The organism is Kribbella sp. NPDC050820 (assembly GCF_040653975.1).
GTDB lineage: Bacteria > Actinomycetota > Actinomycetes > Propionibacteriales > Kribbellaceae > Kribbella.
In genome coordinates this window covers 1-56,614 of the sequence record NZ_JBFAHB010000048.1, presented here as the reverse complement: position 1 = coordinate 56,614, position 56,614 = coordinate 1, and the positions used below count along the sequence as shown (strand labels likewise).

Below are 56,614 nucleotides of genomic sequence, written 5' to 3'. Positions count from 1 at the left end.
GCGGCTGATCCTGGTGGAGTCTCCGAGCAACCCGCTGTTGCAGATCACCGACCTGCGCGCGGTCGCGGACCTCGCCCGCGCACACGGCGTGCTGACTCTTGCCGACAACACCTTCGCAACTCCCGTCAACCAGCGACCGGTTGCCTTCGGCATCGATCTGGTCTGGCACAGCGCCACGAAGTACCTGAACGGCCACTCCGACGTCTCGGCCGGAGTACTTGCCGGAGCTGCGGAGGTCCTGGATCGGATCTGGGACGTCGGCGTGCTGACCGGCGCTGTCCTCGGACCGATCGACGCGTGGCTGCTGCTCCGCGGCCTGCGGACTTTGCCGCTGCGGATGGAACGGCACAACGCCAACGGTCAGGCACTCGCAGAGGCACTGAGCATGCATCCGGCAGTAACCCGCGTGCACTATCCCGGCCTGGCCGGCCATCCGCAGCACACGTTGGCGAACAGTCAGCTGAGCGGGTTCGGGGGCGTCCTGGCGATCGAGCTCGCCGGCGGGTTCGAGGCAGCAGATGCATTCCTTGGCCGGCTGCGGTACGCCCGCCGGTCGGCCAGCCTCGGCGGCGTGGAGTCACTGGCCGTCCATCCGGCCTCGATGTGGCGCGGGATGCTCAGCCAGGAGCAGATCGCGGCCTCGGGAGTCCCGCTCGGCCTGGTTCGGCTGGCCGCAGGTACTGAGGACACCGCGGACCTGGTCGCCGACGTACGCAACGCATTGGAGGCGGTCGACCGATGAGGAGCCTCATTACCGGCGGCATCGTGGTCACCATGGATCCGGCCATCGGTGATCTCGACCGGGGCGACGTACTGATCGAAGACGGCGTCATCGTCGCCGTGGCCGAGCGGATCGAACGACCGGACGCCCAGGTCATCGACGCGACCGATCGGGTCGTGATGCCCGGGTTCGTCGACACTCACCGGCACACCTGGCAGACCGCGTTCCGCGGCGTCGGCGCGGACTGGACGTTCGCCGACTACGCGACCGTGATCCACGGGATGCTCAAGCCGCAGTACCGGCCCGAGGACGTCTACCTCAGCAACCTGTTCGGCCGGGTCGACGCCTTGCACTCCGGCGTGACCACGATGCTCGACTGGTTCCACGCCGCGCAGACGCCCGAGCACGCCGACGCAGCAGTCGCCGCGCTGCGGGACGCGCCGGGGCGGTCGATCTTCTGCTACGGCGCGGGCTACCGCACCGACGACTCCATCGACACCGAGGTACGCCGGATGCGCGCGCAAGTCCCCCACGACGGCCTGCTGACCATGGCACTCGGGCTCCGCGGTCCTGACGAGACCACGATGGACAACGTCGCCGCCGACCTGAAGCTCGCCGACGAACTGGGCCTGCGGACCAGCGTCCACGTCGACGGACTCGACGGCCACCGCCCGATCGCCGCCCTGCGCGAGCACGGTCTGCTCCGGGACACCACGACGTACGTCCATGCGAACGGTCTCAGCGACGAGGAGATCCGGCTGATCGCCGACAGCGGCGGCTCGGTCTCGATCAGCCCGGACGTGGAGCTGAAGATGGGCTTCGGTCAGCCGGAGACCGGTCGGGTGCTCGCTGCCGGAATCGCCCCGACCCTGTCCCCTGATGACGTGCCCGCGGTCGCAGGTGACATGTTCGCCACCATGCGCACCGCGTACGCCGCTCAGCGCGGCATCGACGGCGGGCTCACTTCCCGAGACCTGCTCACGTTCACCACGGTCAACGGCGCGGCAGCGTGCGGGGTGCCAACCGGCAGCCTCACACCAGGCAAGGCCGCCGACGTCATCCTGTTGCGCACCGACGATCCAGCCGTCTTCCCATTCAACAATCCGGTCGGCGCCATCGTCACCGCAGCCCACCCCGGCCTGGTCGACACCGTCCTGGTCGCCGGCCGAACGGTCAAGCGCGAGGGACAGCTCGTCGGCCTGGATCTCGCCACCTTGCAGACCCGGCTCCTGGACTCCCGCAACCGCATCGCGACCGCAGCCGGCTTCCCACTCAACGGCACCTGGCACCGGTGACGACTGTTGTCACCCTCTCAGGGAGCAGAGGGGATGCCTCGGTGGCGCAACCTCGCAATCAAGGAGCTCGGAATGACCCCCTTCACGTCAGGTCGGCTTCCGTGTTGGCCTGAACCCGTTGCCCTGGGTCCTGACCCCCGAGGGCTTCAACCTGACCGAAGCGGTCTCGCGGATCCCTCGCCGGTCGCTGAGAAAGGAACAGATGAACGGGTACACCGAACTGTTCGACGGACGGACACTCGACGGCTGGTACGCCGTACCACGCACCTATGACGCGATGTGGCCAGGCGGCGGGTACGGCGGTGATGCGCTGCTGCCGAAGGTGGTTGCCGGTGTCGGCGTGGCCGCCGAGGCCATCACATCCGAAGGTGTCACCCCGGCCCTGCACCCCCACGTCGGCAGCACCATCGAGACCGAACCCGAGATCCGTGCGGTCCTGGACGCCGTACCCGCATCGATTCTGTCCATCGGGCCCGACACCGGTCACCTCGCCTGGGCCGGTACCTCAAGGACGTCCACCTGGCCCAGGCGCAGGCCGCCCGGGACGCCGACGCGAACTAGCTGATCATCGTCGAGGTCGACGTCCCCGAGGCCGAGACCAACCTCGCCTCGACCCAGCTCTCTGCTGAACGGATCAGCACGCACCTCGGCCTGGAGGTCTTCTGATCGTTCGTCAGGTGCCGGCCTGGTAGTCGGTGTCCATTGCCGTCAGCACCTTTTCGGGGGTGGACTGCCCGCTGAAGATCTCTTGGAGGCCGCTGAGCATGGTCTGCTGGACCTTCGCGTTGGGCCAGAGCTGGTCCATGAACGGCACGGTCCGGTCGTCGGTGATGAACTGCGAGAGTTCGGTCAGCGACGGGTCCGGAGTGAACCCGGTGTCCGGCAACGTCGGCAGGCCGCCCTGCTTCTTGACGAACAGGTTCATGCCCTCAGGCGACATCACGTAGTCGACGAACTTCAGCGCGAGTTCCTTGTTCTTCGCCTTCGCGTTGACGCCGTAGCCGGCGCCGGCCGCGGCCGGAACCATAGCCGTGGCTGGGTCGTCCGTCGCAGGCAGCGGCTTCCAGGTGAACGTGCCGGACGGGTTCTTGCCCTTGAGCAGGGCGATCACCCAGTTGCCCTGGACGAGGCCGAGCGTCTTGCCGCTGGCCGCCAGTGTCTGGCTGGCCTCGTAGTTGGTGCCGAGCGGGTTCTTCTGGAAGCAGCCGGTCGCGTTCATTTCCTGGTACTTCGCCATCGCTGTCGTCCACGGGGAGGCCGCGAAGGTGGCCTGGCCTGCCTGCATCTTCTTGTCGAAGTCGCGGTCGGGGCCGTAGACGGTGGTGGCGACCAGCGCGTACAGAACCAGCTGGGTGACCCAGTTGTCCTGAATTCCGAGTGCGAAGGCAGGTGTGCCCTTGGCGGCGGCTGCCTTGCAGAACGAGAGCAGTTCGGTCCACGTGGTCGGTGCGGTCAGCCCGGACTTCGCCAGCGCTTGCTGGTTGTAGACCGCGCCGATCCCGTTCAGGCCGAACACGCCGTTGTAGGTCTTCCCGTCGTACTGCGCGACCGTCTTGACCGCGTCGGGCAACTTGGACGCCCACGGCCGGTCGGACAGATCGAGCAGGTAGCCCGGTTTTGCGAGGACGTAGATGGCACCGGGGTTGCCGTTCCCCGGCCAGACCGACATCACGTCGGGTGCGGTGCCGGACGACAGCTGGGTGCGGATCTGCTGCTGGTACTGGTCCGCTCCGGCGGTGGTGAAGTTGACCTTGACGCCCGGGTTGGCCGCCTCGAACGCCTTCACGACGTCCTCGATCGACCCCTGGTCGACCGAGGCCAGCGACAAGGTCTGGGACTCGCCGCCGGAGTCGCCGCCGGACGCGGCCTTGGTACCGCCGCTGCAGGCGACCAGTGCGAGGGTCGCGGCGATCGCGACCGCCACGGCGGGCAACGTACGTGTCTTCATGGTGTCTCCTGGTGAGAAGTGAGTGTCATCCCTTGAGCCCGCCCGCGAAGCCGCTGATGATGCTGCGCTGCAGCGCGAAGTAGACGGCCAGGATCGGGACGATGCTGATCGCCAAGGCGGCGAAGATGAGGTTCCAGTCGGTGACGTACTGGCCGACGAAGCCGGCGATCGCGACCGGCATGGTCTGCTGGGTGCTGCCGCTGAGGTACAGCAGCGGGGTGAAGAAGTCGTTCCAGACCGACACCGCGTTGAGCACCAGCGCGGTGACCGTGATCGGCTTGAGCATCGGGAAGACGACGTACCGGAAACCCTGCAGCGGCGTGCAGCCGTCGATCAGCGCGGCGTCCTCGAAGTCGCGCGGCAACGCCCGCAGGAAGCCGATGTAGAGGAACGTCGTGAACGGCACCTGCAACCCGGCGTAGAACAGGATCAGCGCCCACGCTGTGCCGAGCAGCCCGAGGTCCCGCATCGTCTGGTACAGCGGCAACGCGGCAAGCTGGAACGGCAGCACGAGGCCGAGCATGATGAGCAGGAACGTCACGCGCGACCAGCGTGCCGTTGCCCTCGCCAACGGATATGCGGCCAGCGACGAGACCGCCAGCACGATCACGACGCTCACGACCGTCACCAGCACACTGTTCATCAGCGCACCACCGAGTGCGCCCTGCTGCCAGGCCTGGCTGAAGTTGTCGAAGGTCGGCGAGGACGTCGGACGGATCGGTGACGACGTGTCCGACGGCGCCCGGACCGCCAGGTTGACCAGGACGTAGATCGGGAACCCGACCACGAGGGCCACCCCGACCATGACCAGTTCCAGGCCAAAGGTCCGGAATCGGTAGCGCCGCTTCACGATGCCGCCCTCTCGTTGCGGGCCAGTACGACGTACTGACCGCTGGCGGCGATCGCCACGATGATGGTGAGGACGACCGCGAGCGCGATGCTGTAGCCGAACTCCCCGAGCGTGAAGGCGTCCTTGTAGATCAACGTCGAGATGGTGTCCGTGGCGTGCCCGGGGCCGCCGCCGGTGAGCGCGTAGACCTGGTCGAACAGCTTGATCCCGCCGATGATCGACAACATCAGGTTGATGGTGAACGCCGGCGCGAGCAGCGGCCGGGTGACCGACCAGAACCGTCGTACCGGACCGGCCCCGTCCATGTCCGCGGCCTCGTAGATCTCCTGCGGCACCGACTGCAACCCGGCCAGGAAGATCACCATCGAGTAGCCGCCGAACTGCCAGACGATCACCGCGACGATCGACCACAACGCGAGCTGCGGATCACCCAGCCAGTCCTGCCGCCACGAATCCAGGCCGACCGCGCCGAGCAGGCTGTTGACCGCACCGTCCGGGCCGAGCAGGTTTCGCCACAGGTAGGCCGTCACGATCGGGGTCACCACCGCCGGAGCGAACAGGAAGACCCGCAGCACGTTGCGCGACTTGATGGCCGAGTTGACGCCGAGTGCCAGGAGCAGGCCGAAGCCGTTCTGGATGATCGTGATCGACACGGCGATCACGAGCGTGTGCCAGACCGCCTGGCGTGCGTCCGGATCACGCCAGAGTTCCGCGAAGTTGTCCAGGCCGACGAACGCGAAGTCCGGATCGAGACCGTTCCAGTCGGTGAAGGCGTAGTACACGCCGCGCGCGCTCGGGATCAGAACGCCGAAGGCGAAGAGCACCATCGCGGGCAGCGCGAACCACCACGGCGGCGCGGTCCGCCGGCGGACCGGAGGGTTGCGCTCGCGGCGGCCGCGCGGCGCGGACGCCGACTTCGCCTGGTACTTACTCGGGGCAATGGTCACGTGCTGGATCCCGCCTTCATGAAACGTTTCAAAAAGCCGCCGGAGACCGCCTGCGGCCTGCGCGTCAGGGAGTGGGTAACGTTTTACAAATCTTGCTGCGACTGTAAGAGCCGCCGTTCCGGGGCGTCAAGATGTCGGCGCTGCGACCTGGCGATTTGCCGCATTCGGTCACCTACACTCATCAGGCAACGTTGCCCAACATCGAGGGAGAACCGATGGAGCCGGTCACACCGCCGCGACGAGTCACCATCGTCGATGTCGCACAGCACGCGAAGGTGTCGACGACTGCGGTCTCCAAGGTGCTGCGCAACGCCTACGGCACCAGTCCGACCATGCGCGCGAAGGTGCGCAAGGCGATCGAGGAGCTGGGCTACCGGCCGTACGCCGCGGCCCGGGGTATGCGCGGCCAGACCTACACGATCGGCGTCATGCTGCCCGACATCCGCAACCCGTTCTTCCCCGAGATCCTCGACGGCATCACCGATTCGTTCCAGGACACCGACTACCAGGTCCTGCTCGGCCCGGGCTGCAACGGGGTCGCCGCCGAGGCCCGCGTCACCGAGGCGATGGTCGACCGCGGCATGGACGGCCTGGTCCTGATCGCGCCGGTCTCACCCCGCTCGCACCTCGAGCGCATCGCCGGCCTGGTGCCGACCGTCGTCATCGGCCGGCACGGACCCTCCGCCGCCTACGACACGGTCACCGACGACGACCTCGCCGGCGCCGCTCTCGTCATCGATCACCTGACCGGACTCGGTCACCGCCGGATCGCCCATATCGAACACCACGAGACCGACCCCATCCGCCTCATCGAGATGCCGAACGCCGTCCGAGCCGACGGCTACCGGCAGGCAATGCACGCCCACAACCTCGCCGACCAGATCAACATCGTCTCCACCACCTACACCCAAGAAGGCGGCTACCTCGGCGCGCAGCAACTCCTCGCCCGGCCGCAACGCCCCACCGCGATCTTCGCCGGCTCCGACTTCACCGCGATGGGCGTCCTGGACGCGCTCGCCGAAGCCGGCCTCTCCGTCCCCGGCGACATCTCCCTCGCAGGCTACGACAACACCACCTTTGCCGCCCTCGGCCAGGTCTCCCTCACCAGCGTCGACCAGGCCGGCCACCACATCGGCGCCAACGCGGCCCGCCTTCTCCAGGACCGCATCACCGACCGCCACCGACCCACCACCCAGATCAAGCTTTCCCCCACCCTCATCCCCCGCCGCACCACCGCTCCCCCACCCTGATCCAGGCGAGCCGGCGCAGTTGTATCTACTTGAGCTCGGCCGAGGTCTTTCCGAGGAGTCTGCGCGCCACGATGAGTTGTTGGATCTGCTGGGTGCCTTCGAAGAGTCCAAGATCTCGGTGGTGCTGAGCTGCGTGACCGGGTCAACACCGCCGATTTCGCATCTGACCTGCACGTCTACTACTCATCGACAGCCACCGATGACCGATGATTGTCAGCGTTCGACGGAGCAGTCACGGAGCAGGACCGAGCCGGTTCCAGCCCGCCGCGACCCACCGGACTGGTCGTACAGGGCCTTCGAACCACTCGCGGACCGCGCGATCTATACGATGTCGTATAGTTAGCTGACAATGCGATGTGGAGACGGCGAAAGGTGAGGTGGAGCGCGGTATGGGTGCGACGACGCGGACGCCGCGCGAGCGCTGGATCGAGGAGGGGCTGCGGGTCCTCGGCAACGGTGGGCCGGACGCGGTCCGGATCGAGACGCTGGCGAAGAACCTCGGCGTCACCAAGGGTGGCTTCTACGGCTTCTTCGCCGACCGCAACGCCCTGCTCGAAGAGATGCTGGACACCTGGGAGCGGGAGAGCATCGACGAGGTGATCGACCGTGTGCACCAGGAAGGCGGCGACCCGAAGACCAAGATCCAGCGGGCCGGCGTCCTGACCTTCTCCGACGAGCGGCTGCGGCCCATCGATCTCGCGGTCCGCGACTGGGCGCGCCGAGACCCCGCGGTTGCCGCGCGGTTGACCCGGGTGGACAACCGCCGGATGGACCTGCTGCGCGAGATGATCGGCACCTTCTGTACCGACCCGGACGAGGTCGAGGCCCGCAGCCTGATGGCGTTCTGCGTCGCCATCGGCGAACACTTCCTCGCCGCCGAGCACGGCCCCCGCACCCGGGCCGAGGTCATCGCCCGCGCGGCCGACCTGCTGCTCGACCGCAAGCGCCCGCAGATGAAACTGGGCCGGCAGGCGCCATGAGCGGCACCGGAACGATTCGCCGCCGGGGATCGGTATAGCCGTCGGCGTGTGTCTTGGTGTGTGTGCATCGGTCTGTTGGTGGTCGACACCCTCGGCCTGACGCTCACCTTCGGCGTGGCGATCGGCGCGGGACTGGGCGCCGCCGTCGAGTCGGCGACGAAGTGTCGCTGAGGGGACGACCACGATTCCGCGCCGCACTCCAGCGGGTGATCAACCCCGTGTCATCCGACGGTTAGCGTGTGAGGCCTTCGCCCGTGCAGCGAAGTTGATTGCCGCGGCGGATGGGTTCTGTTTCGGGAGCACGATCGCAAAGGTCCACCAGGCGGGCCAGTGGGATGACCACTTCCGGCCTCGGTTGGGCCGTCGAGCCGGCAGGATGCTGACTCCGCAGCCCGCGGCGACCGGGCCGACGATGGTCTGCAGTTGATCTGCCTCCGGCGTGACGGTGGGCGCAAAGTCGCCGCGCCTGCACGCTGCGGTGATCTCGTCGTACAAGCCGGGACCGAGAGTACGCAGGAACAGCACGATGGCGTGACCCACGCGTTGCACAGTCACACCGACGAAGCATTCGCTAGCGGTCCGATCTCCACCGACCGAGAACCACCGAGTTTCCACGCCCCCGACCGGCGCGATGGCCGACAGCCACAACTTGCCAACGGCACCCAACTCTGGAACGCCCACCGGATCCGAGCCCGCACACTCAGCCTGCGCGGCGAACACGACTTCTGGTCCCGCCCCTCCGACCTCACCTCCCAACCGCCCAGGGAAAGGCAAGACCCGCTTCGTCCCGGAACTCACCAACTGGCTACGGTGACGTCATCGCCAACGTAGCGCCGAAGCTGCCCAGAGATTGGGGTTCCGTGTCCGAGTTGAGCTCGCTCGCTGAGATCCGCGGCCGCATTGACGAGCTGGACGAGCAGTTGACCGATCTGCTGGCCAGGCGTCAGGACTTGGTGCGCGCCGCCGCGGCCTTCAAGAAGGACGAGCACGCCGTTCGCGCACCCGACCGCGCCGATGCGGTGATTCAAGCCGCCCGGAGGCGTGCCACCGCCGCGGGTTTGTCGCCCGATGTCGCCGAAGCCATCTGGCGCGCGATGATCCAGGCCTTCACCGAATACGAACTCGCACGTCACCGCGAAGAGGAAGGCGCACCGCGCGGCAACGCCACGGACTGAGCCGTGCTCGCCCCGGCTGCCCGCGCCACGACGACGCGGGTCGCGGGAAGCTCCACCGGTCGGGCAGAGCCGGTTGGACGGCGGTGCAACAGCGCTCGGCCGAGCGGTGCTGCATCTGATCAATCTGCGGGACAACCCCGCGGGGCTCCTGGCGCGACGACGATGTGACGTATCTGGACCTGCGGCCGGATCAGCGGCCTGGCCGTGATACTCCACGTCCCCGCCGGCGGGATGAACATCCTCAACTGTCTGACTGTCACCCCAACAGGCCCCCGGTCGGCCGGACCCTGTGGAACGGGTATCGCGTCAGGTGGTTCGGAAGCCTTCAAGGGCCATGAGGAGTCGCTCGGCATCGACAGGCGAGACGGTGGCGCGAAACCGATGCTGCCGCGTTCGTCGGCACGAAGACCTCCTCGCCCCGCCGCTTTCAGTCATCGGCGCGTAGTCGGCGTACAACTCCGGCTGCGCATCGCCACCGCCGCTGACAGGAGCTCTGCCGGCCCGCTGTAGGTGGTCGCATCCTCGACGAGGGCGTGCCCCACTAGCCGAGAGCTACGTCGGGTTCGGCACTCGATCGAACTCCCTCCCCGCCCGAGCAGGTCGTCGTGGCGCTCGCGCAGGAGCGCAGGTCGCCCCGAGGACGAGGTTGCCATGGATCGCCTTCATCGAGGCGGAAGCCCGAGCAGTCCGCGTACCGCTCGCTCCGTGATCTCCTGATCCTGCGAGTCACCGCGGACCGCGGTCGTGACCCCTTCGAGGACGCCGAGGTAGGCCGCGGCGAGGGCGCGAGGGGAGGGGCCTGGCGGGATGCTGCCGGCCCGGCGTCCGCGGGTGATGAGTTTCACCAGTTCCTCCTTCAACGGCTCGATCATTCCGCTGAGTGCCGCTCCGACGGGATGATCGCGGTCAGCGAACTCGATGCGCAGGCTCATCAGGACCGCGGCGATGTCCCGGCGGCAGTATCTGGCGTGAGCCCGCGCGGTCCACAGCAACCGCTCGGCCGGGTCGGCGATCTCCTCGGCCGGCTCCCCCACCTCGGCGCGCCAGGTACTCCCGACCCATTCGACCACCGCCAGCGCGAGCTCCTCCTTGTTGGCGAACAGGTGGTAGACCGCGCCGCGGGTGTAGCCCGCCTCGCGGGCGATGTCGTCCAGGCGAACGTTGGCGTAACCGTCGGTGGAGAATCCTCGCGCCGCCGACTCCAGCAGGCGGCTCCGCGTCAACTCGACGCGCTCCGCCTGTGTGCGGCGGCGACTTCCGGACGGGCTGGTCGGATTCGGCATGCTCCCCTTCTGTTCAATCTCACTCCGGAGCGGCGATACCAGATTAACATACATACGCGTACGAATGTATGATGCTTCCGCGGAACCACCAGGGCGAACCGTCCGGCCACTGACAAGGGAGCTGATACCCGGATGCAGTTGACAGCAATGCGAGTTGGCGCAGCCGCCTGGATCTTCACCGGCTTCGTGCACGACGTCCTCGAATTCGCCCTCCCGGGCGATCCCGAACTCAACGAGACCATGCGCGGCTCAGTCATCGAGATAGGCCCCATCTCCATGAACGCGGAGTCCGTGAATCGGGGTGTCAGCCTGGCGATGGGTCTCGCGATGATCGTCGTCGGGCTCCTCCTGCTCATGATCACGCAAGCACTCAAAACCCAAGCGCATCAACTGCGGCCCTTCGGTGTCGTCGCACTGATCGCCACCGCCTGCACGCTCACCCTCGCCTTGGCGTTGATCCCCGGACCGCCAGTCGCGACGTTCTCCGTCGCAGTCGTTGCCTTCATCGTGGCACTGACTGCGAAGACCAGCCCACGGCCGCACCCCCACGCGGCAGAGTGACGACCAGGAGCCAACCATGCCGAGTCCGACGAACACTCACGGCCCGGATCCGCTGACCGAGCGCCAGGTCCGGGTCGGGGAGCGGACGATCAACGTCGCCGAGGGCCCCGGCAACGGGCCGGCCGTCGTGCTGCTGCACGGTCAGGGGTCCAGGTGGCAGGACCACCGGCGGGTGCTGCCCGCGCTGGGGGCAGAGCATCACGTCTTCGCGATCGACATCCCCGGCCACGGAGCCTCAGCCACGCTACCGCCGTCGTCGTACACGCTCGCGGACATCGGGGTTGTGCTCGCGGAGACCATCCATCAGGTCGTTGGACGAGCGGCGATCGTTTCCGGCCACTCTTCAGGCGGACTGCTCGCACTCTGGATCGCCGCCAACCGACCCGACCTGGTCCGCGGCCTGCTCCTGGAGGACCCTCCCCTGTTCTCCTCGGTCCTCCCTAGGGGCGAGAAGACCACCGGGGGAACACTCCACCGGATCGCCGCCGCCTACGTCCGGGAGCGCCCACACACGAGCTTCCAGCGCTACTACGTGGAGCACAGCAACTACTTCGCCTTCTTCGGACCGTTCGACCGTCCGCTCACCAAGTACTCCCTGCGCTGGATCGACCGCCACCCGGGCCAGCCGTTGCGGATCTGGTTCCTGCCGCCGTTGATCAACGTCTACTTCGAGGGACTTGTTCACTACGATCCGGCCTTCGGCGCCGCCTGGGACACGGAACAGTGGTACGGCGAGTTCGACACCGCCGTGGCACTCGCCGCAGTCGACGCGCCTACCGTTCTGATGCACACCACCTGGTGGCAGGACCACCACGCGACGTCCTACAACGACGCCGGCGTACTCATGGCCGCCATGGACACCGACGATGCCGCGCGGGCGGCAGACCTGCTGCCCAACGCCGAGATCGTCACCGTGAGCTCAGGGCACCTCGTACATTTCGAACGCCCCAAGGACTACCTCGCCGCCTTCAACCGCCTGACAGGCCGCATCACCCGGCACTGAAGCCCCCGCCGTCAAAGGCGTCACTCGCGTACGTAACTGGACTGCAAACGCCCGACCAGCAGGACATCGGCCGAGTCGTCAGGCCATTCCTGTCTCCCACCGGCCACAGGCGACCGCGACGGAGCCTTCGCTGATGCAGACTCGCACAGTCACCGCGGTACCCTCGTGGAGATCGAACTGGACCTTCTTGTAGCTGCCATCGCCGTTCGATGTCGTGAATTTCCAGTCGAAGTGGCCCGAGGCGCCGAACGGCTCGATGTCGACCTGGAGCTGAGCGGAGTGGCCGTCGGCGCAGTCGTCGTACACCCAGAAACTGTCGCCGTACGCTACGAATCTGCCATGGGCGGAGAGATTGTCGAGCGCCGGGCAGTCAGAGCTGCTGATCTCCGCTGTCGGCGTGTCGACTCCGGCGGCCGCCACTGTCGGCACTGAGGCGACGATCGCGACGGCGGCGACCGTGGCCACGCCGGCCCGTCGAACAAGGCCTCTGAGGCGAGCGAGCGTCGGGCGCTTCTCGTGCGTGTGCGTCGAATGACCTCCATGAAGTCAACGGCCGGAACGGTGCAGCGGGATCACCCCTGCAGGCGCTCGACGACGGGGCCGAGGGCGTGCATGAACGGTTCCTGGACCGTGAAGTAGTTGAAGCCGTACTGCTCTCTTCGCTCCTGGAGTTGATCAGCGATCTGATCTTCGGTCCCGATGAGCAAATGGGGCGTTTCGAGGGCCTCGTCGACAGTCAAGGTCCGAAGCTGAGTACTGACCAGCTTCTCCGCGGCGGCGCGCCGGTCAGCGGTCACGAGGACCAGCTGCACGATCGTGTTCAGATCCATGCCGGGGAACCGGTCCCCCGCCGCCTGCCGCACGAACCGCGCCCGTTCCTGGGTCTCCCGGGCCGTGCCGAGCCGGACCGCACCCAACGGCGATCCCTTGATCTGATGGGTTCCGGAGATGCTGACTATGTCCGCCTGCCGCGCCGCCAGCTCCAGCACGGTGTCGCCGGTGCCGCCCACGAGTAGCGGCGGCCCGAGCCCACCGAAGCCTCGAGACTGCAGCGGGGCGAGAATCGGCAGATCCAACATCTCACGCAGCGAACGCTGCTGCTCGTACCCCTGGCCTCCGAAAAGCCTGCTGAGCTCATCGATCGTCGCCTGCAGCCGGTCGGTCCGAGTGGTGAACCGATCCCATCCGATCCCCGCTTCCTCGTTCTCCCAGCGCACGTATCCGGCACCGAGACCGACCTCCAGGCGTCCATCGGTGAGCCGGTCGACGGTGGCGATCTCGCGGGCGAGCACGTGGGGATTCCACAGCGCGGTGTTGAGGACGAACGTGCCAACACGCAGCCGAGTCGTGGCATCAGCCGCGGCGGTGAGCACCGGAAAGGGCGCCGGCATCCCCAAATGGTCGGCGGCCAGCACTATGTCGAAGCCGTACCGCTCGGCGGCGCGACACTGCTCGACGAGCTCCTTTCGAGACCGGATCCCCAGCACACTGAATCCAAACCGGAAATCTCGCAACGGACTCCTCCTCAATGAATCAGGGCCCTCGCGGCCCTATTCCATACGATGGCGTATACATGGAGCCCGACTTTTCTATACGGAGTCGTATAGATCACCGGGCTGTGACGGCTGCCCCACCACTGGTCGCGCCGCCCACTTCACCGACTCACGATCGGCAGGCTTCTTGCTCCTCGTTGTTGACGGTCTCGGCTACGCGTCGAGCGGCGCACCGATCTGGGCCTTCGACTCGAGGGGAGTGGCCGGCGGGACCGAGAACATCCAGGCCTGCAAGGTACGGATCGTCGACGGCGACTGGTACGAGATCGATGCCGGCTACCGCGATCGGCGTCGCGAAATCGTGCAAGGCTCGATGCCAAGTCGGACCTCGAATTGCCGAAGTGGCGCCGAGGCCAGTCCGAACCGAGTACAAGAACCGCGCCAGCGGTTCCGCACGACTCAGCCACCTCGCCGCCACTGCCGTCAGGTGACTTCCTGCCGAGCGGTACTGCGAGTCTCGTGAGCGGAGGGCGGCAGGGAGGAGATGTCGCCGACGATCGCGCCCGTTCGGCGGGGCCAGAGGAGGTACTGGTAGGCCAGGTTGACCAGGGTTCCGATGCGGTTGCGGCCACCGAGGAGGAACCAGATGTGGAGCAGCACCCAGGTTGCCCACGCGATGGTTCCGGTGATCCGGGGCCCGATGGACAACTGGACAACGGCGGCCCGGTTGCCGATGGTTGCCATGGTGCCCTTGTCCCGGTAGCGGAACGGCTGGGCGGCCTTGCCTCGCTCGAGCCTGGCGATCTGGCGTGCCGCGTGCTTGCCCATCTGCATCGCGGGTTGCGCAAGCTGCGCCATCGGATCGGCCGGATTGATCGCCGCGTCACCGACCGCGAAGACAGTGCCGAGGCCTGGAACGCGAAGGTCGTCGTCGACGACGATTCGTCCGCCACGGCCGGTCGGCAGCCCCCACCCGTCCTCCGCGCCGCCGGTCATACCAGCGGCCCAGACGACCAGGTCCGCCGGCCAGGTCGAGCCGTCCTTCAGATCGACACGGTCCTCGTGAACCGAGGAGATCGCCGTAGTGAGCCGGACATCGACGCCGCGCTTGATCAGCTGGCGGTAGGTGTAGTCCTGCAGACGTTCGTCGAATGGTGCCAGGAGAGCGCCGGCCATCTCGACCAACGTGACCCTGACACGAGACTCGTCAAGCTCCGGGAACGCCTTGGACACCATGGATTGCTTGAGCTCGGCGATCGCACCAGCCATCTCGACCCCGGTAGCACCGCCCCCGACGACGACGATGTGGAACTCGTCGGCTCCGGGACCTGACTGACCGGCGAGCCTTTCGAGTCCGCCGAAGATCCTGTCCCGTACGGCGAGCGCATCCGTGCGGGTGTACATCGACATCGAGTGATCGGCCGCCCCAGGGACACCGAAGTGATCGGCGACCGTTCCGATGCCGACGATCAGGTAGTCGTACGGGATCGGCGCACCGGCGTCGACCAGCACCTGCCGGCTCGTGCGGTCGATGCCGAGCACGGTCGCCCGCCGGAACCGGACCTTATGCCGAGCGCTGAGGTGCCGCAGTGGGTACGTGATGTCCCCCGCGTTCAGGCCACCGGTCGCTACCTGGTACAGCAACGGCTGGAAGGTGCTGTAGGGGTGCTGATCCACCCAGGTCACGTCGACATGTGCACGCGAGAGCTGGCGGATCGCCTGGACGCCGGCGAAGCCGGCTCCCAGCACCACGACCTTTGGCCGCTCTTGACTGGTCATTGTTCCTCCATTCAGTACCGATGATCTGGTCAGACGTGGCGCCAGGGAGCAGAGGCGCTCCCAGCGGCGATCAGGGTGAAGATCTGGCAGGACCACTGCCGGGTCCTGGCCGAGTTGGTCGAAACCACATCTCGAGCGAGCGCTAACGGGCGATCGCTGCTACAGCAACTGTCGTGGCGAGCAGGCACAGCCCGAGACACAGCGGTGAGTAGAGGATGGAGTTCCATCGCCGGAACTCGGCGGCCCGGCCAGAGTTCATGAAATAGCCGCCGACACCGCGGCCGAGCATCACCAGGACAAGGCCGAACATGCCCGTGTGTTGGAGCCAGTCCGGTCCGATCCCGGGAAGGGTGTCGTTGACCATGAGGGTGAGCGTCGCACCGCCGAGCAGTGCGACCCCGACAAGCGCCGACAACAGCGGTGGCGGCATGTCGCCGCTGTCACTGCCGTAGATCGCCTTGCTGAAGGACACCTGGTCGCGCCAAGGCCAGGGCGTGACCGCCCAGACGAAGTGAAGAAGGCCGATCACGACCAGAACGAGCACGAGGATGCCCGGGACCACGCTGCGGATCATCAGCAGACCTCTCTACGGCGAGGGAGCCGGACGCCGGCGTCACGGCTCCCTCGGCGATCATCTACGGGGTTGTCGAGTGCCACTCGTAGTACGACCAGTCGAACGAGCTGTCGCTCTTGTCGCTGTAGACGGCGCCGGCTGTCGGGCTCGTCCGCAGCAGGCTGATCAGATCTCGGTTGATGATGTAGCCGGGGGTTCTCCAGAGCTGGCCGCGTACGTCGTTGTCGGTGCTGCAGCGACTCGTCCACACTGCGTTGACCTGGCTCTTGTAGTCGGTCATGAGGCACTCGCCGGTCGCGCGGTTCTTGAGGCGGTAGTAGCCCTGTTCGTCGCCGCCCGCCCACGTCCACTGCTGATACCAACTGCCGTTACAGGACGAGACGAACACCGTCCCGGTCTTGCCACCCGTCAGACAGGTGCGCGAATGCTCGTTCTTGTACGCGTAGTAGGGAGCTGCCTGAGCCGGTGCCGCAGTGAGTCCCGAGGCGATCGCGACGACTGTTACGGACAGCGCCGACCCGGCGATGCGTCGCAGAGGTTGTGTCATGGCGCCAAACACCTTTCCTGAGTGGACATTTCGTGAGAATCAAGCCGCGCCCAGCACGGCACCGACGAGGTAGAGAAGAGTTGCGAGCGCGAGACCGGTACTTGGCACGCTGAACCAGTAGCGGACGCTGGCGAGGAGCATCGCCAGCAGATAGGCTGCACCGACCACGATCAGGTACGGCGATTCGGACACCATCTCGTCGTGCACGAGGGCGAGATAGCTGTAGTCAGCCCGAAGACCAGCGCGCCGAGGGCATGGCTGGCGTTGAACCCGACCCACAGCCGTAACAGGTTCGTCGCGTCGGACAACGGGACCACGGACACCGAGAGACGCTTGCCCAGATCGTCGTCAGGACTCAGCTTCGGGCTCGCGTACAGCAAGGTCAGATGCGCTCCCCCGAGCAGGGCCACGATGATCGCCGCGACCGCGACGAGTGCCCCACTCACCGGACCGGACTCACAGCGCCTGCGACGCTGCCCCATTCGCGTTCCATCGCGCGCATCAGTGCCGGATAGACGATCCAGTAGCGGAACGGCGCGATGGCGGACATGTACAGGCGACCGAAGAATCCGTTCGGCCGTACCAGCACGGCCATCTGGGCGTGGTACCGACCGTCCCCGTCCGGCACCCACCCGATGTGCATCACCCCATGCATGGTCCGGTTGGCCATCTCTGCCGCCCACTCGTCCTGCAGCTGGTAGAGCGGTGAGAACGACAGCCCGGTGAACTCCGGCCCCGACGGCCCGTCGCGCAGGTCGTCCGGCAGCCGATCGCGCAGGGAGGGAACCCTTGTCGTCAGGCCGTGCTCCGGGTCGTCCCAGCCGAACAGCTCGCCGAGCTTCCAGCGGATCGTCCACAGCGCACGAGCAGGCCAGGCCCAGTTTGCCGACGGGTCGTTCGTGCCCGTGACGTCCGCGACGAAGAGCCGGAGGTCGTCAGGACCACCGGGTGTCGGCAGCCGCCAGACGTCCTCCAGAGTGAAGTCCGGCGTGATCTCGTGGATCCGCCAGGGCCGCGCAGTGTGCTCCGACTTCGGAATCCTCATCTATATCCGCCCAATCCATACGATTGCGTATAGATGGAGCGTAATCCCATCTATACGGCTGCGTACAGATAGCAGTCCTGTGACACCCGTCGCAGGTCCGCGCGGCGTACTCGCGGCCGGCCGAGTCGTGATCTGTGCGATGTGACTTGGCTAGTCACCGGCGTCGACCGACGACTGGAGCGACTTGCCGGGCGGTTGACGGAGCAGTCACGGAGCAGGGCGGATCAGAGCCCGGAAGTCGATAACCTCGACAGCGGTCCCGATCTGCTGTGATAGTCCACTCAGATCCCTTGCAAACAAGGCTATTTCAGCTCAGCAGATGTCTTGCCGAGGAGTCTGCGGGCGACGATGAGCTGCTGGATTTGTTGGGTGCCTTCGAAGATGTCCAAAATTTTGCTGTCTCGGGACCATTTTTCGAGGAGGTGGTGTTCGGAGTAGCCGAGGGGGGCGGTCAGTTCTACGCAGCGGAGGGTGATGTCGTTGGCGGTGCGGCCAGCTTTGGCTTTGGCCATGGAGGCCTGGAGGGAGTTGGGCCGGCCGTTGTCGGCCATCCAGGCGGCCTGGAGGGTGAGGAGGTAGGCGGCTTCCCAATCGGCTTCCAGGGTCAGGTACGTCGCTGCCGCCGCCGGCTGCAGGTGGACGGGGCGGTCGTAGTCGATCTCGACGCCGGCCTCGGACAGCATCGAGCGGGTGAGCTCCAGCGACGCCCGGGCCACGCCGACCGCCATCGCGGCGACGAGTGGGCGGGTGTTGTCGAAGGTCTGCATGACGCCGGCGAAGCCTTTGCCGGTGTCGATGCCGGGCGAGCCGAGCAGGTTGGCCGCGGGCACCCGGCAGTCCTCGAAGCGGATCGTGGCGGTGTCGGAGGCGCGGATGCCGAGCTTGTGCTCGAGGCGTTCGACCGTCATCCCGGGGGTGTCCTTCGGTACGACGAACGACTTGATCGCAGCGCGGCCGAGCGACTTGTCCAGCGTCGCCCACACCACGACCGCGTCGCAGCGGCCGCCGGCGGTGACGAAGATCTTCTCGCCGTTCAGCACGTAGGAGTCGCCGTCGAGCCGCGCCGTGGTCTGGATGTTGGCCGAGTCGGATCCGCAGTCGGGTTCGGTGATCGCCATCCCGGCCCACACGCCCTCGAAGCGCCGGAGCTGCTCGTCCGACGCCACCGACGCGATCGCCGAGTTGCCGAGTCCCTGCCGCGGCATCGACAGCAGCAGCCCGACGTCACCCCAGCACATCTCCATGACCGACAGCACCGACGACATGTTCGACCCGTTCACGACACCGTCGGCCGCCTCGACGGACCGCCGTACGCCGGAGGCCCCGGCGCCCGAACCGGTGCCCGAGGCACCCAATCCGTCGACCACCGCGGCGAGCATGTCCAGCTCGACCGGGTAGGCGTGCTCGGCCAGGTCGTACTTGCGCGAGTTCGGCCGCAGCATCTCGGCCGCGACCTGGTGCGCCTGGTTGACGAAGGCCCTGAACTTGCGAGGGGTTTCGAGGTTGATCATCAGACCAGCACCGCACCTTCCATGACGCCGATGGCCCGGAGGTCGCGGTACCACCGCTCGACCGGGTGCTCCTTCACGAACCCGTGTCCGCCGAGCAGCTGCACGCCGTCCGTCCCGATCTGCATCCCCTTGTCCGTGCACAACCGCCGTGCCAGCGCGACTTCGCGCGCGAAGGGAAGCCCTTGTTCCGCGCGCGATCCGGCCCGGTACGTCACCAGCCGCATGCCCTCCAGCTCGATCCCGATGTTCGCGACCATGAACGCCACCGACTGCCGATGGCTGATCGGCTCACCGAAGGCGACCCGCGAGTTCACGTACGGCGTCACGTAGTCGAGCACCGCCTTCGCCGTACCAAGGGACAACGCACACCACCCGAGTCGCGACAGCCGCACGCACTCGGCGTAGTCCTCCACAGTCCCCAACTGCACAGCCGGCACGTCCTGCAGGATCACCCGACTGAGCGACGCAGCCCGCAACCCCATCGACGGCTCGGCCTCGATCGTCACCCCAGGATGATCGGACTCCACCAGGAACAACGCCGGCCGACCGGACTCCGACGCAGCCGCGATCACGAACAACTCGGCCTCGGCGCCCCGCGGCACCAACGACTTCACCCCGCTCAGCCGCCCACCAGCGAAGGTCGTCTGCAACGAGAACGGATCGAACAGCGGCCGCGGTTCGAGAATCGCCAGCGCGGCCGGCGGCACCGACGACCCGGTGAACGCCGGCAGGTACGTCGCCTGCTGCGTCTCGTCACCCCACAGCGAGATCGCCGTACTCACCGCCGCCGGCGCCAGGCACGCGACGGCCTGACCCATGTCACCGTGGGCCATCGCCTCGGCCACCAGTACGCCGGTCATCGCCGACCGCTCGGTGACGATGCCGCCGAGCTCCTCGGGTACTTCGATCAGGCTCAAGCCGAGGTCCGCGGACGACGAGAGCACCTGGGCGTCGGTCGCGCACGCCGTGTCCGCGGAAGCGGCCGCCGGACGCAGCACCTCGGCCGCGTACTCGCGCACGACCTCGACCACCATCTGCTGGTCCTCGGTCGGCGTCAGGTCGAACCGCCCGGTGCCGCGGGCCGCGGGCAGCCGGGACGGCTTGGCCAGCTTCGACGCCGCGGTGAACCGGCGGGACAACGCGCCAGCCGTCCGGAATCCGGTCTTGGTCGCCTCGAACACCACCCGCTCGGCCGGCTTCCGCAGTCCCAGCCGGTCGACCGCCCGCGAGTTGGCCAGCCGGTTCAGCAGCGCCACCCCGACTCCGATGGCGTCCCGCCGGCTCCTCACCACAAGACTCATACCAGCAACTGTAAACCGAAGTTACAACTCAGGTCACGTGACCCAGGCCACTACGATCCCCTCATGGGTACGACGGACGACAGCCAAGCGCTCGCCGATCGACTGCTCCGCCACGCCGGTGCGGCCCTGGAGATCTACACGGTCTACCTCGGCGAACGCCTCGGCCTGTACCGGTCGCTCGCCGAGCAAGGCCCCGCGACCTCGACCGAGCTGGCCCAACGCACGGGCACCGCGGAGCGCTACATCCGCGAGTGGCTCGAGCACCAGGCCGCCAGCGGACTGCTCGAGGTCGACGACCCGACTGCAGAAGCCGCCGTACGGCGGTTCAGCCTGCCGCCCGCGTTCGTCCCGGTCCTGGCAGATCCGGACGACGTTCGCTACCAGGCGCACCAGGGTGTCGAGATCGCCCGCGCCGGCCGCCGGCTGCCCGAGCTGGTCGAGGCCTTCCGGACGGGCGACGCGCCACCTCCACTCCCCTGGGAGCCGGAAGGTCGAGCGGAGTGGAACCGGCCGCTGTTCCTCAACCTGCTGGCCAAGTCCTGGCTGCCGGCGATCCCCGAGCTCGACCGCAGGCTGCGCTCCGACCCACCGGCCCGGCTGGCCGACGTGGCCTGTGGCACGGGCTGGGCGGCGATCGCCATCGCACAGGCCTATCCCCGCGTCACTGTCGACGGCTACGACCTCGACGAGGACGCCGTCGCCGCCGCGCGCGAAAACGCGGAGGAAGCCGGCGTCGCCGATCGGGTCACGTTCTCGGTAGTCGACGCCGCCAAACTGAAGCAGACGCCCGGCTATGACCTGGTCACGGTCATCGAGGCCCTGCACGACATGTCGCGCCCGGTCGAGGCGCTCCAAGGCGTCCGCGACATGCTGGCCGCCGACGGGACCGTCCTGATCGTCGACGAGCTCGTCGAGGACGAGTTCACCGCCCCGGCCTCGGACATCGAGCGCTACCACTACAGCTGGAGCGTCCTCTCGTGTCTGCCCGACGCGATGGGCGACCCCGAGACCGCGGCAACGGGAGCAGTCATGCGCCCGTCAACGCTGCGCCGCTACGCCACCGACGCCGGCTTCACCGACGTACAGACCCTTCCGATCCAGGACGACTACCTGCGCTTCTATCTGCTGATCCCCTGATCGAGGCGGCGAACTCACCGATCCGCGTCATCGCCTGCTGCGCCTCGGGCAGGAACGACCAGAAGAGCTGGAACACGTGGGTGTCGGCCGGATACAGCTCGGCTACCACGTCGACTCCAGATTTCTCCGCCTGCTCGATCAGCCGGCGCATGTCGTCCCCGACCGGATCGCCGGTGGCCGACTGGACCAGCAACGGCGGCAGGCCGTGCAGGTCGGCGTTCAGAGGGCTCAGCAGCGGATCGTCCAGCGGATGCCCACCGACGTACCAGGAGGTGACGCGCGCCATCGTCTGGAACTGATCCTGCGTGGCAAGCGGTGAGCTGCCGTCCAGGATCGCGGCCACGTTCAGCCCCGGGCACAGCAGTACGGCGCCACCCGGCAGCGGCAGGCCCTGCTCGCGCAGCAGAAGGAGGAGCGACATCACCAGCCCGCCACCCGACGAGTCCCCGGCGACCAGAAGCTCCTCCGGGGCGACTCCTTGCTCCAGCATCCACAGATACGCGTTCCGGGCGTCGTCCACAGCGGCGGGGAAGGGGTGCTCCGGCGCCAGCCGGTAGTCAGGCACGAGTACGCCGGAACTCGTGCTGACCGCCAACGCCCCGGCCAGCGCCCGGTAGCCGTACGCCGATCCGAGCACGAACCCACCACCGTGGAGCAGCAGCACCGACGGCGGACCACCCACCTGCAAGGACGGAACCCCTCCGGCGGTCACCGGCACGACCGGGACGTCGGCCGGCGGCTCCACCTGCGCGAGCATCCCCTCGTACGCCGCCCGCATCCGGCCGACCTCTCCCTCGAAACCCTCCTCCGCCAGCGGCGCCCACATCCGGTTCACCCGGTTGGTCAGCTCGCCACCGACCGAGCGGGTGGTCGCGATCGCGCTGTCCAGGTCGCCGAGCAGGGTCCGGGCCCGGTCGAGGAACGCCTCGCCGGCGAGTGTCAGCTCCACCCGATGCGTCGAGCGCCGGAGCAGATCGCAGCCGAGGAGCCGCTCCAAAGCCCGGATCTGCCGGCTCAACGCGGGCTGCGACAGGTACAGCCGAGTGGCCGCCCGGCCGAAGTTGAGCTCCTCGGCGACCGCGACGAACGACCGCAGGTGCCGGAGCTCGATCGCATCCGGGGTCTGCGGCATCGCCAGTACGTCGGCTGTGTCCTCACCACGCCCGTTGTCGGTCATGACGTTCATTCTGGCCCGGATCGGCGTCGGATGGTGATGCCGATGACGCACCACCGTCATGCACGATCGGCCTTTCCCTCCGGTCCGTCGCCGGTGCCAGCGTGTGAGCCATGACGACCGTACGAAGTGCCGCGGTTCAGCTCCGCGGAAGCAGCGGGCCGATCTGGGCCCGGGTCTACTGGCCCCCGGCGAGCGGCACGAGCCCGCCACTGCTGGTGTTCCTCCCCGGCGCCGGCGATCCCGACCCCGAGTGCCGGCAGCTGTGCCGGCGCGGCGGACTGGTGATCCTCGCCGGCCCGACCAGCCCGCAGTACGACGAAGCCGTCGCCGACGCCAAGGCGATCGTCGGCTGGGCCGCGGACCATGCCGTCGAGCTGCAGGCCGATCCCGCCCGCCTGCTGATCACCGGCACCGGCGACGGCGCCCGGGTCGCGGCGGCGGTGACCCGGCTCGCGGCGGACGAGGGCTGGCCCGACCTGGTGCTGATGCCCGACCTGATCACGACTCTTGAAGGGACGAACCGATGAAGGCGACCAAACGAGAGTGGACGGGCCTGGCGGTCCTCGCGCTCCCGACGCTGTTGCTGTCGCTCGACGTCAGCGTGCTCTACCTGGCCCTGCCCAGTCTGAGCTCCGATCTCGGCGCCGACAGCACCGAGCAGCTGTGGATCCTGGACATCTACTCGTTCCTGCTGGCCGGCTTCCTGGTCACGATGGGAACGCTCGGCGACCGGATCGGTCGGCGGAAGCTGCTGCTGATCGGCGGCGCCGCGTTCACGGTCGCGTCAGTCCTCGCGGCGTACTCGAGCAGCCCCGAGATGCTGATCGCCAGCCGGGCGATGCTCGGGATCGCCGGAGCGACCTTGATGCCGTCGACGATGGCGTTGATCCGCAACATGTTCCACGATCCGGCCCAGCTCGCGCAGGCGATCGGTCTGTGGTTCAGCTGCTTCATGGTCGGCATGCTGATCGGCCCGGTGGTCGGCGGGTTGCTGCTCGAGCGGTTCTGGTGGGGTTCGGCGTTCCTGCTCGGCGTACCGGTGATGCTGCTACTCCTGATCGCGGGTCCGCTGCTGCTTCCGGAGTACCGGGACACCTCGGCGGGCAAGCTCGACCTGCTCAGCGTGGGGTTGTCGCTGGCAACGATCCTGCCGGTCGTCTGGGGACTCAAGGAACTGGCCCGCCACGGCTGGGCGACCGCTCCGCTCGTTGCGATCCTGGCCGGGCTGCTGATCGGCATCGGCTTCATCCGGCGCCAGCAACAGCTGGCGCATCCGTTGCTCGACCTGCGGCTGTTCCGGACGCCGAAGTTCAGCGCCGCCCTCGGCATCTCCGTCGCCGCCGGTGTGGTGATGGCGGGGATCTCGCTCCAGGCTGCGCTCTTCCTGCAGGTCGTCGAGGAGCTGACTCCGTTCCAGGCCGGGCTCTGGCTGCTGCCACAGAGCGTGGCGATGATCTTCGGCCTGTCGCTGGCGCCGCGGATCGCCCAACGGCTGCCGACGTCGACCACGGCCGCGATCGGCCTGGCGATCTCAGCAGCCGGGCTTCTGGTGGTCACCGGCGGTGGGCTGGGCTTCCTGGTCACCGGCCTGACCCTGACCTCGTTCGGCATCGGGATGCCGATGGCTCTCACGATGAACCTCATGCTGGCCGCGGCTCCGCCGGAGCGGGCCGGGTCGGTCGCCTCACTGGCCGAGACCAGCGGCGAAGGCGGTATCGCACTGGGAGTCGCGCTGCTCGGGAGCCTGGGGACGGCCGTCTACCGCAAGCAACTCGACGTGCCGGCGACGTTGCCCGACGACGTCGCCCGGCAGGCAACGGAGAGTGTGGGCGCCGCCCATCAACTCGGTTCCGACCTGGCGGTGGCCGCGAAGGCAGCGTTCGTCAGTGGGCTGAACGTCGTCGCTGTCGTCGGCGCCGTCGCCTTCCTCGCCTGCGCACTCCTGGCCGCGCTCGCCCTGAAGGAAGCTCCGGCCGAAAACAAGGTCACCGAGTCGGTGTGATCCCGCGCGTCAGCCGCCGGTCGTCCCAGACGGGATGCCGGCGGCCTTCGCGTTCAGGTAGCGCTGCTCAGGCAGGCTGGTGGTACGGCGCGCCGCGGCCAGGTAATGCTCCCGCGCCTTCGCCGGCGCCCCCGCCCGTTCGTACAGATGCGCCCGGACAGCGTCCAGCCGGTGGGTCTCGGTCACGTTCTTGTCGTCGTCGAGAGTTGCCAGCAGGTCGAGACCGGCCTGCGGACCTTCGACCTGAGCGAGGGCGATCGCGCGGTTCAGCGTGACCATCGGGTTCGGCGCGAGCTTCTCCAGCAGCACGTACAGCCCGAGGATCTCCCGCCAGTCCGTCTCCTCGGTGCTCGGCGCCTCCGCATGGACCGCCGCGATCGCCGCCTGCACCTGGTACGGCCCGACCTCACCCCGAGCCAGCGTCTCCAGGATCAGCGCGACACCTTCCTCGATCTGCTTGCGGTCCCACCGGCTCCGGTCCTGCTCGTCGATCGGGACCAGGCCGCCGTCGGCCGTCGTCCGCGCCGTACGACGGGAATCCGTCAGCAGCATCAACGCGAGCAGGCCCGCCACCTCGCCGTCGCCGGGCAGCGAGTCGTGCAGCATCCGGGTCAGCCGGATCGCCTCGGCGGTCAGCTCGACCCGCTGCAACGCCTCCCCCGAGCTGGCCGTGTAGCCCTCGTTGAAGATCAGGTACAACACCTGCAGGACGACACGCAGCCGGTCGGCCCGCTCCTCCTCCGGCGGCATCGCGAACCGGCTGCCGGCCGCCTTGATGCTCTTCTTCGCCCGGCTGATCCGCGGCGCCATCGTTGCCTCCGGCACCATGAACGCGCGGGCGATCTCGGCCGTGGTCAGACCGCCGACCGCACGCAGCGTCAGCGCGACCTGCGACGCCGGTGTGACAGCGGGATGGCAGCACAGGAAGAGCAGGGTGAGGGTGTCGTCGGCGTCCGGTGGGGCGTCCACATCGGCGCCTGGGGCAACGAGTTCCTCCGGCCCGGCCATCGCCGCTACGGTGTCCTCCCGGCGCCGCCGCGCGTTCTCGCTGCGGAACTGGTCGGTCAGCCGCCGGGTCGCGACCGTGATCAGCCAGCCCCGCGGATTCGCCGGCACCCCGTCCACCGGCCACTGCGTCGCCGCCGCCAGCAAAGCCTCCTGTACGGCGTCCTCGCACAGGTCGAACTGCCCATGCCGCCGAGCCAGGAACCCCAGCACCTGCGGCGCCAACTCCCGCAGTACCCCTTCCACACCACCCATCACGCCTCCACCCTAGGTGAGTCCCCACTCAGTCGTGGAAAACGGCGCAGATCCGGCCCGATCACCAACCGAAATCGACAACTCAACGGTCGGCCGGAGGGCGGGAGGGCGGCGAGGATGCCGGATTCGAGGGTTTGGAGGACGGTGGCGGGGGCGGTGAAGCGGGTCAGGTCGCCTTCGGTGATGCCTTCCCAGCCGATGTAGACCATCCACCAGATCATCCGGCTGATCCAGGCCGGCGGCAGCGACGGCGCAAAGACTCCGTCCGCCTGCCCCCGGGCGATGAGCTGGTCGATCGGCTTGCCGACCTGGTCAAGCCGGGTGAAGAAGTCCTGCACCCACTGCGCCGCTTCCGGATAGGTGGTGTTGAAGCTCGGCTCGTTGTACAGGAAGAACAGCCGCGGGCCGAGGTCGAACCACCCGGTCATCAGGCGCTGCAGCGCCTCCCTGGCCGGCCCCTGGTCGAGCTGGGCCTCCTGGATGGTCCGCTCGGTCTGCTCCAGGACGTCCTCGGCGAGTGCCCGGATCAGCGCCTCGCGGTCCGGGAAGTACCGGTGCAGGGTGCTGCGCGCGACCTGCGCCTCGGTCGCGATGTCGCCCAGCGAGGCGGTCCGCCGCTTGGCGAACACCACCACCGCAGCCTCCAGGATCGCCCGGTCCTGGACGGCCTGGCCGCGTCGACACCGATCACGTCGGCCGTGATGCTGCTCGTCGTACTGCTGGTGGTCAGCTCCGGGCTCGGCCTGGTGCAGTGGATCCTGCTCGGCAAGATGGGCGAGCGGGTCGTGCTCGACGCGCGGAGCTCGATGGTGCGGCGCCTGTTCCGGGTGCGCGTGGGTGAGCTCGCGGGCCGCTCCCCCGGCGAGCTCGCCACTCGGGTCACGTCCGACACCGTGCTGCTCCGCGAGGCCGCCGCATCGAGTCTGGTGCAGCTGGTCAACGGCGTGATCTCGCTGGTCGGCGCGCTGGTGCTGATGGCGATGCTCGACGGCGTGCTGCTGCTCACGACACTGGGCGCGCTGGCCGCGGTCGGGATCATCGTTGCGTTGCTGATGCCGCCGATGGCGAAGGCCCAGGAGCAGGCGCAAGGTGCGGTCGGCCGGCTGGGCGGCTCACTGGAAGGTGCGCTGCGGGCGATCCGGACGGTCAAGGCCAGCCGGGCCGAAGCGCGGGAGAGCGACCGGGTCATCTCCGAGGCGACCGAATCGGCGCGGCAGAGCGTCCGCGCGGTCCGCTATGAAGCCGTCGCCTGGACCGCGGCCGGCTTCGGGATCGGGTCCGCGACCCTGCTCATCCTCGGCATCGGCGCCTGGCGAGTCAGCGAGAACCTGCTGACTGTTTCGGCCCTGGTCGCGTTCCTGCTGTACGCCTTCCAGCTGATGGAGCCGGTGGGCACCCTCACGCAGACTGTCAGTGGTCTGCAGTCCGGAGTCGCGGCCGCGATGCGGATCCGCGAGGTCGACGCCTTCGAGCTCGAGCCCGCCGACACCAATCCCGGCCGTACGACGAACGTGCCGTCAGCGCTCACGTTCGAGAACGTCACCGCCCGCTACGCGCCCGGCGCGGCACCGGCGTTGCAGGACGTCAGCCTCACCATCCCCCGCCGCGGCCACACCGCGATCGTCGGTCCGTCCGGAGCCGGCAAGACCACGATGTTCTCGCTCCTGCTCAGGTTCCTGAACCCGGACTCCGGCCGCCTGGTGCTGGACGGCGTACCGCTGCCGGAGTGGTCGCTGGAGGACCTGCGCCGCCGGATCGTGTACGTCGAGCAGGACACGCCCCTGGTTCCCGGCACCCTTCGGGAGAACCTGCTCTACACCCACGAGGACGCCGGCGAGCCCGCGCTCTGGGAGGCGCTCCGGGCAGTCCGCCTGGAGGACCGGGTTCGCGAGCTACCGGACGGCCTCGACACGGTGTTGTCCACCGCGGCCATCTCCGGCTGCGAGCGGCAGCGCATCGCCCTGGCCCGGGCGCTGGTCAGCGACCCCGAGATCCTGCTGCTCGACGAGGCGACCGCTCAGCTCGATGGCCTGACCGAGGCCGCCGTCCACGAGGTGATCGCCCGGATCGCCGGGACCGGCGCCGTCCTCACGATCGCCCACCGGCTGTCCACGGTCATCGACGCCGACCAGATCGTCGTTCTCGAGTCCGGCCGGGTCCGCGCCCGCGGCACCCACCAGGAGTTGCTCGCGACCGACGACCTCTACCGCGACCTGGTCGCCGCCCTCCGGATCGCAACTCAGGTGTAGGACCAGCCCGACCAGTTCTGCACCTGTACGGCGATCACCGGCCCGCGCGGCGGCTCGGCGTCGTACTGCGGGTACTTCGCCTGCAGCAACTGCACCGCCGCCGGCAAGGAAGGCAGCACCCGCGCGACGCCGTCGAGCCGGACCCACCACAGGTGCGTCCAGTCCTCGTCGTACTCGTCGACGAGGACCGCGACCCGGTCGTTCTCCGCGATGTTCCGCAGCCGCCTCAAGTCTGTCGTCGTCTTCGGCTTGTGGTCGATCGCGATGTACACCTCGTCCCCGTGCACCGCATAAGTCACTGGTACGACGTGCGGCCGCAAGTCAGCGCCTACGGTCGCCAGCCGCCCCACCCGCGCCGCCGCAACCCGGGCCCTGCAGTTGGCTTCGTCGAGTCGCACGTCACTGTTGGAGTCGTCGGAGTGCGGCCGTCGGGAGGGTGCGGGTCAGCGGGCCGAGGACAGAGGCGTCGCGGAGCGCGGTCCGGGCCGCCAGGTGACCGCAGGCGCCGTGGACGCCGCCGCCGGGGTGGACCGCCGAGCTGCCGAGGTAGAGCCCGGAGACGAACGTCCGCGGACTTCCCAGCCCGATGGTCGGCCGGAAGATCAGCTGCTGCTGGAGTTGCATGGTGCCGCCGCCCACCGCACCGAGCCCGAGCGCGGCGTTGCCGGCTTCGAGGGCGCTCGGGATCTGCACGTCCCGGTCGATGATCAGCTCGCCGAACCCGGGAGCGAAGCGCTCGATCGCCCGCTCCATCCGGTTCGCCAGTTTCGCCGCGGACTCGTCGTCCGCCACCCTGCGGGGCAGGTGCGCGTAGGCCCAGACCGCCTCGGTGCCCTCCGGTGACCGCGACGGGTCCGCCTTGGTGGTCTGCCCGATCAGCAGGAACGGCGTCGACGGGAGCCGGCCGGTGTCGAGGTCGGCGGACAGGTGGACGAGGTCGTCGGCGGTGCCGCCGAGGTGCACCACGCCGGCGGACCGCGCCTCCGGCGAGCGCCACGGGATCGGCCCGCTCAGCCGGAAGTTCAGCTTCACCGTCGGGTAGTCCCACTCGAACCGCTCGTCCAGGTCCCGCCGCAACCCCGCCGGAATCGTTGCGCTTGGCAACAACGAGTCGTAGAGCGTGGGCGCGGACGTGTCCGCGATCACCGCCCGGTTGACGACGACGGTCTCCCCGGACGCCGTCCGTACGCCGGTCACCCGCCCGGACGACACCTCGATCGCGGACACCGGCGTCCCGCGAACGAGCAACGCACCGGCTCGTTCGGCCCGCCGGACCAGCGCGCCCGACAGCGAGCTCGATCCACCGGCCGCGACCGGGTAGCCGACATCCTGCGCGAGCATGACGAGCAACCAGCCCATAGTGCCGCTGACGGCGCCGGACAGCGGGGCGTCGGCGTGCAGCGAGTTGCCGGCGATCAGGGCCGGGCCGCGCGATCCCTCGAACAGCTCCTGGCCCATCCGGTGCATCGGCATCGCCATGAACCGCGCGAAGCGCAGCAACTCCCCCACCGACCCGAGCTTGCGGGCCAGCTTGATCCCCGGCACGATCGGCGGCCAGGTGGTGAGCAGCGACTTCAGCAGCGGCTCGCGGATCGTGACGTACTGCTGGTAGAGCCGCAGCCACGCGTCGCCGTCACCCGGGTGGTCGACACCGATCGACTTGGCCGTGTCCTCCGGGTCCGGGTGGATCGCGACCGCGGCGCCGTCCTCGTCGAGCAGGTGCACGAGGGGCAGCGGCGCGTGCGCCCAGCGCAGACCGTGCTTCTCCAGCTCCAGCGCGCGCAGCACCGGTGAGGCCACGCCCAGGGGGTAGTTCGAGCTGAAACGATCACTGATCCAGCCGTCACTCTCGGTCGACCGGACCGCGCCGCCGAAGGTCTCCTCGGCCTCCAGCACCAGCACGTCCCAGCCCGCGTCGGCGAGGGCGATCGCGCTCACCAGCCCGTTCGGCCCCGACCCGATCACCACGGCATCAACACTGCGCGGCAGCATGCCTACGACCTTAGCTCGATCTCTCGCATCAGGGTGCTCACTTCGCGGGCGCGCCCCACCATGGCGGGGTCGACCATCCGGCCGTCGGGCAGGACGATCACGCCGCCCGCCGACACGCCGGCCTTCTCGACGGCGGCGAGCAGGGCCTCGGCCTCGGCCACCTGTACGGCGGTGGGCGTGAAGCACTCGACGATCGTCGCGAGCTGCCGCGGATGGATCGCCGTACGCCCGACGAAACCGAGCGCACGACCCTCCAGCGACGTCTCCCGGAGGCCGTCGAGATCGTGCACGTGCGGGTAGACCGACATCATCGGCGCCCCCAGCCCGGCGGCCCGGGAGGCGGCAACCAGCCGGCCGCGCGCCCACGCCAGACCGGCGGGGCCGTCCACGCCGAGCGAGCTCTGCAGATCCGCCTCACCCAGCGCGATCGCGGTCACCCGCGAGTCGGCCGACGCGATCTCGAACGCCTTCTCCAGGCCCAGCGGCGACTCGATCAGCGCCGTAATCCTTGCCGACGGCACCTGCTCCAGCACGGCGTGCACATCGGCCGCGCTCTCCACCTTCGGCAGCCGGATCCGGATCCGCGGTACGGCGGCCACCGCGGCCAGGTCGTCCTCGATCCACGGCGTGCCCGGCGCGTTGACCCGCACCTCGACCGATCCCGAGGCGTTGGCAGCGATCCAGGCCACCGCCCAGCCGCGTGCGGCCGCCTTGTCGTCGACCGGTACGGCGTCCTCCAGGTCGAACACGACCACATCCGCTCCCGCGGCGACCGCCTTCGCGAAGCGGTCCGGCCGGTTCGCCGGGACGTACAGCGCTGTGAGCACTCAGACCACGCCGGCTTCGCGCAGGGCGGCCAGTTGGGCAGGCGTCACCCCGATCTCGGCGAGCACCTCGTCGGTGTTCGCGCCGTGCGGCCGGCCGGCCCACCGGATCGACCCCGGCGACTCCGACAGCCGGAACAACACGTTCTGCATCTGCACCGGACCCCCCAGTTCCTCGTCGTCCACGGCAACGATCGTCTGCAGCGCGGCGTACTGCGGATCGGCCATGATCCCGCGGATGTCGTGCACCGGCCCGATCGCGGCCTCCGCCTTCTCGAACTCCGCCATCACCACGTCCAGCGGCCGCTCGGCGATCCACGACCCGACCGCGTCGTCCAGCTCGTCCGCGTGCTGCGCCCGCTCGCGCCCGGTGGCGAACCACGGCTGCGCGACCAGATCCGGCCGGCCGACCAGCGTCACCACCCGCTCGGCGATGCTCTGCGAGCTGGTCGACACCGCGACCCACCGGCCGTCCGCGGTCCGGTAGACGTTGCGCGGCGCGTTGTTCGACGACCGGTTCCCCAGCCGCGGCTGCACGTACCCGGTCTGCTGGTACGCCGTGATCCCGCCGCCGAGCATCATCAGGATCGGCTCGATGATCGCCATGTCGATCACCTGCCCCTGACCGGACCGGTCCCGCTCGCGCAGCGCGACCATCACCGCGTACGCCGTCGCCAGCGCCGTGATCCCGTCCGCGAGCCCGAACGGCGGCAGCGTCGGCGGCCCGTCCGGCTCACCCGTCACCGCCGCGAACCCGCTCATCGCCTCGGCCAGCGATCCGAACCCGGGCCGGCCCGACCACGGCCCGACCTGCCCGAACGCCGTCACCCGCGCGATCACCAGCCGCGGGTTCGCCGCCAGCAGCACGTCCGGGCCCAGCCCCCAGCGCTCCAACGTCCCGGGCCGGAAGTTCTCGATCAGTACGTCGTTCTCCCGCACCAGATCGAGGAACACGTCGCGACCGCGGGACAGGTCGAGCGTCGCCAGCCGCTTGTTCCGGCCGAGCGTCTTGAACCACAACCCGACGCCGTCCTTCGACGCGCCGTGCGTCCGCGCCGCATCCGGCCGCGCCGGATGCTCGATCTTCGTGACGTCGGCCCCGAAGTCCCCCAGGTACGTCGCCGCCAGCGGCCCCGCAAACAGCGTCGCCGCCTCCAGCACCTTCACACCCTCAAGCGGAACAGTCCTCATCCTGCAATCCTGAAGCCGATGGTTTCGGAGCGGTCCAGGCCGGCGCCGGTGAGGACGAGTTTGAAGCTGACCTCGGGGGGCTGTGGGCCGCCGTCGGCGTACCAGTCGGAGCCCTCGGCAACGTAGTGCGACCCGCCCTTGAGGATGCAGAACCGGCTGCGGCCGTCCCGGTGCTCGCTCTCGGTCAGGTTCCACACCAGCGGCTCGACCCGGGTGAACCCGTCCAGTCCGGCGGCGACCTGCCACTCGTCTTCGGTCGGCAACCGTCCGCCGCGCCAGTCCGCGTACGCGCGCGCATCCGGCAGGTCGACGTACGTGACCGGCTGCGCCTCGGTCCCCGGCACCGGTGCCCCGTCCACCCAGTGCTTCAGGAAACGGTTCGGGATCCGCGGCCGGTAGCCGGTCGCGGCCAGGAACTCGGCGAAGTCGACGTTGGTCACCTCGGACACCGCGACCGAGATCCCGCTCAGCGACACCGAGCGGCTCACGGTCTGGATGTCATGCAGACGTGGCGGCAGCGGCTTCCACTCCTCCACGTACGGGGCTTGGTCGTACAGCCCGGTCTCCCGGCGCCGATGCCGGACGACCAACTCCCGCTCCCCCGCCGGTACGACGACCGCCGGGCCGATGTCGGCGTTGCCCGAGACCTCCGGGACCGGCTGCCGCTCGGCCGGCGCCATCGGGAACGCGGAGTCCTTGACATGCGGCCGCGGCAGCGTGCCCAGCCGTCGGGCCGTGGCCCGGCAACTCGATCCCGCGGTCGCGCCGACCCGGACGATGCCGGTGACACCACGCCCCGGCACGACCAAGTGGACACCGTCGTCGTCGGCGGTGATCGGCACGCCGGACGTCACGTCGTACCAGTCGCCGACCTGGTCCTCCGAGCGCAGCACGATGCCCTCGAAGTCCTCCTCGTCGCGGTTGATCAGCGTCCAGAAGGTGATGTCGGCCAGGTCCCAGCGGGAACCGTAGATGCCGTGGTCCCGCGCCTTGTCCGGGACCTCCGGCGTCAGCTGGATCCAGTCGCCGTTCAGCAGCACCGGCGCGAACGCGCGCTGCGCCGCGACCATCCGGCGCAGGGTCGCCCGGTCGCGCGCGCTCCAGCCGACCCAGGCCGAGAACACCGACTCCCAGACCAGCATGCCGACGCCGTTCACCCAGGCTGACTGCAACTCGTCGCTGTGGTCGCGGTTCCAGCGGCGGGTGTGGTGCATCATGTGCCGGCGCTCGAACAGGTGTGCCCGCAGCACGCCGGGTGCCCGGGTGTCGGCGAACCACTGCGCCCAGGACAGCGCGTGGTCCCCGATCCTTGCCATCGGCAACCGGGACTCGCCCTCCAGGGCGATCGACGGGTTCGCCTTGCGCAGCGCGCGGGTGAGCTTCGGGTCGCCCTCCTTCAGCGTGTCCAGGAAGACGCCGTCGACCGCGTACTCGGTCACTAGTGCGGCGAACTCGTCGGCGTCGGGGCGCGCGGCCCGGCGGGTGCCGACGTCCCACGGGTTGTAGTCGAAGAACACCTTCAGCCCGAGCCGGTGCAGGTCGTCGACCAGCTCGCGCAGCTTCGGCACGTCGCGGTAGAAGTCGAACTGGTTGCGCGAGTCGATCCCGATCACCGGGTAGGCGTGCCACAGCACGATCGCGTCGTACCCGCCGAAGTCGTCGACGCCGTGCTGGACGAACTTCTCCGGGGTGAACTTCCCGGTCCGGACGTCGTACAGCTGGTCGTCCCAGAGCCAGACGAGCGCCACCGAGTACGCCGTCTGGGTCCACTCCCGGCCCGGCACCTCGTAGTGGGTGCCGTCGTACGGCGTCCGGTCGTAGGCGCCGATCAACCACTCGGCGAGCTTGCCGCGCCACCGCGGCAGGTCGGCCGGGTCCTCCGGCGCGCCGAGGATCTTGGCGTCGTCGAGGTAGGCCAGGTCGGCCCGGAGCCCCAGATCGACCCTGCCGGGCAGATCGATGGGCCGCGGCTCGAGCGGATTCACAGGTACACCTCCGCATAACGCGCGTCGATTGCATCCCCGTGCGGCACCGAGGAAATAGCCCCCGCGGCCTGAACACTCAGTGAAGCAGCAACGTTAGCGCGTCGGACAGCATTCGTCAGGTCGCTTGCCGTGATCGCATCGGTGGTTGACACGGCAGCCAATGCTGCCGCCAGCACACCGCAGAACGTGTCCCCCGCGGCCGTGGTGTCGACCACGTCCACGGGCACCCCGGGGACGGCGATCTCGTCGGCGCCACGGGTCAGGATCACCGCGCCGGCGCCGCCCAGCGTGACCACCGCGGCCGGCACCCGCTTGAGCAGCGCGGACCGGTCGGAGCCGGCGATCAGCTCGGCCTCGGTCTCGTTCACCACCAGCAGGTCGACCTCGGCGAGTAACTCGTCGGACAGCTCGGCCGCCGGGGCGGCGTTGAGAACGAAGTACGAGCTCGCCGCGGCCGCCGCCTGCACGGTCGGGAACGGGATCTCCAGTTGGGAAAGGACGATTTTCGCTCCGCTCACCGCCCGGCTCGCTGCCTCGGACAGCGTCAACTCGCCGTTCGCGCCCGGCGCGACCACGATCGAGTTCTCCCCGGAGTCGTCGACCGTGATGATCGCCGTCCCGGTCGGAGTGGCTTCCAACGCCGAGACCAGAGCGAGGTCGACACCGGAGGCGGACAGCGCTTCGCGGAGGAGCTCACCCGCGTCATCGACACCGAGTGAGGCAACGATTGCAGTATGTGCACCCGCCCGCGCGGCCGCGACGGCCTGGTTCGCCCCCTTGCCGCCCGGGCCACGGGTCATCTCCCCGGCGAGGACGGTTTCGCCGGGACGTGGAATCCGCCGGACCGGCAGCACCAGATCCACGTTCGCGCTACCTACGACGACAACGTCAGGCTCCACCCCGCGACACCTCCACAGTCCTCGCAGCCAGCTCGTCGATCGCGATCTGGTTCATTCCCGGCAGGCTTGTGGCCACCCGGTTGTCCAGTGGTGCAGACCACTCTGCCGTAACCCCGCGGACAGCGCCAAACACCGCACCGACCGTGGCGCCGACCGAGTCGGTGTCCCACCCACCCATCACCGCACGGCCCACAGCGTCGCCGAAGTCGGCGGCGGTCAGCGCGTACGCCGTCAGCGCCGTGTTGTTCACCGCGTGCACCCAGTGCAGGTCGCCGTACTCGCCGTGCAGAGCGTCGAGCGCTTCGTCCAGGCCGGTGTCCGCGAGCTCCAGCCCGAAGCGGACAGCTTGTGCGATTGCGCCGTCCTTGGCCACGACGTCGAGCCCGGCGACGGCCACCTCGCGCGGGTCGTCCAGGACCATCGCGGCTGCCGACATCGCGGCGACCCACAACGCGCCGTCGACCCCTGCGCCGGTGTGGCTCAACCGGGCGTCCACGAGCGCGAGCCGGGCGGCCGCCGTCCGGTCGCCCGGGTGCGCCCAGCCGTAGGCGTCGGTCCGGATCTGGGCGCCGATCCACTCCCGGAACGGGTTGCCGACCACCGCCGCCCGTGCGGGCTCGACCCCTTCGAGAAGGTTGCGGTAGGCAACGCGCTCGGCGGTGAACACCCGGCCCGCGGGCAGGTCGTTCAACCACGCCAGCGCGACGTCCTCCGTGGTCAGCGCGGAGCCGTGCCGCTCCAGCAGCTGGAGGGCGAGGATGGCGAAGTTGAGGTCGTCGTCCTCGGGCATCCCGTCGATGTTCTCGCGCAGGCTGGTCGGCATCGAGCGCTTGTTCCACGGCCAGCGCCGCTGCACCTCGTCCGGCACACCGATCGCGGTGATGTACTGCGTGAGCGGCCACTGGCCCGACGTCTCGAGGATCTCCCGGATCCCCTCCCGCGGGATCTTCTCGACCACCTTGCCGAGCAGGTTCCCGGCGGCGCGGCCGAGCCACGCGTTCAGGACCCGCGACTCGTCCGGCGTGCCGAGCACGGGCAGGTCGGGGACGTCCGGCTCCGGCCAGCCGGTCCACCGGCGGTCGAGCTCGTCCATCAGCTCACGAGCCAGCGACCGGAGCTCCGGCGAGGCGGGCGCGTCCGAGGCACCCGAGGCCGGGGCGTCCGTGCTCCCGCCGGCCGCGAGCCAGCGCTCCTCGACGTCGGTGACGTCGACCCCCTCGGATCTCGATTGGACCAGTTGATGCGGCAGCAGGTCTTCGGGCTGCACCCAGGTCAGTCTCATCGGGCTACTTCCTTCCCCTGTTGCAGCAGGCGAAACGCACCGCTGGTTCGCCGTCTCACGACTGCCTGATACTCCGTCACATGCCCACCCGCCGTAGCTTTCTGACCGCGACCGGCGCCGCCGCCGCTCTCGCCCTCACCGGCGACCTTCCCGGTCTTGGACCAGTAGGAATACCGCATCGCACCGACAATCGGCCGCTGTTCACTCTGGGCGTCGCGTCGGGCGACCCAATGCCGGACACCGTGGTGATCTGGACGCGTCTCGCGCCGGGTCCGCTGGAGCCGTTCGGCGGGATGGACGACCGCTCGGTGAACGTCGACTGGGAGGTCGCCGAAGACGAGACGTTCCGCAGAGTAGTACGACGCGGCACCGCTCACGCCCGGCCGGAGTACGCCCACACGGTGCACGTCGACGTACGTGGTCTGCGTCCGTGGCGGCACTACTTCTACCGCTTCCGCGCCAAGGGCCAGCTCAGTCCGATCGGCCGTACGCGGACCGCGCCCGCGCCGCAGGACCAGCCCGCGGTGACGATGGCGGTCGCGTCCTGCCAGGCCTTCTACGACGGCTACTACACGGCGTACCAGGACGTCGTACGGCGGGACCACGACGTGGTGCTGTTCCTCGGCGACTACATCTACGAGGTCGGCGTCGGTCCGACGGCCGGTGTCCGCAACCAGGCCGTGCCGGTCGACTTCGCGGGCGAGATCTTCACGCTGGACGAGTACCGGGCGCGCTATGCGTTGCACCGGACCGACCCCGACCTGCAGGCTGCGCACGCCGCGGCGCCGTGGGTGGTGACGCTCGACGACCACGAGGTCGAGGGCAACTGGGCCGACTATGTCTCCGAGGACGGCCTGCCGCACGACGACTTCCTGGTACGGCGTGCCAACGGCTTCCGCGCGTACTGGGAACACATGCCGCTGCGCCTCGACCAGTCCGCCGACGGACCGTCCATTCGCCTGCACCGCCACCTCCGCTTCGGCCGCACTGCGGACCTCAGCGTCCTGGACACGCGGCAGTTCCGCGACGACCAGAGCGGAACCGGCGGCTGGCTGCCACCGGACGACGTGACCACGGACCCGTCCCGGACGATCACCGGAGACGCGCAGGAACGCTGGCTGCTCGACACCCTCGGCCGGTCCAGCAGCCGATGGAACGTCGTCGCCCAGCAGGTCGCGATGGCTCAGCTTGACCGCAAGACCGGGCCGGACCTCGAGCTGCCGATGGACACCTGGAGTGGGTACGCCGCCTCCCGCGACCGGGTGCTGTCCGGCGTCCGCGACCGGCGGGTGCGCAACTTCGTCGTCCTGACCGGAGACCTGCACCGCAGCGTCGCGTCCGACCTCCGGGTGAACTTCGCCGACCCGGCGACTCCCGCGGTCGGCAGTGAGTTCGTCACCACGTCGATCTCGTCCGGCAAGGACGGTGTCGACGCCGACGCCACCAGCCGAGCCCTGCTCGCCGAGAACCCGCACGTCAAGTTCCAGAACGTCCAGCGCGGCTACCTCAGCTGCCGACTGGACCGCACCCAGTGGACGTCGGAGTTCCGCATCGTCGACCGGGTCACCACGCCCGGCGGCACGGCATCCACCCGAGCCACCCTGGTCGTCGAGGACGGCCGTCCCGGAACCCACCTGGCCTGAACGGACCCCGCCATGAACCGCGCCGCCCTGCTCCTTCTCCTGGTCCCGGCAGTCGCAGTTGCCGTCAGCAACAACAACGCCGTCGAGATCAGCGCCACCCCGCAGCCGGTCGAGGTGGTCCCATTGCCGTGCTTCCCGTCCGGCAAGCTCACCCTCGGCATGACCAACACCGGCCGCAAGCCGACCATCGCCGACATGCGGATCAGCAGCGACCCGGAGCTCACGCTGTCCCGCCACCAGTTCTCCAGCTACCTTCCGGTCGACCAATTGGTCAAGGCGCCGCTCGAGATCACCATCCCGCGCGGCACCGCCCCCGCGACGTACGACGTGAACCTCAGCGTCGGCCGGGAGCGCCTGCGCGTCCCCGTCACCGTCCGGCCCGTGCCTCCGCGCGACAACCTGCTCCTCGGCGAGCAGGCCATCGCATCGTCCACGCACGGCAACATGCGGTTGTGCGGCGGCGTCGACGGCAACGCCGACTCCGAGCAGTGGGGCGCCAGCGGCTGGCACGACGCCACCAAAGGCGTTTTCCCCGACACGTACGGCGTCGACTTTGAGCAACCCACGACGGTCGGCCGCATCGTCCTCCAGACCCTCGACTCGGCCCGCTACCCCGCGGCCGTGATGGGCCTCCGCGACTTCGACATCCAGGTCCGCACCGCGGGCGCCTGGACGACGGTCGGCGAGGTGCGCGGCAACGTGCAGGGTCGCGTCACGGTGACCTTCCCGCCGCAAGCGGTCGACGCCGTCCAACTCGTCAGCCACGACTCCAACGACCACGGGTACTCGCGGATCGTGGAGCTGGAGGCGTTTGCCAACTGACATTCAGACCAGCGCGTCCAACACGGCCGTCCGCCGGGCCCACCGCTTGGCGTCGGCCGTGCGGATGTCCTCCGCCACCGACGCCATCACCCGGCCTGGTCGCTCCAGGTTCGTCTTGCTCGCCTCGGCGACGTCGGCCGCCCAGTCCGCCGGCACGCCGGCCAGGCCGTTCAGCGCACCCGTGATCGCGCCGGCCATCGACGCGATCGAGTCCGCGTCCCGGCCGTAGTTCGTGCCGCCGAGGACGGCACGCCGTACGTCGCCTCCGGAGACCAGCACGAAGCCGAGCGCGACCGGAAGCTCCTCGATCGCCTTGGTCCGGCTCGGCCGGCGGGCGTCCAGCGACTGGTCCCGGTAGTCCGGCCCGACCGTGTCGAACGGCTCGATCGCCTTGCGCAGCAGCGGAATCGCCTGCTCCCAGTCGATGATCCCGTCGGCCGCGTCGGCCACCGCCTCGACGGCCCTCCGAGTGCCGTCCTTGGCCAGGCTCAGCGCAGCGTCCACCGCCGACGCCGCGGTGGCGTCCGGGGCCATCGCGGCGGCGACGGCGGCCGCGAACACCCCGGCCGCCTCCCGCCCGTAGCTCGACTGGTGGGCGCCGGCCAGGTCGATCGCCTCGGCGTAGGCGCCCTCCGGGTCGCCGGCGTTCGCGATCCCGACCGGCGCCATGTACATCGCCGCACCGCAGTTGACGATGTTGCCGACGCCGGCCTCCCGCGGGTCGACGTGCCCGTAGTGCAACCGGGTGACCAGCCACTTCTCGGCCAGGAACACCCGGTGCAGCAGTAGCGCGTCGGTCTCGAGCTCGGGCACCCAGCGGCGCCCGGTCAGCATCTTCGGCACCAGCAGGTCCGCGATCGCGTACGCGTCCAGGTGCGTGCGGCGCTCGTCGTACACCTCGACCAGCGCGTGCGTCATCAAGGTGTCGTCGGTGATGTGCCCGTCGCCCTTGTGGTACGGCGCGATCGGGCGGGCGGTGCGCCAGTCGTCGTACCACGGCCCGACGATGCCGGTCACCCAGCCGCCGTGCCGCTCCCGGATCGCCTCCGGGGTCCAGCCCTCGACGGCACCGCCGATCGCGTCACCGACCGCCGAGCCGACGAGGGCACCCGTTGCCTTCTCTTCCAACAGGGACATCAGCTGTTGACCTGACCCCATCCGTCACTCAGTTTCTTGCCCAGCGTCGCCAGGTCGGTCTTGTTCGCCAGGTACTCCTGCAGCGCCGGCGTGGCGATCTGGTCCTTCCACTTCGGGTAGTTCTCCACGCTCTGGAACGGCGCCTTGGTCAGCTCGTTGCCACTGGCCAGCGTCTGCTCCCAGCCGTTCTTGCCGCCGGTTTCCTTCAGGATCGCGTCCCGGGCCGCCTGGGTGGTCGGGATCAGCCAGTCGCCCTGGCCGACCGCGGCCAGGTTCTCGGCCTTCATGAAGTAGTCGATGAACTTCGCGGACTGCTCGATGTGCTTGCCCTCGGCCGGCACCGACAGCGTCTGCGGGTTCGCCGCCTGCTTGGTGCCGGTGCCCTTCAGCGGCGGCAGCACCTCCCACTGGAAGCCCTTCGGCGCCTGCTCGACCATCTGCTGCGCGGCGTAGTTGCCACCGACAACCATCGCGTACTTGCCGGCGAAGAAGCCCGGCAGTACGTCGGAGCCGCTCTGGGTCAGCGAGGTCGGCTCGATCGACTTGTCGGTGTAGGCCATCGCGTGGATCCGCTTCGGCACCTCGAGCTCGGCGTCGCCGATCTTCGCCTTCGCGTCCCGGCCGGAGCCCTCGAAGAACTGCGCGTCGAAGTTCATGCCCAGGTTCAGCACGGTCGCGGTCGGGCTCTTCAGGCCCCAGCCGAGGCCGAACTTGCCGCCGGTGGTCAGCTTCTTGGCGTCCGCCTGCAGCTGGTCCCAGCTCAGCGAGTCACCGGTCGTCGCGATCCCGGCCTGCTTCAGCAGCGCCGAGTTGCCGAACACGACATACGACTGCAGCAGCGTCGGCGCCGCGATGATCTTGCCGTCGCCGGTCTTCACGGTGTCCCAGACACCCTGCGGCACCGCGTCCTTCGTCTCCTGGCTCAGGTAAGGCGACAGGTCGGCCAGGTACCCCTGGTTGGCGAAGCCGGTGATGTCGGCGGACTCGTCGTGGATGATGTCCGGCGCCGTACCGCCCTGGAACTGGGTGACCAGCTGGTCGTGCACCGAGTCCCAGCTGCCCTGGACGTACTCGACCTGGATGTTCGGGTTGGCGGCGTTCCAGTCCGCGACGATCTTCTTGGTCGCGGTGACGGTGGTCTTCTGGAAGGCGAGGCTCTGGAACTTCAGCGTCACCTTCTCGTTCGACGACCCGGAGTCCCCGGAGCCGTCGTCGCTGTTGCCACCACAGGCCGCGAGCGTCACCAGCGCGCCGGCCGCCAGGAGGGCGGTTACTGCTTTTCTCATTGCATCTCCTCAGGGGATTTCTAACCCTTGACAGCGCCACTCAGCAGGCCGGAAGTCAACCGGCGTTGCAAGAAGGCGAAGAACACCAAGCTGGGCACAGTGGCCAGGACGGACGCGGCCGCGAGTGGTCCGAACTGGACCTGACCTTCGGCACCGACGAAGCGGGCCAGCACCAGCGGCAGCGTTTTGAGCTCGGGGTCCTGCAGCAGGACCAGAGCGAAGAAGAACTCGTTCCACGCCGAGATGAAGGTGAACATCGCGGTCGCGATCAACCCGGGCCGCAGCAACGGCATCACGATCGACACGATCGTGCGCAGCCGCCCGGCCCCGTCCACCGAGGCCGCCTCCTCCAGCTCCCGCGGCACGGCGGCGACGTACCCCTGCAACATCCACAACGCGAACGGCAGCGACCAGACCATGTAGACGATCACCACGCCGGGGATCGTGTTGGTCAGGTGCAGCGGCCGCAGGATCATGAACAGCGGGATCACGATCAGGATCACCGGGAACACCTGGCTGACCAGGATCCAGCCGTTCGTGACCGGCCGCAGCCGGCTGCGGAACCGGGCCAGCGCGTACGCGACTGGCAGCGACACGATCAGCACCAGGATCGTGCTGAGCACCGAGATCTGCAGGCTGTTGCCCATCGACCGGACCAGCCCCTGCTCCTCCAGCGCGTCGGTGTAGTTGGAGAAGTCGACGTTCTTCGGGAGCAGCGACGGCGTGATGCCGGCGAACTCCTGCGGCGACTTCAGCGAGCTGGACACCAGCCAAAGCAGTGGAAAGCCGAGGAAGATCAGGTAGCAGGCGACGGCGACGTACTGCAGGAACCGGGCGGCCGGACGTGTTCTCATGCCTGGCTCCTGAGTCGGTTCCGCAGGTAGAAGGCGAGGAAGACGATGATGATCACGACCATCACGTCGCCCATCGCCGCGGCCATGCCGAAGTTCCCGTAGCGGAAGGCCTCGTTGTAGGCGAACAGCATCGGCAGCATCGTCTTGCCGCCCGGGCCGCCGGCGGTCAGCACGTAGACCAGGCCGAACGAGTTGAAGTTCCAGATCATGTCCAGGCTGGTGATCGCCACGATCACGGTCTTCAGCTGCGGCAGCGTGATGTTCCAGAACTGGCTCCACGCGCTCGCGCCGTCCACCGCGGCCGCCTCGTAGAGCGACCGGTCGATGCCCTGCAGGCCGGCCAGCAGGGTGACCGTGGTCATCGGCATGCCGACCCAGATCCCGACCACGATCACGGCCGGCAGCGCCGTACTGAAGTCGCCGAGGAAGTTGATCGGCTGGTCGGTCAGGTGCAGGGTCTGCAGCACCTCGTTGACCGGACCGTTGGTCGGGTGCAGCAGCAGCCGCCACATGATCGCGACGACCACCGGCGGCATCGCCCACGGGATCAGCGCGAGCGTCCGGGCGACACCGCGGAACTTGATGTCGGTGTTGAGCAGCAGCGCGAGGCCGAGGGCGGCGACGAACTGCAGGATCGTGACCGACAGGGTCCAGATGATGCCGATCCGGAACGAGGACCAGAACAGGTCGTTCTGCAGCAGCTTGCCGAAGTTCTCGAAGCCGACGAAGGTGGTCTCGACGTTCAGGCCGGCGCGGGCGTCGGTGAAGCCGAGCGCGATACCGCGGACCAGCGGGTAGACACTGAGCAGCAGCACCGGAAGCAGCGCAGGCAGGAAGAGAAAGATCGCCTCACGGTTCTGCTTCGGCGGCCCGGCCTTCTTCACCGGAGTGGGCGGCGGCGCCGTCACAGTTGCGGTCATGGGGTGGACCTCCGCACGCTCAAGGTCGGCTGTACGACGATTCGCCGCGGTGCCCGGCTGCTGTCCTCGATCCGGGCCAGCAGCAACTCGGCCGCCCGCCGCCCCCGCTCCGCCGACCCCAGATTCACACTCGTCAACGGCGGAAAACTCTGCTCAGCCAGCTCACTGTCATCCATCCCCACCACCGCGACGTCCGCCGGCACCTCGAGCCCCACCGCCACAAGCTCATGCATCAACCCGACGGCAAGCAGGTCATTCGCACAGATCACCGCATCCAGCCCGGCGGCGGCGGCCAGCAGGTCGGGCGCGGCGGTTCGGCCGGCGGCGAAGGTGAAGTCGGTTGCCTCGGCCGACGCGCTTGGGCGCAAGCCGTGCGCCTGCAAGGCATCTGCGAAGCCCTTGGCCCGGGCAGCACCCGGGACGGTGTCGGCGGGGCCGTTCAGGAAGGCGATTCGGGTGCGGCCGCGGGCGACGAGGTGTTCGACGGCCAGGGCGATGCCCTTCGGGGAGTTGGCTCGGACTGTGTCGACGCCGGCCTTGGTGGGGACGTTACCGGCGACGACTACGGGAACCTCGCACTCGCGGATGGACTTGATGAGGTCTTCGTCGACGCGGAGCGGGCTGATGACGAGACCGTCGGCGTAGCCGCGGGCCATCCCGCGGACCAGCGCGACCTCGTCGACCACGTCCGGGCCGGTCGTCGTCACCACGAGGCGGTAGCCGGCCGCCGAGACGACCTCCTCGACCGCACGCATCATCGTCACGTACACCGGGTTGCCGACGTCCGCGACGGCCAGCGTGAGCTGAAACGTCCGGCCGACCTTGAGCGACCGGGCCCGCGCATCCGGCACGTACCCGAGCTCCTCGACCGCTCGCTGCACCCGCTCGACCATCTCCTCGGTGGCCGGCAGCCCGTTCAGCACGCGCGACACCGACGCCACCGAGACCCCGGCTGCCCGGGCCACCCCAGCGATCGTCGGACGACTCACGCGCGCCTCCTGTAATCGTTCTTGTAATCGTTTACAGATCAGACATTAGGGTCGCCCACCCACAACCGTCAACACCGGGGAACCCCTCGCTACAACGCGAAACCGGACCGTGACCCCGTTCAGGTCACGATCCGGTTCGCTGGTGTGTGCTCAGGCCCGGTACAGGAGCCAGGCGTCGGACATGCGTTGGGACTGTCCGGGGGTGAACTCGGTGTAGCAGGTGTCGTAGGAGTAGTCCATGTAGTTGTGGATCGGGTCCAGGCCGGGTGCCTTGCAGGTGTCCTTGCCTTCGGGGCATCCGCTGGTCGGTGTCTTCTGCGCCGGAGTGTCGTCGACGTAGTCGCCGTGCGCGCTGCAGCCGCCGTAGAAGGTGTGCTCGAGGTTCAGCCAGTGGCCGACCTCGTGCGTCCCGGTCTCACCCTGGTCGTAGCGGCCCTCGTACGTCGTCGACGTACCCGGCAGCGACTCCCAGTCGACGACGACGCCGTCGAGGTAGGCCTGCCCGGGCTTCGTCACGATGTCCGGCAGGTACGCCCAGCCGAGGTAGGCGCCGGCGGTCGTCGAGTAGAAGTTCAGATCGCCCGGGCCACCGGTGTGCAGAGCCCGCTTCATGCTGTGCTCGTTGGTGCCACCCGGGTTGGCGTAGAACCAGGCCGCGTTGTCGGTCCGGGTCACCCCGGCGAGCCGGAAGCTGAAGCCGCTGTTGTCGCCGCCTTCACCACCCGCGAAGGTGTTGTTCAGCACGTTGATCTGGGCGTTGATCTGCGCCGTCGTCAGGGCGCCGATCGACCCGTCGGTGACGACGTGGAAGTACACCGGAACCGTCGCCTTGAAGTTCGGCCCGGCCTTGCCCTTCGCCGCAGCCGGCAGATCCTGGTGGACCTGCCCGAGATCCGGTTCGCGGGCCGGCCCGCCCCGGGCCTCGGCGGCACCCGGGTCACACTCGATGACCCATTCGTTACCTTCGGCAACCACCTGACTCTGCGCCGCGGTCGTTCCCGACCCCACCATCAACGCCGCAGCGACAACGCTGATCGTCCTTCTCCACCGCACGATGCCTCACCATCCTCAGACCGGAGCCACCCCCGCCAGTCCGAAGGTAAGCACTCAGCGGTCGAGAGCGGAAGGGCTCACTCGTCCTCGTCGTCGGCGCCGGGGCGCTCGGCCCACGGGGTCTCCTTGGCCGGGCGGACCACGATGAGCTTGTCGCCGGCCGCAAGGACGGAGACGCTGGAGTCGTAGTAGCGGTGCACGCGGCCGTCCCGGACGACCGACACGACCCGGTCCGGCAGCGCGGACGGCGGCTTGCCGACCTCGCGGCCGAGCACCGGTCGTTCGGCCACCTCGAGGCCCTCGCCGTACGTGAGCAGGTCCTCCATCACCTCGCCGAGGTTCGGGCTGACCGCGGACAGGCCGAGCAGCCGGCCGACCGCCTCGGACGACGTGACGACCGCGTCCGCGCCGCTCTGCCGCAGCAGCGGGACGTTGTCCTCCTCGCGCACCGCGACCACGATGTGCGCCTCCGGGTTGAGCTGCCGGACCGCCAGCGTGACCAGCACCGCCGCGTCGTCGCGGTCGGTGGTGATGATCACCTCGCGAGCGTTCATGACCTCGGCCCGGCGCAGCACGGTCCGGTTCGTCGCGTCACCGTGGAAGGCGGCCATCTGGTCGTTGCCCGCGTCACCGATCGCCTGCGCGCGCGGGTCGATCACCACGATGTTGTCGCGCTTCACCCCGTTGCTGATCAGCGTCTGGACGGCCGACCGGCCCTTGGTGCCGTAGCCGACGACGATGGTGTGGTCCTTCATGCGCTTCCTCCATCGGGTGTCGCGCATGATGCGGCGACCCTCGGTTGCCAGGACTTCCAGTGTCGTGCCGACCAGGACCACCAGGAAGGCGATCCGCAGTGGGGTGACGATGAAGGCGTTGATCAACCGCGCCGCCGGGGTCACCGGCGTGATGTCGCCGTACCCGGTGGTGGTGAGGGTTACGGTCGCGTAGTAGATCGCGTCGATGAAGTCGACGCTGCCGTCGTAGCTGTCCTTGTACCCGTCACGGTCGATCACCACGATCAGCACCATCACGGTCAGCAGCCCCAGCGCCACCAGAAAGCGGAGGAACAGCTGAAAGAGCGGCGAGCGCGTGCTCGCGGGCAGATTGACCAGCAGACCGTGTTGGGAGCGACCTAGGGGAAGGGGTGGCACGAGTCCGACGATATTGCACCGGCGGCCGATCCACCGCATGCGACAGGCTCTGGTCGGACAGTGCGACAGTCACCATCAAACTGTCGCCGTCCTGCACGGCCCGGGATCGCATCCGCAGCCGCTCGAGGGTGCGGAGCATCGCGTGGTTCTCCGGCTGCACCATGCAGACCACCCGGTCGGCGCCCAACTCCCGCGCCTCGACGACGAGCCGTCGCAGCAACTGCTGGCCCAGGCCCTGCCCTTGCCACCCGTCCTCGACGAGTACGGCGACCTCCATCGTCGTACTGCCGAGCTCCTCCCACGGCGCAGCCGTCGCCATCCCGACGACGGCCTCGCCGACGGCGGCCACGATCGAGATCCCGCCGGCCGGTGCGGACAGGTGCCGCGCGGTCCGGGCGGTCAGCTTCGGCATCGGCACGTGGTAGCGCCTGGTCCGGCTCTCGTACGAGCACCGCTCGTGCATCGCCACCACGGCCTCCGCGTCCGCGACGCTCGCCTTCCGCAACTCCGGGACGCCGCTACCCGGCCGCGGCCCGTCCATCACGGTCCCCTCGAACCGCTCGGCCAGCCGGCCCGCGATCTCCACGAGGACATCGGCCCGCGCCCACTCGGCCGGGGTGTATTCGTCGAACCCCTGCAGGTTCCCCAGTTCCTCGTCGACCGACACCGGGTCGTCGATCAGCCGCAGTACGGCGCGCAGGTAACGGGTCGGCCCGTCACTCAGTACGTCGGCCTGGCACGGACGGACCGTCGTACGGGCACAGCCTGCCTCGGCGACCAGCGCGGTCAGGTCTTCCGCGGTCCAGCCGACGCCGGCCGAGACCACGAGCTCGTCGACGGCGCCGGTCTCGGCGGTGAACACTTCCAGGCTCAGGATGTTGATGTCGTCCGCACCACACCGTGCAGCGAGTTCGGCCAGCGCACCGGGCCGGTCGGCGAGTTCGGTCCTGATCTTCCAGAGCATGCGGACGCCCTCCCTCGTGGAAACGTCCTTCCACTCTCCGTCAGGCCTGTTGCCCCGCCGGGTCCGGAATGTTACGCCCGCGTCAACCTTCAGCGGCGCCGCATCTTGGGCAACCGCGGCCCGATCCTGGGCTTGCGCGCCGCCAGCACCACCGCGGGCTCCCGCTTGTCCAGGTCGGCGTGCCGGAGCAGCTCCGGGTAGGTGTTCGCCGGCACCGGCGGGTACGTCGTCACGATCGCGTCGCCGCTGAACACGAAGAAGATCGCCTGACCGTCCCGGATGACCTTCAGCAAGGACCCGTCGCGGACGGTGAGCGCGTGCTCGATCGCCTTCTTCCGGGCGGCCCGCTTCGCGAGCGCTGCCTGCATCGCCTGCTGCGCGGGTTCGCGACCGTGCCTGATCGCCTCGGCCGCGAGCGGTCCGTACCGCACGCCGTACTTGACCAGATTCTTGGCCAGCCGCGCACGCTTGTCCCCAGGAACACCTGCCATGTCTCCGAGCGTACTGACCGCCAGGGCCTGACTCGGCCGGGTCAACGTGCGACGGGTCATGGTGTCAGGCACCATGGAGCGTGTGACCAGCCCCAATCCGCGTCGTCCGATCATGCCCGGCAACAAGTTGTTCGAGTCGTTGCCCGGGGCTGCCGACCCGGCTGCGGTGACCGAGGTGGCGCACCGGACCGCCGAGTTGCTGGTTCGCGGCGTGCGGTCGTCGGAGGACACCGAGGTGCACGCGCGGGTGGTGAAGCTGGCCGACGACTACGGTCTGGACGAGCTTGCGGAATTGTGGTCGGACGCGCCGGCCGACTCGCTGCCGGGCGCGCTCTGGCGGCTGTACCTGCTGCGGTCCTGGGTGCACTCGAACGCGGAGGGGGTCTCCCGCGAGTTCACCGCCGGCCGCAAGTACGCCGAGGTGCACGCAGTGGTCGCGGGTGTCGCCGAACCACCTGGTCCGGCCGAGGTCCGCGACATGGTGGACGCCGTACTGCGCGGTGTCGCGACCGGCGACTTCGCCACCACTCTGGACCGGGCGGCGGCGTTCGCGCGGATCGTCGCGACCGGCCGCGCGCACCTCGCGGACGACGGGCACGACCAGGTGCTGTCGGCGTCGAAACTGGTCGAGATGGCCGACCAGCTGCAGACCGCGGCGCGCGCCGAACGCGCCGGGCAACTCTGGTAGTTGCAGAGATCGACTTCGGGTGCTATGGCGTCTTGAGGCCCGAGATCTCAACAGGACAAGGGGTTTTGGCACCCGTTACACTGTTCGAGGTGTCGGGCCGGTGCAAGCCCCGGGTCCCAAATTAAGCCGCTACGAGCGGCCACGCGCCGTGAGGCGCTTCCCGGTCCGACGCCACTAAGCATTCCGTACAGCAGAACGCCCCGGCCGCGCGGCCGGGGCGTTCTGGCGTGCTAGCGAACCTGGTAGAACCGGGTCAGGGTCTGGGTGACCGAGTTCTGGTTGGAGTCGGTCAGCGCGACCTTGAGGGTGACGAAGTCGGTGGCCTTGGTGTTGTCGGCCAGCGCGACGGCCTTGGCGCCCAGGTTGACGACCGGGATCTGGGTCCAGGTGGCGCCGTCGTCGGTGGACGTCCACGCCTGGGCCTTGGTGAACCGGCCCGGCGTGTACCAGTGGCCGGACTCCGCGCTGATCGTGATCGGGAACACCTTGAGCCGGGGTGCGCGGTCGTTCAGGTCGACCGGCAGGTCGTAATCCGGGAAGAGGAGCGGAAGGGGCTTGCCCGCGTCGGCAGCCGAGCTCCTGAACTTCCACCTGGTCTCGGCCGTCGTCGGCGACTCCCACTTGTAGTCACCGCGCTGCCACCGGATCAGGTCGTACACCAGCTCGAGGTTCGAGGCCGCGGCCGGCACGTCCCAGTACCCCTGCCCGTAGAACCCGTACTTCCCCAGCGACACCCCGTCCGCGAGCAGCTCGGTGCCACCGAGGTCCAGGAACCCGCCGCGGGAGAAGTGTCCCGGCTCGGTGTCCGACCAGGTCGGGAAGTTGCTCCAGATCGAGTTGCCTTCCCGAGCGGCCGGCACGTACTTCTGACCGGTGGTCTGGTCGGTGACCATGCCCGGCCGGAGCCCGGCCTTCCACCAGGTCTCGGTGTGCCTGCTGCCGGGCTTGTACGACGTCGCCGTCGACGTCATCAAGGTCGCGAACGGCCAGCTCATCGAGTCCGAATGCCCGACCATCTGCGACACCTTCGTGTCCCGGTCGGCTGTGACCAGGTGCTGCACCCGGGCCGGCGCCGGGACCGATCCGCGGGTCCCGGTCGGGATCAGCTGGATGCTCCACGGCCGCCACACATCGACGTACTCGGAGTAGGTGTAGTCCTTCCCCGGCGTGTGGTACGTCGCGTCGATCGTGGCCAGCTCGTGATCGCGCACCCGGTGCTCCGGCTTGCCCTTCACCTCCTGCTCGTGCGCGAACGCCAGGCTGTAGAGGTACGGCGACTTGGCGCCCGCCGGCGATCCGAGCTGCCAGCCCTCGACCACCTCGAACGTGCCTCGGAGAGCCTTCGGCGTGGTCCCGAGGTAGACGGACTTGATCTGGGTGCCGTAGCTGCGGGTCGACGCGAGGATCCAGTTGTCGACGACCCGGCCGTAGGTCAGGCTGCCGCCCTTGCGTTCGGCCGGCCGCTGGGTTGTCACCTTGGCCTCGGCCGCCGTCCGGGCGTCGTACGTGATGGTGGTGTTCGCGGTCAGCGTGACTTCGGGGTTGCCGAGGAACGAGTACGACTCGACCATGCCGTCGGCGTTCGCGGTCGCGATGATGGCCGCCAGCGAGTAGGTGCCGGCCCGCAGGTGCAGAGTGCGGTCCGCGCCGTCGAACCCGATCCGCTGCGCGGCGATGCTGTCCAGGTCGAACACGTCCAGCGCGGTGATCGACGAGGCCGGCTGCCCGTTGCGGTCGATCAGCTTGAACGTGACGTCGACGGCCTGGGGCTCGAGATAGAAGCCGAGCGGCGTGACGACCGTCCGGCCGTCATTGCCGGTAGCAACCACCCGGGCGCTGATCGCGCCGTACAGCCCGTAGTCCAGCGATGCGGACGGGTCGATTGTCACCGGGAGCTCGGCGGTGCCGCCGGCCGGGACGGTCAGCGAGCCGGCGCCGAAGCTGATCAGGGATGCCGGCAAGGCCTTCCCGTTGTTGCCGCGGGCATCAACAGCGAAGCTGAGGGTCACCGGCGAGTCTCCGGCGTTCACGTAGGTCAGCGGCTTGGTGAGCTTCTCCGCCGGCGTGTGCGGCCAGGCGAAGGTGCCCAGGTCGACGGTGCCCGGTCCGGTCACCTTCTGCGTGACCGCCTGCGCGACGTCGAGCTCACCCGCGCCCTGCTCGTAGATCCCGACCTTGCTCGCCGAGCGCACCGAGTTCTGCAGGGCCGCCTTCAGCTGCTGGCCACTCCAGCCCGGGTGCTGCTGTTTCAGAATCGCCGCCGCGCCGGCCACGTGCGGCGTCGCCATCGAGGTGCCGTTCATGTCGGTGTACGCCGAGTCGCCGCGTCCACCCGCCCGTGCCGCAGTGATGTCCACGCCGGGCGCCGCGATGTCGGGCTTGACCGCGTGGTTGCTCATCACCGGCCCACGGCTGGAGAAGTCGGCAGTGGTCTGGGTCAGGTCGGTGGCCGCGACCGTCAGCGCCGACGCGGCGCAGCCGGGGCTGCTGATCGTCTCGGCCGGGCCGTAGAGGTTGCCTGCCGCAACGACGAACAGGACGCCGGACTCCGCGCTGATCCGGTCGACGGCAGCCGCCATCGGGTCGGTGCAGTCGACGGGTTCCGACGTACCGATGCTCATGCTGATCACGTCGGCGCCCTCGGCGACGGCCCACTCCATGCCGGCGATGATCCAGGAGAGCTCACCGCTGCCGTAGTCGTTCAGCACCTTGCCGGACAGCAGTTGCGCGCCCGGGGCGACGCCCTTGTTCTTGCCGTCCGAGGCAACGCCCCGACCGGCGACCGTGGAGGACGTGTGCGTGCCGTGACCGTCGCGGTCGCCAACCTCCGGGCTGTCGGTGAAGTTCTGCTGGGCCTTGACCGCGCCGGCCAGGTCCGGGTGCTCGGCGTCGACGCCGGAGTCGAGTACGGCGACCGTCGTACCACTGCCGTCGAACCCGGCCTGCCATGCCTGCGGGGCGCCGACGTACGGGACGCTCTGGTCGAGGTTCTTGCGCACCTTCGCGTCGAGCCAGAGCTTCTGGACGTCGCGGCCGGTGGACAGGGTCTGCCAGGTCTCGTGGGCCCGCGCCTTGTCGGTCCGCAGGGCGGCCGCACCTACGGACGCCAGCGTCCGAGTCCGGGTGGATCCGGACGGGACGGCCTGCTGGGCGGCGCGGGCGGTTGGCTTGTAGGTGGCGATGACCGGGATCTGGCTGGTCGACGCGTCGTCGTACCCCTGCCGGATCAGGCCGCTGACGTTGAACAGCGCCTGGTCCACCTTGCCGTTGTTGACGAGCTTGGCCGCGCTGTCGGGGACGACGTACAGGTCCTTGCCGACTGTGCGGGTCTCGTAGGCGGCCTGGGCGGGGTCGGCGGGCACGAAGCGGACGCTGCTGCGACCGGTGCCGGCCGGCGTGACCTTGACCTTGTCGCCGGTCAGCAGGGTGACGACCTTCTCGGTGTCGACCTGCACCGGCAGCGTCGGTCGGGTTTCGGCAACCGGTTCGGCGGCCGGTTCGGGCGGGCCGGCGGAGGCGGGGAGGGCGGCGACGGCGAGCAGGGTCGTGATCCCTGCGCCGGCGAAGGTTTTGCGCACCAGTGAGCGGAAAAACATGCGGATGACCACCTTCGTGACGTTGTCGCGGGTCAGTCCATCGCAAAACCGCCAGCGAGAGAGGGGCGTGGACTGGCAAGATTGCGACAATTCGCGAACCCGCCAGAGTCCGCCCGCCACACACCGTCTGCTGGGAGGCATCGTGCTCGACGTGCTCGGACTGGATGACTCCGAAGAACTCGCCTACCGCGCCCTCGTCGAGGTGCCGTCGTACGACGCCGCCGGACTGGCCGGCCGCCTCGGCTGCCACCCGGTCGAGGCCGCCCGGGCCCTGGTCGCGCTCGAGACGCTCGGCCTGGCCGCTCGCTCCAGCAGCGGCACGGACCGGTACGTCGCCTCACCGCCGTCGGTCGCCCTCGCTGCCTTGGCTGTGCAGCGTGAGGAGGAGCTGCGACGGGCACAGCGCGAGATCGAGTCGCTGGCCGAGGTCTACCGCGGCACCGACACCGAGCGGTCGGTCAGCGATGTGGTGGACGTCGTCCGGGGCGCCAAGGCGGTCGGGCAGCGGTTCGCGCAGTTGCAGATGTCCGCGCGGGAAGAGGTCCTCGGGTTCGTCAAGGCAGAGATCGCTGTCGTCCCACCCGAGGAAAACAAGGAAGAGGACGCGGCGGTCAACCGTGGTGTGCGCTACCGGGTGCTGATCGAGCGCAGCGCCTTCGACCGGCCCGGATTCTTCGCGGCCGCCTCCGACTCACTGAAGGCGGGTGAAGAGGTGCGTGTGGTGCAGGAGCTGCCGATGCGGTTGCTGATCGTCGACCGGCGGATCGCATTGGTTCCTTTGCTGTCCGGCGCCGGCGGCAGCATCGGCGCGCTCATCGTGCACAGCAGCGGCATGCTCGACGCACTGCTCGCTCTGTTCGACCGAGTGTGGCGTGACGGCCTGCCGCTTGTCCTGGGCACCGACGGCATGATCGAGGGCCCGTCCGACGGTCTGCCCGAGGTGGACGCCCGCATCCTCGGCCTGCTGCTCGCGGGGCTCACCGACCAGGCAGTGGCCAACCAACTCAACCTCTCGATGCGCACAGTTCAGCGTCGGGTCCGGGCCCTGATGGACCTGGTGTCCGCGGACACCAGGCTGCAGCTGGGCTTCCACGCAGCCCGCCGGGGCTGGATCTGATCGCCGTACGCGAGCACACTCGAGTGGGGTGACCGTTAAGGCTGGGGGCCGCTGATCCGCCGGGGAGGGGCGCGATGGTCGGCTTGGAGGGGACCACGGACGTCGTGGAGACGCAGGGGGTCGTGGAGGCGCAGGGCGTCGTCCGCGTGTACGGCGAGGGGGAAACCGCCGTCCACGCGTTGCATGGCGTGGACGTGTCGATCGAGCCGGGACAGCTGACGGCGGTGATGGGCCCGTCCGGGTCGGGCAAGTCGACGCTGATGCACATCCTGGCCGGGCTGGACCGGCCGACGTCGGGCTCGGTCCGGATCGACGGCACCGAGATAACGACGCTCGGCGACGACGCACTGACCAAGCTGCGCCGCAAGCACATCGGGTTCATCTTCCAGTTCTTCAACCTGCTGCCGATGCTGTCCGCCCGGGACAACGTCCTGCTGCCCCTGACGATCGCCGGCGAGAAGCCCGAGCCGCAGTTCTTCGCCGACCTGATCCAGCGGGTCGGTCTCGCCGACCGCTTGCACCATCGCCCGGCCGAGCTGTCCGGCGGCCAGCAGCAGCGGGTCGCGATCGCACGGGCACTGGTGTCGCGGCCGACAGTCGTGTTCGCCGACGAACCCACCGGCAACCTGGACTCGCGAACCAGCGGTGAGATCCTCACCCTGATGCGCGGCTCGGTCGACGAGTACGGCCAGACCACGGTGATGGTGACGCACGACGCCCGCGCCGCCGCGATGGCCGACCGCGTCCTCTACCTCGCCGACGGCGAGATCGTGAAAGAGACCGGCCAGTCCAGCCAGCACGACATCCTCCAAATGATCGACACCCTGGACTTGCAGTGATCCGGTTCGCGTTTCAAGGGTTGCTGGCTCGGAAGTTGCGGACGGCGCTGACCGCGATCGGGGTCGTGCTCGGGGTGTCGCTGATCTCCGGGACGTACGTGCTGACGGACTCGATCACCGGCGCGTTCGACTCGATCTTCTCGGAGAACTACAAGAACACCGACGCCGCGATCACCGGGAAGGCGGCGTTCGACCCGGCCGAGGACGGGACGGTGACCGCGCCGCCGTTCGACGCGGGGCTGCTGGACGAAGTCCGCGCTCTACCTGAGGTCGGCGCGGCCGGCGGCGCCGTCTCCGGCGAGGCGCAGCTGATCGGCAAGGACGGCAAGGCCGTCTCGACCGGCGGCGCGCCGAGCATCGGCTTCAGCGTCGACCCGGCGCTGCCGCAGTTCAACACACTCACCCTGGTGGCCGGCGCGTGGCCCGCGGCGAACGAGGTTGTGATCGACACCGAAACCGCGCAGGAGCAGGGATTCGCGGCCGGCGACACGATCGGTGTGCAGGCCCGTGGCGCGGCGGAACGGATGCGGGTCACCGGGCTGGTCGAGTTCGGCTCGGTGTCGTCGATCGGCGGCGCGACACTGGCCGGGTTCGAGCTCGGGACCGCGCAACGGCTGTTCGACAAGACCGGCAAGCTGGACCAGATCCTGATCGCGGCGAAGCAGGGCACGAGCGACCAGCAGTTGGTCGACGCGGTCCAGCCGATCCTGCCCGAGGCGACGCAGGTCCGGACCGCCGAGGACCAGGCGGCCGAGGACGCGGAGGGCACGGCGAGCTTCCTGACCTTCCTGGAGACGTTCCTGCTCGTGTTCGGCGGGATCGCGCTGTTCGTCGGCTCGTTCGTGATCGCCAACTCGCTGTCGATCACGATCGCCCAACGGACCCGCGAGTTCGCCACGCTGCGCACCCTCGGTGCGTCCCGGCGGCAGATTCTCGGATCGGTCGTGCTGGAGGCGTTGCTGGTCGGGTTCCTCTCGGCGGCGGTCGGGCTCTTCCTCGGGCTCGCGATCGCGAGCGGGCTGTTCAAGCTGTTCGACTCGGTCGGCCTGACGATGCCGAACAACGGGCTGGTGTTCCAGACCCGCACGATCGTCGTCTCGCTCCTGGTCGGCGTCCTGGTGACGGTGCTGGCGAGTCTGCGCCCGGCGTGGCGGGCGACCCGTGTTCCGCCGATCGCCGCGGTCCGCGAAGGGGCGACGCTCGAACCTGGCCCGCTGCACCGGTTCCGCCCGGTGGGTGCCGCGCTGCTCGCCGCGGCGGGTATCGGCCTGGTGCTCGTCGGATTGTTCGCAGACGGATTGTCGACAACCGCTCTGCTGGCGTGCCTCGGCGCGGGCGTCCTGCTGCTGTTCATCGGGGTCGCCCTGTTCTCCGCGCGCCTGGTGCGACCGCTCGCCGCGGTGTCGGATCCGATCGCCCGCTGGTCCGTCGTCGTACTCACGGCTCTGGTCTGGCCGTTCGTCCTGGTGCCGTTGTGGGCGGTACGGCGGCTGTTCGGCCGGCCGGCCGAGTTCCCGCGGATCCTGCCCGACCGGCCCGCGGTGGCGATCGGCGGGCAGAACAGCCGGCGCGACCCGCACCGTACGGCGTCGACCGCGGCGGCGTTGATGATCGGGCTGGCCCTGGTCACGCTGGTCGCCACCCTCGGCGCCGGCATCATCAAGCCGTTCGAGCAGGCCGTCGACGGGATCTTCAGCGCCGACTACGCGATCACCGCGCAGAACAACTTCAGCCCGTTGCCGCCGACGGTCGCCGCCGCGGTGGCCGACGTACCGGGCGTGGAGGAGCTGACCAGCGTCCGCGGTGGGCAGGCGCAGGCGTTCGGCGAGACGATCGTGATCACCGCGGTCGATGCGGCGGCACCGCAACTGCTCACGTTCGACTGGCGGGACGGCTCGCAGGCAGCACTCGCTGAGCTCGGGACCAACGGCGCGATCGTCGACGCCGAGTACGCCGACGAGCACGGGCTCACACTGGGGTCGCAGTTCCCGATGGTGATGGCGACCGGCACGACCCTGCAACTGCAGGTCCGCGGGATCTTCCGGCCGCCGGCGGGTGGGTCGCCGTTCGGGAACGTGACGATCTCGACCGCGACGTTCGACTCGGCCAGCACGCAGCCGCTGAACGTCTTCACGTTCGTCAACATGAGCGGCGGAGTGACGACGGAGAACTCGGCTGCGCTGGAGAACGCCCTGCGCACGTTCCCGAACGCGAAGGCGATGACGCGGGACGAGTTCAAGAAGGCGCAGACCGACAACGTGAAGAGCCTGCTGAACGTGCTGTACGTGCTGCTCGCGCTCTCGGTGCTGGTCAGTCTGTTCGGCATCGTCAACACCCTGGTGCTGACCGTCTTCGAGCGGACCCGGGAGCTCGGCATGCTGCGCGCGATCGGACTGACCCGGGGTCAGGTGAAGCGGATGATCCGCCAGGAGAGTGTGATCACCGCGCTGATCGGTGCGGTGATCGGGATCATCCTCGGTCTCGTGCTGGCGTCGCTGCTGGCCGCCCGGCTGGACGAGATCACGTTCACCGTCCCGACCGGGCAGCTGGTGATCTTCGCCGTCGTCTCCGTGGTGGTCGGCATCTTCGCCGCGATCTGGCCGGCCCGCCGCGCGGCCCGGCTGAACCCGCTGGAGGCGCTGCAGTACGAGTAGCGCTGAGCGACGAGTCGTATCCGCTCCATGGTCACTCCGCGACACGCGGAGGTCACCAGCCAGCCGCTTCTGGGCTACCTTCACGAAGGCACAGGTCTCCCTGTGGCAGCCAGCCTCTGAGGGTGTCTGGGGACGCTGCACCGTCGCGA

53 protein-coding genes (1 of these 53 cut by a window edge) are annotated in these 56,614 nt (G+C 68.9%); 18 read left to right on the top strand and 35 right to left on the bottom strand.

The features are described 5' to 3' along the window. The 3 genes from AB0H36_RS32100 to AB0H36_RS32090 all read left to right on the top strand — a co-directional run. On the top strand, positions 1–742 hold the 3' portion of the coding sequence (locus AB0H36_RS32100) for an aminotransferase class I/II-fold pyridoxal phosphate-dependent enzyme (RefSeq protein WP_360532067.1). It extends 431 nt beyond the left edge of the window; only the last 742 of its 1,173 coding nucleotides appear in the window; the start codon falls outside the window, past its left edge; the stop codon is at positions 740–742. Continuing rightward, positions 739–2,016: an amidohydrolase family protein gene (locus AB0H36_RS32095; protein ID WP_360532064.1), complete on the top strand. Its 1,278-nt coding sequence runs from the start codon at positions 739–741 to the stop codon at positions 2,014–2,016. The genes AB0H36_RS32100 and AB0H36_RS32095 overlap by 4 nt, the downstream gene beginning before the upstream one ends. A 202-nt stretch (positions 2,017–2,218) precedes the next feature. Then, complete coding sequence (locus tag AB0H36_RS32090) at positions 2,219–2,581, top strand: hypothetical protein (RefSeq protein ID WP_360532061.1); 363 nt, start codon at positions 2,219–2,221, stop codon at positions 2,579–2,581. Between the two features lie 108 nt (positions 2,582–2,689). Here AB0H36_RS32090 and AB0H36_RS32085 read toward each other — a convergent pair whose 3' ends face one another. Genes AB0H36_RS32085 through AB0H36_RS32075 form a run of 3 tightly spaced genes read right to left on the bottom strand, consistent with a single transcriptional unit; the run spans position 2,690 to position 5,761 of the window. After that, positions 2,690–3,964, bottom strand: coding sequence for an extracellular solute-binding protein (locus tag AB0H36_RS32085; RefSeq protein ID WP_360532058.1), 1,275 nt, complete (start codon positions 3,962–3,964; stop codon positions 2,690–2,692). A 25-nt stretch (positions 3,965–3,989) separates the two neighbouring features. Then, positions 3,990–4,814 (bottom strand): carbohydrate ABC transporter permease, encoded by an 825-nt coding sequence (locus AB0H36_RS32080; protein WP_360532055.1) that lies wholly within the window; start codon positions 4,812–4,814, stop codon positions 3,990–3,992. Then, a complete protein-coding gene (locus tag AB0H36_RS32075) occupies positions 4,811–5,761 on the bottom strand; it encodes a sugar ABC transporter permease (RefSeq protein ID WP_360532052.1) in 951 nt (316 codons plus the stop codon). Before AB0H36_RS32075 ends, AB0H36_RS32080 begins: the two co-directional genes overlap by 4 nt. 215 nt (positions 5,762–5,976) lie before the next feature. On the opposite strand from AB0H36_RS32075, the gene AB0H36_RS32070 reads away from it, so the two are divergent. Both AB0H36_RS32070 and AB0H36_RS32065 read left to right on the top strand, forming a co-directional pair. After that, positions 5,977–7,011, top strand: a complete 1,035-nt coding sequence (locus AB0H36_RS32070; RefSeq protein WP_360532049.1) for a LacI family DNA-binding transcriptional regulator — start codon at positions 5,977–5,979, stop codon at positions 7,009–7,011. A 389-nt stretch (positions 7,012–7,400) separates the two neighbouring features. Then, the gene (locus tag AB0H36_RS32065) at positions 7,401–7,991 is read left to right on the top strand and encodes a TetR/AcrR family transcriptional regulator (RefSeq protein ID WP_360532046.1); all 591 of its coding nucleotides are present in this window, start codon (positions 7,401–7,403) and stop codon (positions 7,989–7,991) included. A 210-nt stretch (positions 7,992–8,201) separates the two neighbouring features. On the opposite strand, the gene AB0H36_RS32060 is transcribed toward AB0H36_RS32065, so the two are convergent. Beyond that, positions 8,202–8,516, bottom strand: coding sequence for a LysR substrate-binding domain-containing protein (locus AB0H36_RS32060; RefSeq protein ID WP_360532121.1), 315 nt, complete (start codon positions 8,514–8,516; stop codon positions 8,202–8,204). Positions 8,517–8,851: 335 nt separating this feature from the next. Here AB0H36_RS32060 and AB0H36_RS32055 point away from each other — a divergent pair, with 335 nt between their 5' ends. Continuing rightward, on the top strand, positions 8,852–9,166 hold the full coding sequence (locus tag AB0H36_RS32055; protein ID WP_360532043.1) for a chorismate mutase: 315 nt from the start codon (positions 8,852–8,854) through the stop codon (positions 9,164–9,166). A 662-nt stretch (positions 9,167–9,828) separates the two neighbouring features. On the opposite strand, the gene AB0H36_RS32050 is transcribed toward AB0H36_RS32055, so the two are convergent. Beyond that, entirely contained in the window at positions 9,829–10,449 is a 621-nt protein-coding gene (locus tag AB0H36_RS32050) for a TetR/AcrR family transcriptional regulator (protein WP_360532040.1), read from the bottom strand. Between the two features lie 132 nt (positions 10,450–10,581). Here AB0H36_RS32050 and AB0H36_RS32045 point away from each other — a divergent pair, with 132 nt between their 5' ends. After that, positions 10,582–11,010, top strand: coding sequence for a hypothetical protein (locus AB0H36_RS32045; RefSeq protein ID WP_360532038.1), 429 nt, complete (start codon positions 10,582–10,584; stop codon positions 11,008–11,010). 16 nt (positions 11,011–11,026) lie between these two features. Beyond that, positions 11,027–12,013, top strand: coding sequence for an alpha/beta fold hydrolase (locus AB0H36_RS32040; protein WP_360532035.1), 987 nt, complete (start codon positions 11,027–11,029; stop codon positions 12,011–12,013). 78 nt (positions 12,014–12,091) lie between these two features. Here the strand turns inward: AB0H36_RS32040 and AB0H36_RS32035 are convergent, their stop codons facing one another. The 10 genes from AB0H36_RS32035 to AB0H36_RS31990 all read right to left on the bottom strand — a co-directional run bounded on the left by AB0H36_RS32035 (position 12,092) and on the right by AB0H36_RS31990 (position 20,263). Further along, positions 12,092–12,478, bottom strand: a complete 387-nt coding sequence (locus tag AB0H36_RS32035; protein WP_360532032.1) for a hypothetical protein — start codon at positions 12,476–12,478, stop codon at positions 12,092–12,094. A gap of 107 nt (positions 12,479–12,585) precedes the next feature. After that, positions 12,586–13,527: a TIGR03621 family F420-dependent LLM class oxidoreductase gene (locus AB0H36_RS32030; protein ID WP_360532029.1), complete on the bottom strand. Its 942-nt coding sequence runs from the start codon at positions 13,525–13,527 to the stop codon at positions 12,586–12,588. A gap of 462 nt (positions 13,528–13,989) precedes the next feature. Continuing rightward, positions 13,990–15,285, bottom strand: coding sequence for an NAD(P)/FAD-dependent oxidoreductase (locus tag AB0H36_RS32025; RefSeq protein WP_360532026.1), 1,296 nt, complete (start codon positions 15,283–15,285; stop codon positions 13,990–13,992). 142 nt (positions 15,286–15,427) lie between these two features. Beyond that, entirely contained in the window at positions 15,428–15,859 is a 432-nt protein-coding gene (locus AB0H36_RS32020) for a DUF3995 domain-containing protein (protein ID WP_360532023.1), read from the bottom strand. A 61-nt stretch (positions 15,860–15,920) separates the two neighbouring features. Then, on the bottom strand, positions 15,921–16,406 hold the full coding sequence (locus tag AB0H36_RS32015) for an RICIN domain-containing protein (protein WP_360532020.1): 486 nt from the start codon (positions 16,404–16,406) through the stop codon (positions 15,921–15,923). 39 nt (positions 16,407–16,445) lie between these two features. Continuing rightward, positions 16,446–16,613 (bottom strand): hypothetical protein, encoded by a 168-nt coding sequence (locus AB0H36_RS32010; protein WP_360532017.1) that lies wholly within the window; start codon positions 16,611–16,613, stop codon positions 16,446–16,448. Next, the gene (locus AB0H36_RS32005; RefSeq protein ID WP_360532014.1) at positions 16,577–16,852 is read right to left on the bottom strand and encodes a hypothetical protein; all 276 of its coding nucleotides are present in this window, start codon (positions 16,850–16,852) and stop codon (positions 16,577–16,579) included. Before AB0H36_RS32005 ends, AB0H36_RS32010 begins: the two co-directional genes overlap by 37 nt. Beyond that, positions 16,849–17,451: a DUF2867 domain-containing protein gene (locus AB0H36_RS32000; protein WP_360532011.1), complete on the bottom strand. Its 603-nt coding sequence runs from the start codon at positions 17,449–17,451 to the stop codon at positions 16,849–16,851. The genes AB0H36_RS32005 and AB0H36_RS32000 overlap by 4 nt, the downstream gene beginning before the upstream one ends. Positions 17,452–17,753: 302 nt before the next feature. Next, a complete protein-coding gene (locus AB0H36_RS31995) occupies positions 17,754–18,962 on the bottom strand; it encodes an acyl-CoA dehydrogenase family protein (RefSeq protein WP_360532008.1) in 1,209 nt (402 codons plus the stop codon). After that, positions 18,962–20,263: an acyl-CoA dehydrogenase family protein gene (locus AB0H36_RS31990; RefSeq protein WP_360532005.1), complete on the bottom strand. Its 1,302-nt coding sequence runs from the start codon at positions 20,261–20,263 to the stop codon at positions 18,962–18,964. The genes AB0H36_RS31995 and AB0H36_RS31990 overlap by 1 nt, the downstream gene beginning before the upstream one ends. 63 nt (positions 20,264–20,326) lie before the next feature. Here AB0H36_RS31990 and AB0H36_RS31985 point away from each other — a divergent pair, with 63 nt between their 5' ends. Next, positions 20,327–21,400 (top strand): methyltransferase domain-containing protein, encoded by a 1,074-nt coding sequence (locus AB0H36_RS31985; RefSeq protein WP_360532002.1) that lies wholly within the window; start codon positions 20,327–20,329, stop codon positions 21,398–21,400. Here AB0H36_RS31985 and AB0H36_RS31980 read toward each other — a convergent pair. Next, positions 21,336–22,577: an alpha/beta hydrolase fold domain-containing protein gene (locus AB0H36_RS31980; protein ID WP_360531999.1), complete on the bottom strand. Its 1,242-nt coding sequence runs from the start codon at positions 22,575–22,577 to the stop codon at positions 21,336–21,338. The genes AB0H36_RS31985 and AB0H36_RS31980 overlap by 65 nt on opposite strands. Positions 22,578–22,687: 110 nt before the next feature. Here AB0H36_RS31980 and AB0H36_RS31975 point away from each other — a divergent pair, with 110 nt between their 5' ends. Both AB0H36_RS31975 and AB0H36_RS31970 read left to right on the top strand, forming a co-directional pair. Beyond that, on the top strand, positions 22,688–23,104 hold the full coding sequence (locus AB0H36_RS31975; RefSeq protein ID WP_360531996.1) for an alpha/beta hydrolase fold domain-containing protein: 417 nt from the start codon (positions 22,688–22,690) through the stop codon (positions 23,102–23,104). Beyond that, entirely contained in the window at positions 23,101–24,579 is a 1,479-nt protein-coding gene (locus AB0H36_RS31970) for an MFS transporter (protein ID WP_360531993.1), read from the top strand. The genes AB0H36_RS31975 and AB0H36_RS31970 overlap by 4 nt, the downstream gene beginning before the upstream one ends. A 9-nt stretch (positions 24,580–24,588) precedes the next feature. Here the strand turns inward: AB0H36_RS31970 and AB0H36_RS31965 are convergent, their stop codons facing one another. After that, complete coding sequence (locus AB0H36_RS31965; RefSeq protein ID WP_360531990.1) at positions 24,589–25,839, bottom strand: DUF6596 domain-containing protein; 1,251 nt, start codon at positions 25,837–25,839, stop codon at positions 24,589–24,591. Beyond that, positions 25,839–26,486 (bottom strand): TetR/AcrR family transcriptional regulator, encoded by a 648-nt coding sequence (locus tag AB0H36_RS31960; RefSeq protein WP_360532118.1) that lies wholly within the window; start codon positions 26,484–26,486, stop codon positions 25,839–25,841. Before AB0H36_RS31960 ends, AB0H36_RS31965 begins: the two co-directional genes overlap by 1 nt. On the opposite strand from AB0H36_RS31960, the gene AB0H36_RS31955 reads away from it, so the two are divergent. Beyond that, positions 26,394–28,088 carry an ABC transporter ATP-binding protein gene (locus AB0H36_RS31955; RefSeq protein ID WP_360532115.1) on the top strand — a complete coding sequence of 565 codons (1,695 nt, stop codon included), beginning with the start codon at positions 26,394–26,396 and terminating at the stop codon, positions 28,086–28,088. The two genes, AB0H36_RS31960 and AB0H36_RS31955, sit on opposite strands and share 93 nt — an antisense overlap. On the opposite strand, the gene AB0H36_RS31950 is transcribed toward AB0H36_RS31955, so the two are convergent. Genes AB0H36_RS31950 through AB0H36_RS31920 form a run of 7 tightly spaced genes read right to left on the bottom strand, consistent with a single transcriptional unit; the run spans position 28,079 to position 36,261 of the window. After that, positions 28,079–28,486: a TIGR03668 family PPOX class F420-dependent oxidoreductase gene (locus tag AB0H36_RS31950; RefSeq protein WP_360531987.1), complete on the bottom strand. Its 408-nt coding sequence runs from the start codon at positions 28,484–28,486 to the stop codon at positions 28,079–28,081. The two genes, AB0H36_RS31955 and AB0H36_RS31950, sit on opposite strands and share 10 nt — an antisense overlap. Position 28,487: 1 nt before the next feature. Continuing rightward, positions 28,488–30,080 (bottom strand): NAD(P)/FAD-dependent oxidoreductase, encoded by a 1,593-nt coding sequence (locus AB0H36_RS31945; protein ID WP_360531984.1) that lies wholly within the window; start codon positions 30,078–30,080, stop codon positions 28,488–28,490. 2 nt (positions 30,081–30,082) lie between these two features. After that, a complete protein-coding gene (locus AB0H36_RS31940; RefSeq protein ID WP_360531981.1) occupies positions 30,083–30,907 on the bottom strand; it encodes a CoA ester lyase in 825 nt (274 codons plus the stop codon). Next, entirely contained in the window at positions 30,908–32,095 is a 1,188-nt protein-coding gene (locus AB0H36_RS31935) for a CoA transferase (RefSeq protein ID WP_360531978.1), read from the bottom strand. Beyond that, entirely contained in the window at positions 32,092–34,080 is a 1,989-nt protein-coding gene (locus AB0H36_RS31930; RefSeq protein WP_360531975.1) for an SUMF1/EgtB/PvdO family nonheme iron enzyme, read from the bottom strand. The genes AB0H36_RS31935 and AB0H36_RS31930 overlap by 4 nt, the downstream gene beginning before the upstream one ends. Continuing rightward, on the bottom strand, positions 34,077–34,979 hold the full coding sequence (locus AB0H36_RS31925; RefSeq protein ID WP_360531972.1) for a ribokinase: 903 nt from the start codon (positions 34,977–34,979) through the stop codon (positions 34,077–34,079). Before AB0H36_RS31925 ends, AB0H36_RS31930 begins: the two co-directional genes overlap by 4 nt. Then, the gene (locus tag AB0H36_RS31920) at positions 34,969–36,261 is read right to left on the bottom strand and encodes an ADP-ribosylglycohydrolase family protein (protein WP_360531969.1); all 1,293 of its coding nucleotides are present in this window, start codon (positions 36,259–36,261) and stop codon (positions 34,969–34,971) included. The genes AB0H36_RS31925 and AB0H36_RS31920 overlap by 11 nt, the downstream gene beginning before the upstream one ends. An 80-nt stretch (positions 36,262–36,341) precedes the next feature. On the opposite strand from AB0H36_RS31920, the gene AB0H36_RS31915 reads away from it, so the two are divergent. Both AB0H36_RS31915 and AB0H36_RS31910 read left to right on the top strand, forming a co-directional pair. Continuing rightward, positions 36,342–37,904: an alkaline phosphatase D family protein gene (locus AB0H36_RS31915; protein WP_360531966.1), complete on the top strand. Its 1,563-nt coding sequence runs from the start codon at positions 36,342–36,344 to the stop codon at positions 37,902–37,904. 12 nt (positions 37,905–37,916) lie between these two features. Next, positions 37,917–38,726 carry a discoidin domain-containing protein gene (locus AB0H36_RS31910; protein ID WP_360531963.1) on the top strand — a complete coding sequence of 270 codons (810 nt, stop codon included), beginning with the start codon at positions 37,917–37,919 and terminating at the stop codon, positions 38,724–38,726. Positions 38,727–38,729: 3 nt separating this feature from the next. Here AB0H36_RS31910 and AB0H36_RS31905 read toward each other — a convergent pair whose 3' ends face one another. From AB0H36_RS31905 to AB0H36_RS31865, 9 genes are all read right to left on the bottom strand, one after another. Continuing rightward, complete coding sequence (locus AB0H36_RS31905; protein ID WP_360531960.1) at positions 38,730–39,863, bottom strand: ADP-ribosylglycohydrolase family protein; 1,134 nt, start codon at positions 39,861–39,863, stop codon at positions 38,730–38,732. After that, positions 39,863–41,149 carry an extracellular solute-binding protein gene (locus tag AB0H36_RS31900; protein WP_360531957.1) on the bottom strand — a complete coding sequence of 429 codons (1,287 nt, stop codon included), beginning with the start codon at positions 41,147–41,149 and terminating at the stop codon, positions 39,863–39,865. The genes AB0H36_RS31905 and AB0H36_RS31900 overlap by 1 nt, the downstream gene beginning before the upstream one ends. A gap of 20 nt (positions 41,150–41,169) precedes the next feature. Beyond that, complete coding sequence (locus AB0H36_RS31895) at positions 41,170–42,003, bottom strand: carbohydrate ABC transporter permease (RefSeq protein WP_360531954.1); 834 nt, start codon at positions 42,001–42,003, stop codon at positions 41,170–41,172. Next, positions 42,000–42,923 (bottom strand): sugar ABC transporter permease, encoded by a 924-nt coding sequence (locus AB0H36_RS31890; protein ID WP_360531951.1) that lies wholly within the window; start codon positions 42,921–42,923, stop codon positions 42,000–42,002. The genes AB0H36_RS31895 and AB0H36_RS31890 overlap by 4 nt, the downstream gene beginning before the upstream one ends. Next, on the bottom strand, positions 42,920–43,912 hold the full coding sequence (locus AB0H36_RS31885; RefSeq protein ID WP_360531948.1) for a LacI family DNA-binding transcriptional regulator: 993 nt from the start codon (positions 43,910–43,912) through the stop codon (positions 42,920–42,922). The genes AB0H36_RS31890 and AB0H36_RS31885 overlap by 4 nt, the downstream gene beginning before the upstream one ends. A gap of 150 nt (positions 43,913–44,062) precedes the next feature. Further along, positions 44,063–44,965 carry a zinc metalloprotease gene (locus tag AB0H36_RS31880; RefSeq protein ID WP_360531945.1) on the bottom strand — a complete coding sequence of 301 codons (903 nt, stop codon included), beginning with the start codon at positions 44,963–44,965 and terminating at the stop codon, positions 44,063–44,065. A gap of 77 nt (positions 44,966–45,042) precedes the next feature. Then, positions 45,043–45,993, bottom strand: coding sequence for a potassium channel family protein (locus AB0H36_RS31875; RefSeq protein WP_360532112.1), 951 nt, complete (start codon positions 45,991–45,993; stop codon positions 45,043–45,045). Further along, positions 45,965–47,080, bottom strand: a complete 1,116-nt coding sequence (locus tag AB0H36_RS31870) for a GNAT family N-acetyltransferase (protein ID WP_360531942.1) — start codon at positions 47,078–47,080, stop codon at positions 45,965–45,967. The genes AB0H36_RS31875 and AB0H36_RS31870 overlap by 29 nt, the downstream gene beginning before the upstream one ends. Before the next feature lie 89 nt (positions 47,081–47,169). After that, on the bottom strand, positions 47,170–47,571 hold the full coding sequence (locus tag AB0H36_RS31865) for a hypothetical protein (protein WP_360531939.1): 402 nt from the start codon (positions 47,569–47,571) through the stop codon (positions 47,170–47,172). A gap of 82 nt (positions 47,572–47,653) precedes the next feature. Between AB0H36_RS31865 and AB0H36_RS31860 the strand changes: the two genes are divergently transcribed. Next, positions 47,654–48,259, top strand: a complete 606-nt coding sequence (locus AB0H36_RS31860) for a hypothetical protein (RefSeq protein ID WP_360531936.1) — start codon at positions 47,654–47,656, stop codon at positions 48,257–48,259. 230 nt (positions 48,260–48,489) lie between these two features. Here AB0H36_RS31860 and AB0H36_RS31855 read toward each other — a convergent pair whose 3' ends face one another. Further along, positions 48,490–51,855: a S8 family serine peptidase gene (locus AB0H36_RS31855; RefSeq protein ID WP_360531933.1), complete on the bottom strand. Its 3,366-nt coding sequence runs from the start codon at positions 51,853–51,855 to the stop codon at positions 48,490–48,492. A gap of 142 nt (positions 51,856–51,997) precedes the next feature. Between AB0H36_RS31855 and AB0H36_RS31850 the strand changes: the two genes are divergently transcribed. From AB0H36_RS31850 to AB0H36_RS31840, 3 genes are all read left to right on the top strand, one after another. Continuing rightward, entirely contained in the window at positions 51,998–52,972 is a 975-nt protein-coding gene (locus AB0H36_RS31850) for a hypothetical protein (RefSeq protein ID WP_360531930.1), read from the top strand. 74 nt (positions 52,973–53,046) lie between these two features. Then, positions 53,047–53,811, top strand: coding sequence for an ABC transporter ATP-binding protein (locus AB0H36_RS31845; RefSeq protein ID WP_360531927.1), 765 nt, complete (start codon positions 53,047–53,049; stop codon positions 53,809–53,811). Then, a complete protein-coding gene (locus AB0H36_RS31840; RefSeq protein ID WP_360531924.1) occupies positions 53,808–56,465 on the top strand; it encodes an FtsX-like permease family protein in 2,658 nt (885 codons plus the stop codon). Before AB0H36_RS31845 ends, AB0H36_RS31840 begins: the two co-directional genes overlap by 4 nt. Positions 56,466–56,614 lie beyond the last annotated feature (149 nt).

Coding starts and splice junctions, on each gene's coding strand:
- AB0H36_RS32095 (WP_360532064.1), top strand. CDS start 739: ATGAGGAGCCTCATTACCGGCGGCATCGTGGTCACCATGGATCCGGCC.
- AB0H36_RS32090 (WP_360532061.1), top strand. CDS start 2,219: ATGAACGGGTACACCGAACTGTTCGACGGACGGACACTCGACGGCTGG.
- AB0H36_RS32085 (WP_360532058.1), bottom strand. CDS start 3,964: ATGAAGACACGTACGTTGCCCGCCGTGGCGGTCGCGATCGCCGCGACC.
- AB0H36_RS32070 (WP_360532049.1), top strand. CDS start 5,977: ATGGAGCCGGTCACACCGCCGCGACGAGTCACCATCGTCGATGTCGCA.
- AB0H36_RS32065 (WP_360532046.1), top strand. CDS start 7,401: ATGGGTGCGACGACGCGGACGCCGCGCGAGCGCTGGATCGAGGAGGGG.
- AB0H36_RS32050 (WP_360532040.1), bottom strand. CDS start 10,449: ATGCCGAATCCGACCAGCCCGTCCGGAAGTCGCCGCCGCACACAGGCG.
- AB0H36_RS32045 (WP_360532038.1), top strand. CDS start 10,582: ATGCAGTTGACAGCAATGCGAGTTGGCGCAGCCGCCTGGATCTTCACC.
- AB0H36_RS32040 (WP_360532035.1), top strand. CDS start 11,027: ATGCCGAGTCCGACGAACACTCACGGCCCGGATCCGCTGACCGAGCGC.
- AB0H36_RS32025 (WP_360532026.1), bottom strand. CDS start 15,285: ATGACCAGTCAAGAGCGGCCAAAGGTCGTGGTGCTGGGAGCCGGCTTC.
- AB0H36_RS32020 (WP_360532023.1), bottom strand. CDS start 15,859: ATGATCCGCAGCGTGGTCCCGGGCATCCTCGTGCTCGTTCTGGTCGTG.
- AB0H36_RS32015 (WP_360532020.1), bottom strand. CDS start 16,406: ATGACACAACCTCTGCGACGCATCGCCGGGTCGGCGCTGTCCGTAACA.
- AB0H36_RS32000 (WP_360532011.1), bottom strand. CDS start 17,451: ATGAGGATTCCGAAGTCGGAGCACACTGCGCGGCCCTGGCGGATCCAC.
- AB0H36_RS31995 (WP_360532008.1), bottom strand. CDS start 18,962: ATGATCAACCTCGAAACCCCTCGCAAGTTCAGGGCCTTCGTCAACCAG.
- AB0H36_RS31990 (WP_360532005.1), bottom strand. CDS start 20,263: ATGAGTCTTGTGGTGAGGAGCCGGCGGGACGCCATCGGAGTCGGGGTG.
- AB0H36_RS31985 (WP_360532002.1), top strand. CDS start 20,327: ATGGGTACGACGGACGACAGCCAAGCGCTCGCCGATCGACTGCTCCGC.
- AB0H36_RS31980 (WP_360531999.1), bottom strand. CDS start 22,577: ATGACCGACAACGGGCGTGGTGAGGACACAGCCGACGTACTGGCGATG.
- AB0H36_RS31975 (WP_360531996.1), top strand. CDS start 22,688: ATGACGACCGTACGAAGTGCCGCGGTTCAGCTCCGCGGAAGCAGCGGG.
- AB0H36_RS31970 (WP_360531993.1), top strand. CDS start 23,101: ATGAAGGCGACCAAACGAGAGTGGACGGGCCTGGCGGTCCTCGCGCTC.
- AB0H36_RS31965 (WP_360531990.1), bottom strand. CDS start 25,839: ATGGGTGGTGTGGAAGGGGTACTGCGGGAGTTGGCGCCGCAGGTGCTG.
- AB0H36_RS31945 (WP_360531984.1), bottom strand. CDS start 30,080: ATGCTGCCGCGCAGTGTTGATGCCGTGGTGATCGGGTCGGGGCCGAAC.
- AB0H36_RS31935 (WP_360531978.1), bottom strand. CDS start 32,095: ATGAGGACTGTTCCGCTTGAGGGTGTGAAGGTGCTGGAGGCGGCGACG.
- AB0H36_RS31920 (WP_360531969.1), bottom strand. CDS start 36,261: ATGAGACTGACCTGGGTGCAGCCCGAAGACCTGCTGCCGCATCAACTG.
- AB0H36_RS31915 (WP_360531966.1), top strand. CDS start 36,342: ATGCCCACCCGCCGTAGCTTTCTGACCGCGACCGGCGCCGCCGCCGCT.
- AB0H36_RS31910 (WP_360531963.1), top strand. CDS start 37,917: ATGAACCGCGCCGCCCTGCTCCTTCTCCTGGTCCCGGCAGTCGCAGTT.
- AB0H36_RS31905 (WP_360531960.1), bottom strand. CDS start 39,863: ATGTCCCTGTTGGAAGAGAAGGCAACGGGTGCCCTCGTCGGCTCGGCG.
- AB0H36_RS31900 (WP_360531957.1), bottom strand. CDS start 41,149: ATGAGAAAAGCAGTAACCGCCCTCCTGGCGGCCGGCGCGCTGGTGACG.
- AB0H36_RS31895 (WP_360531954.1), bottom strand. CDS start 42,003: ATGAGAACACGTCCGGCCGCCCGGTTCCTGCAGTACGTCGCCGTCGCC.
- AB0H36_RS31890 (WP_360531951.1), bottom strand. CDS start 42,923: ATGACCGCAACTGTGACGGCGCCGCCGCCCACTCCGGTGAAGAAGGCC.
- AB0H36_RS31875 (WP_360532112.1), bottom strand. CDS start 45,993: ATGGTGCTGATCGTGGTGATCGACCGTGACGGGTACAAGGACAGCTAC.
- AB0H36_RS31870 (WP_360531942.1), bottom strand. CDS start 47,080: ATGCTCTGGAAGATCAGGACCGAACTCGCCGACCGGCCCGGTGCGCTG.
- AB0H36_RS31865 (WP_360531939.1), bottom strand. CDS start 47,571: ATGGCAGGTGTTCCTGGGGACAAGCGTGCGCGGCTGGCCAAGAATCTG.
- AB0H36_RS31855 (WP_360531933.1), bottom strand. CDS start 51,855: ATGTTTTTCCGCTCACTGGTGCGCAAAACCTTCGCCGGCGCAGGGATC.
- AB0H36_RS31845 (WP_360531927.1), top strand. CDS start 53,047: ATGGTCGGCTTGGAGGGGACCACGGACGTCGTGGAGACGCAGGGGGTC.